Raw genomic sequence first — 51,070 nt, forward strand, 5'->3', positions numbered from 1 at the left:
ACAGCGAGCTGTTCGTCGACGAGGACGAAATCACCAACCTGCGCGTCGCGCTGCAGGGCGAACTGCCCGCGCGCCACCTCGGCAATGCGGTACGGCTCGAAGTGTCGGCCGATACGCCCGCGCATATCGTGCGACGCCTGCTCGAGGAAAGCCTGCTCGGCGAGAAGGACTGCTACCGCGTGTCCGGCTCCGTGAACCTCGTGCGGCTGATGCAGATCCCCGATCTCGTCGATCGACCCGACCTGAAGTTCGCGCCGTTCACCGCATCGATCCCGCCCGCGATCGCGAACGCGCCGACGATGTTCGACGCGATCGACGACGGCGACATCCTGCTGCACCACCCGTACGAAAGCTTCCAGCCGGTGCTCGAACTGCTGCAGCAGGCCGCGAAGGACCCGAGCGTCGTCGCGATCAAGCAGACGATCTACCGCACCGGCACCGATTCGCCGCTGATGGACGCACTGATGGAAGCCGCGCGCAACGGCAAGGAAGTGACCGTCGTCGTCGAGCTGCTCGCGCGCTTCGACGAGGAAACCAACATCAACTGGGCGTCGCAGCTCGAAGCCGTCGGCGCGCACGTCGTGTACGGCGTGGTCGGCCACAAATGCCACGCGAAGATGATGCTGATCGTGCGGCGCGTCGTGCAGAACGGCAACGCGTCGCTGCGCCGCTACGTGCACCTCGGCACCGGCAACTATCATCCGCGCACCGCCCGCCTCTACACCGACTTCGGGCTGATGACGGCCGACCAGAAGATCTGTGAGGACGTCCACCACGTGTTCCAGCAGCTGACCGGGATCGGCGGCGAACTCACGCTGCACGAGCTGTGGCAGTCGCCGTTCACGCTGCATCCGCGCATCATCGAATCGATCCGCGCGGAGATCGACAATGCACGCGCCGGCAAGCGCGCGCGCGTGGTCGCGAAGATGAACGCGCTGCTGGAGCCGTCGGTGATCGCCGCGCTGTACGAAGCGTCGCAGGCCGGCGTGAAGGTCGACCTGATCGTGCGCGGCGTGTGCGCGCTGAAGCCCGGCGTGCCGGGGCTGTCGGACAACATCACCGTGCGCTCGATCGTCGGGCGCTTCCTCGAACACCACCGCATCTACTATTTCCACGCGGGCGGCGCCGAGGACGTGTATCTGTCGAGCGCCGACTGGATGGACCGCAACCTGTTCCGCCGCGTCGAAGTCGCGTTCCCGATCCGCGAGCGCAAGCTGAAGCGCCGCGTGATCGCCGAAGGGCTGTCGGTCTGCCTCGGCGACAACCAGTCGGCCTGGCAGATGCTCAGCGACGGCCACTACCGCCGGCGGCGCGCGGGCAAGACGATCCGCAACGCACAGCTCGGGCTGCTCGCGAAGTTCTGTTCGTAGGCACACGGCGCACGGTTTCGCGTGCCGCGCACCAAACGAAAAAGCACAGCCCGAGGGCTGTGCTTTTTTCATTCCGCCGGGGTGCCGACGTGAGGCGCCGCTTCGCGTGACGCGCTCACGCCTCGAACGCCGCCGGCCGGATCGCGATGATCCGCGAGCCCGGGAAGCGCGCGGTGAACGTGCTGCCGCGCCCTTCCTCGCTCTGCACGTACAAGTGCGAGTCGTGCCGCTGCAGCACGTGCTTGACGATCGCGAGACCGAGCCCCGTGCCGCCCGTATCGCGCGAGCGGCTGCGGTCGACGCGGTAGAAGCGTTCGGTCAGCCGCGGCAGGTCGGCGGCCGGAATGCCGAAGCCGCTGTCGGTGACGGAGAACACGCCCTGCGCGCCCTCGCGCCGCCACGACACGAAAATCTTGCCGCCGTCCGGCGTATAGCGAATCGCGTTGGTCACGAGATTCGCGAACGCGCTGAACACTTCGGTCTGCGCGCCTGTGACGCCGAGCGTCTCGTCGATCGCGAACGCGATCTCGTGATGCCCGTTCGACAGCGTCTGCGCATCCTCCTTCAGATGATCGAACACGGCACGCATGTCGATCGCGTGATCCATCGGCGGCTTGCTTTCGCCCTCGAGCTTCGCGAGCACCAGCAGGTCGGTGACGATGTGCCGCATCCGCGACGCCTGCTGCTCCATCATCTCGAGATAGCGCGCGCGATCTTCCTCGTTCAGCGGCAGTTCGCGCATCGTCTCGAGGAAGCCCGACAGCACGGTGAGCGGCGTCTTCAGTTCGTGCGACACGTTCGCGACGAAGTCGCGCCGCATCGCGTCGGTCCGCTCGAGCTCCGTGATGTCCTGCGTGAGCAGCAGCTTGCGGTTCTCGCCGTACGGGAACACCTGCACTTCCAGCACGTTCTGCCGCGAGTCGCCCATCCCGCGCATCACGAGCGTCTCGTCGTAATGCTGCGCGTTCAGGTAACGGACGAACTCCGGATGACGAACCAGGTTCGTGATGTGCTGGCGCAGGTCGCGCTTCGCATCGAGGCCGAAGTGCACCTCGGCGATCGCGTTGCACCACTCGATCTGGTCATGGTCGTCGAGCATCGCGACGCCGTTCGGCGACGCCTGGATCGCCTGGATGAAGCGCGAATGCTGCTGCTCGACCTGGCGCACCTGCGCATGCCACTGCTTCGCGAGCTTGTGCAGCCGGTAGTAGATTTCGCCCCAGATGCCCGGTGCGCTCGGCACCTCGCCATAGACGGGCGCATCGAGCAGACGCCACAGGCGTTGCGTATGGAAGGTGCTGAAGAAGCCCTGCGCGACCAGCATCACGGCCGCGAACCCGAGGGCCGCGGTCGGGCCGGCGAATACGCCGACCAATACGCTGATCAGCACGAGCAGCACGAGCGACACCAGAAAGCGCGCCCAGATGATGTTCATGATTCAGCGTCCGAAAGAATGAACGGCATGCCGCGGCACACGGCATGCCCGGATACGTTACGCGTGCTTGGCGAGCCGGTAGCCGCTGCCGCGCACGGTCTCGATCATCGCATCGCAGCCGGCCGGTTTCAAGGCCGCGCGCAATCGTTTGATATGGACGTCGACGGTGCGTTCCTCGACGAACACATGATCGCCCCAGACCTGGTCGAGCAGTTGCGTGCGGCTATGCACGCGCTCCGGATGCGTCATGAAGAAATGCAGCAGGCGGAATTCGGTCGGGCCGAGATCGAGCTTGATCTCGCTGCCGTCGCCGTGCGCGGCGACCCGATGCGTGGCCGGATCGAGGCGCAGCCCGTTGATCGACACGACGTCCTCGGTCAGCTGCGGCGCGCGGCGGCGCAGCACGGCCTTGATGCGCGCCATCAGCTCCTTCGGCGAAAACGGCTTCGTCACGTAGTCGTCCGCGCCGATCTCGAGGCCGAGCACCTTGTCCTGCTCGTCGCCGCGCGCGGTCAGCATGATGATCGGGATGTGCTTGGTCCGTTCGTTGTTGCGCAGGTCGCGCGCGAACGCGATGCCGGACTTGCCCGGCAGCATCCAGTCGAGCAGCACGAGATCGGGCAGCACGTCGCTGATCAGGTTCTGCGCCTGCTCCGCGTTGTACGCGCGGATCGGGCAGTGACCGGCATGCTGGAGATTCACCGAGATCAGTTCGGAAATCGCTGGCTCATCTTCGACGACGAGAATGTTGCTGGGCATCGGCACCTCTGTTCTTCCTATACGGAGTCGATTAACTGTTGGCTTCGCGATCGAGCGTGTCGCGCGGCTGGTGCCGCACGTCGGTGCCCTTCACGATGTAGATGATGAATTCGGCGATGTTCTTCGCGTGGTCGCCGATCCGTTCGATCGCCTTCGCGATGAACAGATACTCGAGACCGACCGAGATCGTGCGCGGATCTTCCTGCATGTACGACACGAGCTTGCGCACGAACGCGCGGAATTCGAGGTCGATTTCCTTGTCGTCCTTGACGATCTGCGCGGCCGCCACCGTATCGAGGCGCGCGAACGCGTCGAGCGCGCGGCGCAGGATCGTTACGGCCATCTCGCCCGACACCTTGATCTCGGCGATGTTCACCGCACGCGCGGCCGGTTCGTCGACCAGGCGGCGCACGCGCTTCGCGATCTTCTCGGCCTCGTCGCCGGCGCGCTCGAGGTTCGTAATCGTTTTCGAAATCGACATCAGAAGACGCAGGTCGCGCGCGGCCGGCTGCCTCCGCGCGATGATGTTGCCGCACTCCTGGTCGATGTCGACTTCCATCGCGTTCAGCGTTTCCTCGGCCGCGATCACCTTCTCGGCCGCATCGCGGTCGAATTCGTTCAGCGCATGCATCGCGCCGACGATCTGCGACTCGACGAGCCCGCCCATTTCCAGCACTTTCGACGACACGGCATTCAGGTCCGCGTCGAACTGGCTCGACAGATGTTTATCCGACATGGTTGTGATTCTCCGTCATCAGCCGAAACGGCCGGTGATGTAGTCTTCCGTTTCCTTGCGCACCGGCTTGATGAAGATCTTTTCGGTTTCGCCGAATTCGATCAGCTCGCCCAGGTACATGTAGGCCGTGAAGTCCGAGCAGCGCGCGGCCTGCTGCATGTTGTGCGTGACGATCACGACCGTGTAGTCGCTCTTCAGCTCCGCGATCAATTCCTCGATGCGGCCCGTCGAGATCGGGTCGAGCGCCGAGCACGGCTCGTCGAGCAGCAGCACTTCCGGACGGATCGCGATGCCGCGCGCGATGCACAGACGCTGCTGCTGGCCGCCCGACAGACCGTAGCCGCTCTGGCTCAGCTTGTCCTTCACTTCGTTCCACAGCGCGGCCTTCGTCAGCGCCCACTCGACGCGATCGTCCATCTCCGAGCGCGTGAGCTTTTCGAACATCTTCACGCCGAACGCGATGTTGTCGTAGATCGACATCGGGAACGGGGTCGGCTTCTGGAACACCATGCCGATCCGCGCACGCAGCAGCGAGATGTCGCGCTTGGTGGTCAGCAGGTTCTCGCCGTCCATCAGGATTTCGCCTTCGGCGCGCTGCTCCGGATAGAGCGCGAACATCTTGTTGAACGTGCGCAACAGCGTCGACTTGCCGCAGCCCGACGGGCCGATGAACGCCGTCACCTTCCCTTCGGGAATGCGCAGGTTGATGTTCTTCAGCGCGTGGAACTTGTTGTAGAAGAAGTTGAGGTTGTTGACCTCGATCTTCGCGTTCAGCGGCGCCAGCGGACGGCCATGCGCCGCATCGTGCGTGCCGGCGGGCGCAGCGGTGCGCTCGACGGGATTCAGGTGGCTTTCTGCCATATTCATCGGATTGCTCCGCCGTTACTTTTTCGAGAAGATCGAGCGCGCCAGGATGTTGAGTCCGAGCACCCCGAGCGTGATCAGGAACACGCCCGCCCATGCGAGCGACTGCCATTCGGCGAACGGGCTCATCGCGAACTTGTAGATCGTGACGGGCAGGTTGGCCATCGGCTGGCTCATGTCGACCGAGAAGAACTGGTTCGACAGGGCCGTGAACAGCAGCGGCGCCGTTTCGCCGGCGATCCGCGCGACCGCGAGCAGCACGCCCGTCACGATCCCGCCGACCGACGCGCGCAGCGTGATCTTCAGCACCATGCGCCACTTCGGCGTGCCGAGCGCGACGGCTGCTTCGCGCAGCGCGTTCGGCACGAGCTTCAGCATGTTCTCGGTCGTGCGGATCACGATCGGGATCTGCAGCAGCGCGAGCGCGATCACGCCGGCCCAGCCCGAGAAGCGCCCCGACTTCGCGACGACGATCGCGTACACGAACAGGCCGATCACGATCGACGGTGCCGACAGCAGGATGTCGTTGATGAAGCGGATCGTGCTCGCCAGCAGGTTCTTCTGGCCGTATTCGGCGAGATAGACGCCCGCGAGGATGCCGATCGGCGTGCCGACCAGCGTGCCGAAACCGCACAGCAGCAGGCTGCCGACGATCGCGTTCGCCAGGCCGCCGCCTTCGGTGTTCGGTGCCGGCGTCGATTCGGTGAACAGTTGCAGCGACAGGCCGCCGACGCCGAGATGCACCGTCGTGTAGAGAATCCACACGAGCCACAGCAGGCCGAATGCCATCGCGGCGAGCGACGCGGTCAGCGCGATCGCGTTGGTCACCTTGCGCTTGCGCTGCAGGCGGTTGCGCATCGCGTCGAGCGCGGCGCCGTTCGGCCCCGGGAAATTCATGATGGGCTCGCTCATTTCTTGCCCTCTCCCTTCTCGAGACGAAGCAGCAGCAGTTTGGAGATGGACAGCACGATGAACGTGATCACGAACAGGATCAGGCCCAGCTCCATCAGGGCGGACGTATGCAGGCCCGGTTGCGCTTCCGCGAATTCGTTCGCGAGCGCCGACGTGATGCTGTTGCCCGGCGCGAACAGCGACACGCTGTCGAGCAGGTTCGTGTTGCCGATCACGAAGGTCACGGCCATCGTTTCGCCGAGCGCGCGGCCAAGGCCGAGCATCACGCCGCCGATCACGCCGGTCTTCGTATAGGGCAGCACCACCTTCCACATCACTTCCCACGTCGTGCAGCCGATCCCGTACGCCGATTCCTTCAGCAGCACGGGCGTGACTTCGAACACGTCGCGCATCACCGATGCGATGTACGGGATGATCATGATCGCGAGGATCACGCCGGCCGCGAGAATGCCGATGCCGATCGGCGCGCCGGCCGTCAGCGGACCGAGCACCCACACGTCCTTGAACAGACGGCCGATCGGTTTCTGGAAGTATTCGGCGAAGATCGGCGCGAACACAAGCAGGCCCCACATGCCGTACACGATCGACGGAATCGCGGCGAGCAGCTCGATCGCGATGCCGAGCGGGCGGCGCAGCCACACGGGCGACAGTTCGGTGAGGAACAGCGCGATGCCGAAGCTGACCGGCACCGCGATGACGAGTGCAATCAACGACGTCACGATCGTGCCGTAGATCGGCACGACTGCGCCGTAGACATCCGAGTTCGGATCCCACTCGGATTGCCACAGGAAGCCGAGGCCGAACTTCTGGATGGTCGGCAGCGACGCAATGATGAGGGAAACGATGATCCCGCCCAGCAGCAGCAGGGTCACGATCGCGGCGAGCCGGGCGAGGCCGCCGAACAGAACGTCTCCGAGACGGCTCGGCGCGCGTTGCTGCGCGGCATCGGGCCGGGAGGACGTGTAGGAAATATCAGACATGGGCGCCTGTTCTCGATTGCCGGGCGCCGTAACGCCCGGCCTTACCGCACACACTGCCCGGCCGGCACGACCGGGCAGCGAACCGCTGGATGGCTTACTCTGCGGCGACCGGCTTGCCCGATGCGTCCGTCACCTTCGTCTTCCACTGCTTGCGGATTTCCGTCTCGACCGATGCCGGCAGCGAGATGTAGTCGAGGCTGTCGGCGGCCTTCTCGCCGTTCTTGAACGCCCAGCTGAAGAACTTCAGCGTTTCGGCGCCCTGCTCCGGCTTGTCCTGCTTCGCGTGCAGCAGCACGAACGTCGCGCCGACGACCGGCCATGCTTCCTTGCCCGGCTGGTTCGTCAGGATCTGGTAGAACGACTTCGACCAGTTCGCGCCCGCGGCAGCGGCCTTGAACGTTTCGGTCTTCGGCTCGACCACCGTGCCCGTCGAGTTCTTCAGGGCCGTGTAGATCATGTTGTTCTTCTTCGCGTACGCCCACTCGACGTAGCCGATCGCGCCCGGCAGGCGCTGCACGAACGCCGCGACGCCGTCGTTGCCCTTGCCGCCCGTACCCGTCGGCCAGTTGACCGTCGTGCCTTCGCCGATCTTCGACTTCCATTCGTCGTTGACCTTCGACAGGTAGTTCGTCCAGATGAAGCTCGTGCCCGAGCCGTCAGCGCGGCGAACGACCGCGATGTCCGTATCCGGCAGCTTGACCTTCGGGTTCAGCGCGGCGATCGCCGGGTCGTTCCACTTCTTGATCTTGCCGAGATAGATGTCGCCGAGCACCGGGCCCGACAGCGTCAGTTCGCCGGCCTTCACGCCCGGCACGTTGATCACCGGCACCACGCCGCCGACCACCGTCGGGAACTGGAACAGGCCTTCCTTCGCGAGCTCTTCATCCTTCAGCGGCGCGTCCGAACCGGCAAAATCGACCGTCTTCGCGACGATCTGCTTCAGGCCGCCCGACGAGCCGATACCCTGGTAGTTCACCTTCGCGCCGCCGGACTGCTGGTAGTCCGCAGCCCATTTCGTATAGATCGGCATCGCGAACGTGCTGCCTGCGCCCGTGATGTCGGCAGCTTGCGCGGCGACTGCGAAAAGCGCGCCAGCCAGGCCGGCAATCGCGGTTTGCATCAATTTCATGAGACCTCCAGTGTGTGAGCGGATGACTACGGCACCGCGAAGGTTAGGGGCTCCTCATGACGATAATGTGACAATCGATGAAACTGGCGTGACAGTAACATGACTGGTTGAAAGGGTGTAGCGGGCCCGGTTCGGGCAGCCGCACAAGCGCGGCGCGGCGGGGTTGGCGGCAAGAATTGCCGGTCGGGAAGAGGTAGATTGGTACCCGCCGATGCGGGGTGCGAGCGGATCGTATCGCAGCGCACGCCGGTCGGAAAGCCCCTTGCCGCGGCTGTCGCGATTCAGGGTCGGAGTGTGTGTTTGATCAGACGAAATCCGCGTCGAAAGCGCCTTCTATTTAATAGCGCAAACCTTTGCGTCTGACGAATTGCGGCGCCCGCAGGCGCCGCATGTCGAATCACCGGAGCGGCGGCGCGCATACGGCCGGACCGTCGCGCGCCGTCGCCGAGCCGGTTCAGGCCGTCGCCGCGCGCACCGCGTCGGCGATCGCTTCCGCGTGACGCGTCGCGTCGGCCGCATGCCGTGCCTCGACCATCACGCGCAGCACGGGCTCGGTGCCCGACGCGCGGATCAGCACGCGGCCGTGACCGGCCAGCGCGCCTTCGGCCGCGTCGATCGCCGCGCGAATCGATGCGTTGCCCTTCCAGTCGGCACCCGGCTTCATCCGCACGTTGATCAGCTTCTGCGGGAACAGCGTGACGCCGTCGAGCATCTGCGCAAGCGTGCGGCCGCTGCGCTTGAGCGCGGCCAGCACGAGCAGCGCCGACACGATGCCGTCGCCGGTCGAATGGCGGTCGAGCGACAGGATGTGGCCCGAGCCTTCCGCGCCGAGCTGCCAGCCGCGCTCGCGCAACTGTTCGAGCACGTAGCGGTCGCCGACCGCCGCGCGCACGAACTCGACGCCCTCACGCTGCAGCGCGACTTCGACCGCGAGGTTCGTCATCAGCGTGCCGACCGCGCCGTCGACCTTGCCGGCGGTCGCGATGCGGTCCTTCACAAGCACGTAGAGCAGCTCGTCGCCGTTGTACAGCCGGCCGGTCGAATCGACGACCTGCAGGCGGTCCGCATCGCCGTCGAGCGCGATGCCGAGGTCCGCATGGTTCGCCCGCACCGCGCGCATCAGCGCGTCGGGCGCCGTCGCGCCGACCCCATCGTTGATGTTGAAGCCGTTCGGCGCGACGCCGACCGGGATCACGTCCGCGCCGAGCTCGTGGAACACGTGCGGCGCGATCTGGTACGCGGCGCCGTGCGCGCAGTCGATCACGAGCTTCAGCCCGCGCAGATCGTAGGCGGCCGGGAACGTGCTCTTGCAGAACTCGATGTAGCGGCCGGCCGCATCGTCGAGGCGGCGCGCCTTGCCGAGCCGGTCCGACGATGCGCATTCGAGCGGCTTGTCGAGCCATGCCTCGATCTCGGCTTCGGTTTCGTCGGGCAGCTTGTTGCCGTCGGCGGAGAAGAACTTGATCCCGTTGTCCTGGTACGGGTTGTGCGATGCGCTGATCACGACGCCGGCCGACAGGCGCAGCGCGCGCGTGAGATACGCGACGCCCGGCGTCGGCATCGGGCCGGCCAGCATCACGTCGACGCCGGCCGCCGAGAAGCCGGCCTCGAGCGCGGCCTCGAGCATGTAGCCCGACACGCGCGTGTCCTTGCCGATCAGTACCGTCGGCCGTGCACCGGCCGCGACGTCGGCCGCACCGGCCAGTACCTTGCCGGCTGCATAGCCGAGACGCAACACGAAATCAGGCGTGATGGGCGCCTCGCCCACCGTGCCGCGAATGCCGTCCGTGCCGAAATATCGACGTCCCATGGCGAACCTTCCTCCTTCGTCTTTCTGATTTCTGACTTATCGTTGCCGCGCGGCTTCGCGCACGGCGTTCCAGACCTTCAACGCATCGACCGTCGCCGCGACGTCGTGCACGCGCACGATCGCCGCACCCCGCCCGACCGCGCACAACGCGGCCGCCACGCTCGCCGCGACGCGCTCCATCGGCGGCTTGCCACCAATCACCGCGCCGAGCATCGACTTGCGCGACATGCCCGCGAGAATGGGATACGCGCGCCCGTCGGGCCGCGCCGGCGCCGTGTCCGGCAACGCGGCCAGCAGCGCGTAGTTGTCGTCGACCACCGCCTTGCCGAACCCGAAGCCCGGATCGACGCAGATCCGTTCCGGCGCGACGCCCGCGTCGCGCAGCGCCTGCGCGCGCGCGGCGAGAAAATCGCGCACGTCGCTCACGACGTCGCCGTAATCGGGCTCGCCGACCTGCATCGTCTGCGGCTCGCCGAGCATGTGCATCGCGCACAGCCCGCTGTTACCCTCGCGCACCGCATCGATCGCGCCCGGCTGACGGAAACCCCAGATGTCGTTGATCAGGTCCGCGCCGGCGGCGAGCGCCGCGCGCATCACGGCCGGCTTGTAGGTGTCGATCGACAGCGGCACGTTCAGCGGCCGCAACGCTTCGACCAGCGGGATCACGCGCGCGAGTTCCTCGTCGAGCGGCACGGGCGGCGCGCCGGGGCGCGTCGACTCGCCGCCGATGTCGATCAGGTCAACGCCTTCGGCGATCATCCGCTCGGCCTGGCGCAGCGCATCGTCGCGCGCGAGGAAGCGGCCGCCGTCGGAGAACGAATCGGGGGTGGCGTTCAGAATGCCCATCACGAGCGGGCGCTCGAACGTCAGCGAGAAACGGCCGCACTGGAGCGGCGCGGGAATAGATGCGGAAACAGCGGAATCGGACACGGGCGGGAGGCGTTGACGAATGCAAAACGGGCCGGTGTGAAGCCACACCAGCCCGTGAACGGTGCTACGGCGAAGGTCAGGCCGGCGAAGCAGGCGCCGGCGCGTTGCCGGGCTTCACTTCGGCGGTGGTGCCGCCGCCCGACGAATCGCCGCCGACAGCCGGCGAGCTCTTCGGCGAACGCGGCGGACGCCCTTCCATGATGTCGTTGATCTGATCGGCGTCGATCGTTTCCCACTCCATCAGCGCGGCCGTCATTGCCTCCACCTTGTCGCGGTTCTCTTCGAGCAGGCGACGTGCAAGGCCGTACTGTTCGTCGAGCACGCGGCGGATTTCGCCGTCGACCTTCTGCTGCGTCGCTTCCGAGATCGTGCGCGTGAAGCCGCGACCGAACGGGCCGTTGTCGCTCTCGTCGTCGACGTAGACCATCGGCCCGAGCGCGTCGGTCATGCCGAAACGGGCCACCATCGCGCGTGCCGTCTGCGTCGCCTTGTTGAAGTCGTCCGACGCGCCGGTGCTGATCAGGTTCAGGAACAGCTCCTCGGCCACGCGGCCGCCGAACAGGATCGCCAGGCGGTCGAGCAGGTAATCCTTCGAATACGTCTCGTTGTCATGCTCCGGCAGCTGCCACGTGACGCCCAGCGCGCGACCGCGCGGGATGATCGTGACCTTGTGTACCGGATCGGCCTTCGGCAGCAGCTTCGCGATCACCGCGTGGCCCGACTCGTGGTAAGCCGTCGCGCGCTTCGCTTCCTCGCGAATCACCGCCGACTTGCGCTCCGGACCCATGAAGATCTTGTCCTTCGCGTCCTCGAAATCCTGCATCTCGACGATGCGCTTGCCGCGGCGGGCGGCGAACAGCGCCGCTTCGTTCACGAGGTTCGCGAGATCGGCGCCCGAGAAGCCCGGCGTGCCGCGCGCGATCACCGCTGCGTCGACGTCGTTCGCGATCGGCACCTTGCGCAGGTGCACGCGCATGATCTGCTCGCGGCCGCGGATGTCCGGCAGGCCGACATAGACCTGGCGGTCGAAACGGCCCGGACGCAGCAGCGCCTTGTCGAGCACGTCGGAACGGTTGGTCGCGGCGATCACGATCACGCCCGAGTTCGCTTCGAAGCCGTCCATCTCGACCAGCATCTGGTTCAGCGTCTGCTCGCGCTCGTCGTTGCCGCCGCCCATGCCGGCGCCGCGATGACGGCCGACCGCGTCGATTTCGTCGATGAACACGATGCACGGTGCGTGCTTCTTCGCCTGCTCGAACATGTCGCGCACACGGGCCGCGCCGACGCCGACGAACATTTCGACGAAGTCGGAACCCGAGATGCTGAAGAACGGCACCTTCGCTTCACCGGCGATCGCGCGGGCGAGCAGCGTCTTGCCGGTACCCGGAGGGCCGACGAGCAGCACGCCGCGCGGAATGCGACCGCCCAGCTTCTGGAATTTCTGCGGGTCGCGCAGGAAGTCGACGAGCTCGGACACTTCTTCCTTCGCTTCGTCGCAGCCCGCGACGTCGGAGAAGTTCACCGCGTTGTTGTTCTCGTCGATCAGCCGCGCACGCGATTTCCCGAACGAGAATGCGCCGCCTTTGCCGCCTCCCTGCATCTGCCTCATCATGTAGAACCAGAACACGATGATCAGGATCGTCGGCCCGAGATAGTACAGCGCGGACATCAGCGCGTTCGGCTCGTCGTCGGCCTTGCCGCTGACCTGCACGCCGTACTTCATCAGATCGCCGACCATCCAGATGTCGCCGGGCGACACGATCTGGTATTTCTGGCCATCAGCCGGAGTGACGGTGAGGTTGCGCCCCTGAACGATGACGTTCTTGACCTTGCCGTTCTTGGCGTCGTCCATGAACTGCGAATAGGACACACCTTCCTGGACGCGGGGCTTGTCGAACTGCTTGAACACCGTAAACAGCACCAGTGCGATCACCAGCCACACTGCTGCCTTCGAAAACATATTGTTGTTCAAAGCACCACTCCTTCACTCGTAGACGAGCGCCTACATTTTCCTTGCAGCGCTCCTCGGTCATTCTAATCCAGTCCGACCACCCCTGCCATAAGGATTGACAACCGCCGCGATAGCGCTTCGCTTGTCTGGCAAGGGCCGGAGCCCGTTTGCGGCACGCCGCTGCGCGTCAGCGCGGATGCTTCAGATGCCGACCCAAAATGAACGTTTCGGACGATTTGTCGCGGGACGCCTTCGGCTTGCGCGGCGCGACAGTCTTAAACTGCTGTTTGAACTTTTCGACGATCTGGCTGTAGCCGCTGCCGTGAAAACACTTCACGAGCAGCGCACCGTCCGGCTTCAGATGATTCTGCGCGAATTCGAGCGCCAGATCGCACAGATGCTCGATGCGCGCCGCGTCCGCCGAGGCCACGCCGGAGAGGTTGGGGGCCATGTCGGAAATAACAAGGTCCACCGCGCGACCTTCGAGCACTTCTTCGAGCCGGTGGAGGACCTCGTCCTCGCGGAAGTCGCCCTGCAGGAAGTGGACGTCGGCGATCGGCTCCATCGGCAGGATGTCGAGCGCCACGATCGTGCCGTCGATGCCGCCTTCGCGCTCCGCGTCGCGCTTCTTGCCCTGCGCGAGCTTGTTGCGGGCATACTGGCTCCAGCTGCCCGGCGTCGCGCCGAGGTCGACGATCACCTGGCCCGGACGGATCAGCTTGTCCTGCTCGTCGATTTCCTTCAGCTTGTACGCGGCGCGCGCGCGATAGCCCTCCCGCTGCGCCATTTTGACGTACGGGTCGTTGATGTGGTCGTGCAGCCAGTGCTGGTTAAAGCGGTTTTTTGCCATTCGAGAGAGAGATTGCTGCTATTTGCTTCGTGAAGCCGTGCTTTTGGCGGATAATACGCGTCTTCTTCGCGCGGCTGCGGCCCCTTCCGGGCCCAAGCCGCGATTTTACGTGGTTTCGGCGCGCGGCTGATGCGGTAACTTCCCGCGATTCGCTTCTGACGCAGCGCGCCCCTATTTAGATTTCGACATTTCCATGCCCGCCCTTTCGCTTTCCCCCGCCGAGCGCTCCGCGCTGCGCTCCCAGGCCCATGCGCTCAAGCCCGTCGTGCTGATCGGCGCCGAGGGGCTCACCGACGCCGTGCTGAAGGAAATCAAGGTGCACCTCGCTGCGCACCAGTTGATCAAGATCCGTGTGTTCGGTGACGAGCGCGACGAGCGCGTCGCCATTTACGACGAGATCTGCGACCGCCTGAACGCGGCGCCGATCCAGCATATCGGCAAGCTGCTGGTGATCTGGAAGCCCGAGGCTGCCGTGGCGGCCCCGGCCCGCGGCCGTCGTGCCGGCGCGCTGCCGAGCGCGGCCGAAGCCGTCGACGACAAGAAAGGCCGTGCACCGCGCACCGTCAAGGTCGTCAAGGTGTCGCCGAACGCGAGCCCCGTGCGCCGTCCGCGGCCTGTGAAAGTCACGGTGCGCGGCAACGAGCGCGTGACGGCAGGCGGCACGGTGAAGCGCGCGAAAAAGCGTCAGGCCAGCACGAAGCGGCCGCACCAGGGCAAGTAATCCCGCCGCGCGGCACGGGGCACCCCGTGCCGCGTTGCCCGCGCGGCGCTCACGCCATTCAGGCGTCTTGCGCCGGCAGACGCCAGATCAGCATCAGCCCCAGCACGCTCTCGACGAGATAGAACAGGCTCGAGACGCCGTGCAGCATCCCGAAGCGGCTCGCATACGGCGAGTTCGCGATATCGGTGCCCGCCTCCATCGCGGCCACCCGCAGCGCGTTCATGAACGGCTGCAACGCAAAATACCCGACCAGCACGCACGCGACCATCGCCGCGACGATCCAGCGCACGCGACGATAATCGCCGCTGCCGCGCCGCACCTGCTGGTTCGACAGCGCGAGCAGCAGCACGCCGCATACGACACCGAGGATCGCCTCGATGCGGAACAGCTGGGCGGCGACCGAGCCGGCCGTCATCCGCTCCAGCGTCCTGAACAGCACGGGCGCGACCGCATACCCGATCGTCAGCAGGCTGCCGACCCACACGGCCGACAGCAGGCGGAACACGCGATGCGGCATCACGTCGCCCCGCTTCAGATATAGCTGACCGAGATGATTTCGTACTCGCGCACGCCGCTCGGCGCCTGCACGGCCGCGACGTCGCCTTCGGACTTGCCGATCAGCGCGCGCGCGATCGGCGAGCTGACCGAGATCAGGCCGTGATCGATATCGGCTTCGTCGTCGCCGACGATCTGGTACTTGACGGTGTCGCCGGACTCGAGATCCTCGAGTTCGACCGTCGATGCGAAGACCACGCGGCCTTCGGCGTCGAGCACGGTGGGATCGATGACCTGCGCGGCCGACAGCTTCGATTCGATTTCCGCGATGCGACCCTCGATGAAGCCCTGTTTTTCTTTCGCAGCGTCGTATTCCGCGTTTTCGGACAGATCGCCCTGTGCGCGGGCCTCCGCGATCGCGTTGATCACGGCCGGCCGCTCGACGGACTTGAGGCGCTGCAATTCATCGCGCAGTTGCTCTGCGCCACGCTTTGTCAACGGAATGGTGCTCATAAACGGCTCAATCGCTAAAAACGGCTATAAAAAAAATCACCGCGATTAAACGTATTTCCGGTGAACCGGAAACACCGCTTAATCGCGGCACGTGTTGCTTCGACAGGTAACTGACTGCTTAGTTTAGGCGAGCGTGAAGACCTTGTAAATCATAGACTTCCAGATCCTTCAGGTAGCGCAGGCCTTCGACGGCCGCGCGCGCGCCGGACATCGTCGTGTAGTACGTGACCTTGTGCGCCTGCGCGCTCATGCGGATCGAACGCGAATCGGCGATCGCCTGGCGCGTCTCGTCGACCGTCGTGAACACGAGTGCGATCTCGCCGTTCTTGATCATGTCGACGATGTGCGGACGGCCGTCCTTCACCTTGTTCACGACCTTCACCGGCACGCCGGCCGCTTCGATCGCGGCAGCCGTGCCCTTGGTCGCGACGATCGGGTAGCCGAGGTCGTGCAGCATGCGCGCGACTTCGACCGCCTTCGGCTTGTCGGCATCCATCACGGTGAGCAGCACCGTGCCCGACTCCGGCAGGCGCGAACCGGCCGCGAGCTGCGACTTGAACAGCGCTTCGCCGAAGGTCTGGCCGACGCCCATCACTTCGCCGGTCGAACGCATTTCAGGCCCGAGGACCGGATCGACGGTCGGGAACTTGACGAACGGGAACACCGCTTCCTTCACGCTGAAGTACGGCGGCTCGACTTCCTTCGTCACGCCCTGCTGCGCGAGCTTCTGGCCGACCATCGCGCGCGCCGCGATCTTCGCGAGCGGCAGGCTGGTCGCCTTCGACACGTACGGCACCGTGCGCGACGCGCGCGGGTTCACTTCGAGCACGTAGATGATGTCCTGCTTCGAACCGTCCGCCTGCGGCACCTGCTGGATCGCGAACTGCACGTTCATCAGGCCGACCACGTTCAGCGCCTTCGCCATCGCGCCCGTCTGGCGCTTCAGCTCGGCCACGGTTTCCTTCGACAGCGAGTACGGCGGCAGCGAGCATGCCGAGTCGCCCGAGTGGACGCCCGCCTGCTCGATGTGCTCCATCACGCCGCCGATGAACACCGACTCGCCGTCGCAGATGCAGTCGACGTCGCATTCGATCGCGTCGTTCAGGAAGCGGTCGAGCAGCACCGGCGAATCGTTCGACACCTTCACGGCCTCGCGCATGTAGCGCTCGAGGTCGCGCGGCTCGTGGACGATTTCCATCGCGCGGCCACCGAGCACGTACGACGGACGCACGACGAGCGGGTAGCCGATTTCGGCCGCCAGCGCGAGCGCTTCTTCTTCGGCGCGCGCGGTGCGGTTCGGCGGCTGGCGCAGGCCGAGGTCCTGCAGCAGCTTCTGGAAGCGTTCGCGGTCTTCGGCCGCGTCGATCATGTCCGGCGACGTGCCGACGATCGGCACACCGTGCGCCTCGAGGTCGAGCGCGAGCTTCAGCGGCGTCTGGCCGCCGTACTGGACGATCACGCCGACCGGCTTTTCCTTGTCGACGATCTCGAGCACGTCTTCCAGCGTCAGCGGCTCGAAGTACAGGCGGTCGGACGTGTCGTAGTCGGTCGACACCGTTTCCGGGTTGCAGTTGACCATGATCGTTTCGTAGCCGTCCTCGCGCATCGCGAGGGCCGCGTGCACGCAGCAGTAGTCGAACTCGATGCCCTGGCCGATCCGGTTCGGGCCGCCGCCCAGCACCATGATCTTCTTGTTGGTGGTCGGCTGCGCCTCGCACTCTTCCTCGTAGGTCGAGTACATGTAGGCCGTCTTGGTCGCGAACTCGGCCGCGCAGGTGTCGACGCGCTTGTAGACCGGGCGCACGTTCAGTTCGATGCGGCGGCGGCGGACGTCTTCCGGCGTCGCGCCGAGCAGCTTCGCGAGGCGGCGGTCGGAGAAGCCGCTCTGCTTCAGGAAGCGCAACTCGTCGAACGTCAGCGACGCGAGCGTGCGGCCCGCGAGCGCCTTTTCCTTCAGGATGATCTGCTCGATCTGCTCGAGGAACCACGGGTCGATCGCGGTTTCCGCGAAGATTTCCTCGGCCGTCATGCCGATGCGGAACGCATCGCCGACGTACCAGATGCGATCCGGGCCCGGCTCGTGGATCTCGATCGCGATCTCGTCGCGGTCGGTCGACTTCTCGTCGAGACCGTCGACGCCGACTTCGAGGCCGCGCAGCGCCTTCTGGAACGATTCCTGGAACGTGCGGCCGATCGCCATCACTTCGCCGACCGACTTCATCTGCGTGGTCAGGCGCGAATCGGCTTCGCGGAACTTCTCGAACGCGAAACGCGGGATCTTCGTGACGACGTAGTCGATCGTCGGCTCGAACGACGCCGGCGTCTGGCCGCCGGTGATTTCGTTCTTCAGCTCGTCGAGCGTGTAGCCGACCGCCAGCTTCGCCGCGACCTTCGCGATCGGGAAGCCGGTCGCCTTCGACGCGAGCGCCGACGAACGCGACACGCGCGGGTTCATTTCGATGACGACCATGCGGCCGTCCTTCGGGTTGATCGAGAACTGCACGTTCGAGCCGCCCGTGTCGACGCCGATCTCGCGCAGCACCGCGAGCGATGCGTTACGCAGGATCTGGTATTCCTTGTCGGTGAGCGTCTGCGCCGGCGCGACCGTGATCGAGTCGCCGGTGTGCACGCCCATCGGGTCGAGGTTCTCGATCGAGCACACGATGATGCAGTTGTCGGCGCGGTCGCGCACGACTTCCATCTCGTATTCCTTCCAGCCGAGCAGCGATTCCTCGATTAGCAGTTCGCGCGTCGGCGACAGGTCGAGGCCGCGCTTGCAGATCTCTTCGAACTCTTCGCGGTTGTACGCGATGCCGCCGCCCGAGCCGCCGAGCGTGAACGACGGACGGATCACGACCGGGTAGCCGCTGCCGCCGGTGCCGGCCATGATCTCGGCGTGCACCTGGGTCGCTTCTTCCATCGAGTGCGCGATGCCCGACTTCGCGGAACCGAGACCGATCTTGGTCATCGCTTCCTTGAATTTCTGGCGGTCTTCCGCCTTGTCGATCGCTTCCGGCGACGCGCCGATCAGCTCGACGCCGAATTTCTCGAGCACGCCGTGGTGGTGCAGGTCGAGCGCGCAGTTCAGCGCGGTCTGGCCGCCCATCGTCGGCAGGATCGCGTCCGGGCGCTCCTTCTCGATGATGCGTGCGACCACTTCCCACGTGATCGGCTCGATGTACGTGACGTCGGCCGTGTTCGGGTCGGTCATGATCGTCGCCGGGTTGCTGTTCACGAGGACGACCTTGTAGCCCTCTTCACGCAGCGCCTTGCAAGCCTGCGCGCCCGAATAGTCGAACTCGCAAGCCTGGCCGATGATGATCGGGCCGGCGCCGATGATGAGGATGCTTTTGATGTCTGTGCGTTTTGGCATGGCTTGTGAATTCAGTAAGTAATCTTTGTCGTGGCGTTGTCGTCGGTCGGCAGGCCGCGCTCAGCTCATGGTGGCGAGCGCGAGCTTCACCGAGAAACCGATGAACAGGCCGCCCACGCTGCTCGCCGCGCCCGCCGCGAGCCTGCGGCGGCGGCGGAAATGCTCGGCGAGCCGTGCGCCCGCGAAGATCAGCGTGCTCAGGTACAGGAAGCTCGCGCATTGCGCGATCGCCCCGAGCACGACAAACGACAGCGCGGGATGCGGGAATGCCGGGTCGACGAACTGGATGAAGAACGAGATGAAGAACAGGATCGCCTTCGGATTCAGGAGGCTCACGATCAGCGCCTTGCGGAACGGCTTGTCGAAAGACTGTTCGCCGTCGACCGCCTGCGGCGCGTCAGCCGGCGCATCGCTGCGCGCGCGCAGCTTCTGCCACGCGCTGCGCAGCATGCCGGAGCCGATGTAGAGCAGATACGCGGCGCCGCCGTACTTCACGACGGAGAACAGCAGCGGGTTCGCCTTCAGCAGCGACGCGACGCCCGCGGCGGACAGCACCATCAGCACCGTATCGCCGACGAACACGCCGCAGGCCGCGCGATAGCCGGCCTTCACGCCGCGCTGCGCCGCGAGCGACAGCACGTACATCGAGTTCGGCCCCGGCAGCAGGATGATGAAGATCACGCCGAACACGTAGGTCCAGATATCCGTGATGCCGAGTGCGTGGCCGAACATGATGCGAATCTCCCGTTCTTCGGTTGCTTCAGTTGCGTCAGGCGTTGCGCTGCTTCGCCGCGTCCATCAGTGCGGTGAAACGGTCGAACAGATAGCCGATGTCGTGCGGGCCGGGCGACGCTTCCGGGTGGCCCTGGAAGCAGAACGCCGGCTTGTCGGTCAGCTCGAAGCCCTGCAGCGTGCCGTCGAACAGCGACACGTGCGTCACGCGCGCGTTGGCCGGCAGCGAATCCGCGTCGACCGCGAAGCCGTGGTTCTGCGACGTGATCACCACGCGACCGTCGCCGAGATCCTTCACCGGATGGTTCGCGCCGTGGTGGCCCGTCTTCATCTTGAGCGTCTTCGCGCCGACCGCGAGACCCATGATCTGGTGGCCGAGGCAGATGCCGAAGGTCGGCACGCCACGCTCGATGAACTGCTTCGTGGCCGCGATCGCGTAGTCGCACGGCTCCGGATCGCCGGGGCCGTTCGACAGGAAGATGCCGTCCGGATTCAGCGCGAGCGCATCTTCCGCGCTCGCTTGTGCCGGCAGTACCGTCACGTGGCAGCCGCGCTCCGCGAGCATGCGCAGGATGTTGTACTTGACGCCGAAGTCATACGCGACGACGCGGTACTTCGGCGCTTCCTGCATGCCGTAGCCGCTGCCGAGGCGCCATTCGGTCTGCTTCCACTCGAACGACTTCGTGGTCGACACGACCTTCGCGAGGTCCATGCCCGCGAGGCCCGGGAACGAGCGCGCGAGTTCGATCGCCTTCGCCGCGTCGTCCGAACCGGCCAGGATGCAGCCGTTCTGCGCGCCCTTGTCGCGCAGGATACGGGTCAGCTTGCGGGTATCGATGCCGGCGATCGCGACGACGCCTTCGTCGCGCAGGTAATCGCCGAGCGTGCGGTCCATGCGGAAATTCGATGCGAGCGTCGGCAGATCACGGATGATCAGGCCGGCGGCATGGACTTTCGTGGCTTCGACGTCTTCGGCGTTGACGCCGACGTTGCCGATATGCGGGTAGGTGAGCGTGACGATCTGACGCGCGTAGCTCGGATCAGTCAGGATTTCCTGATAGCCGGTAATCGCGGTGTTGAACACGACTTCACCGATCGTGTGGCCTTCGGCCCCGATCGAATAACCACGAAAGACCGTGCCGTCGGCGAGTGCAAGCAAGGCGGGAGAAAAAGACGGCAACACGGGAGGCTCCTTGGGGAACACCCTGCTGCCGACCTGTTTACCCTGCCGCGCAAGCGCCGCGCTGCGTAGGCGCGCGGAATCGCTAGCTGGACGCGACCTGCGTTGTCGAGACGCGAACCCGGCGCGTGGCGCACGAGGCTTCGCGGCATCGCCCGACAGGCGGCGTGCGGCGGATGAACGGGATGAGTGAGGTAGGCGCTAGGGTGCGAGGTTGATCAGCACAAACTTTCAAATTATAGCCCGAAAATGGCCTTATCTTCAATCGATATGGCCGTCCGATCGTGTATGCGGCGCCCGTGACGGCGCGCAATCGCGCACGACCTTCGTTGCTGCGGCCCCGTTTCCGCAGCCGCCCTACCCGTCAGCGTACCGCCGGATCAACGTGCTTGCCAGCGCTGCGCGCGGGCCACGCGCACCAGACCGCGCTCGCGAGCTGCAGCGCGAGCAGCACGCTCCACACGGTGACGTGCGCGGCGGCCGGGTAATGGCCGTCGACGGCCGGCCAGTGCGACAGCACCGCGCCGATGCCGATCTGGAACGCAAAGATCAGCACGAAGATCACGAGCGTCAGCGTCGTATTCGCGCGGCCGATCAGATGCGCCGGGAAGTGACCGGCCAGCACCGCGTAGGTCAGGATCCCGACGCCGCCGAACATCCCGTAGGCCGCCCACAGCACGGCCGGCGGCAGCGGCACGCGCGCGACGATCGCGGCCTGCGTGGCGACGAACAGCGCCATGCCGATGCCGCAAAATGCCTGGACCGACACCCCGCGGCGCTCGAGCACGCGCGCCGCCGCGCCGAAGCCGACGCAGCCCGCCATCATCGCGAAGCCGAGCACCGACACGAGCCGCGCGGCGTGCTGCGCATCGAACCCCGCGACGTCGTGCAGGTACGGGCCGACCCACAGCGACTGCATCGCGTAGAACACGCCCTGCGTGACGATCGAGAACGACGAAATCTTCCAGAACGCACGGCTGCCCAGGATGTGCCACGTGCCCTTGAACTGGCTGACGATTCCGCCCTGCTGACGCGGCCGCTCGGCTTCCGGCGCACCGAGGCCGATCGCGGCCGCGACGACGATCGTCAGCACCGCGAGGCCGCCGCAGATCACGCGCCAGCTCGTCACGCCGAGCAGCCAGGTCAGCGGCGAGCCGACCGCGACGCCGCCGAGGCCGCCGACCGCCATCACGAGACCGTTGACGAGCGGCAGCCGGCCGACCGGAAAATGCTGCGCGAGCGCCTTGAACGCCGCGCCGAGACACACCGATACGCCGACGCCGATCAGGAGCCGGCCGACCATCATCGTGCCGAGGTCGTGCGCGATGCCGAACACGGCGGCACCGGCGGCCGCGAACAGCAGCATCCCGGCCGCCACGCGGCGCGGGCCGAAATGGTCGAGCAGCACGCCGGCCGGAATCTGCGCGCCGGCGAAGCCGAGGAAATAGAGACTCGTGAGCAGCCCGAGATCGGCGGCCGACAGCCCGAGCTCGTGCGTGACGAACGGCGCGAAGCCGAGATTGACGCCGCGGAACACGTACGACACGAAATATCCGATCGCAAACAGCGCGAGCACCCTCACCTGCACCGACGACATCGCTTCTCCTTGTGACTGCGCGCAGCGGCGGCCGCGCTGCCGCGCACAAACGAAAACGCCGTCACCTCGGTGACGGCGTTGCTACGCGTTTCGTCGGATGATAACGCAATCGCGCGGCCCGGTCGGGCCACCGCGCCGCGATCGCGGCCGCGTTACTTCTTGCCCTTGTGCGCAGCGGCCTTCGGTGCAGCCTTCGCGGGCGCGGCCTTGGCCGCGCGGGCCGCCGGCTTCGCGGCACCGTGCTTCCCGCCGCGCGACTTGCCGCCGACCGACAGGCTCGCGCGCTCGATATGCGCGCCGGCGGTCGACGTCGCGATCCGCTCCGGCCCCGGCTCGGCCGGCACCGCGCGGCCGACCGGCACGTGCAGCACGAGCGCCTGGCCCGGCATCGCGAGATCGCGATGCGTGCGGTTCCACGCCTTCAGCTGCGCGACCGACACGCCGTAGCGGCCGGCGATCGCGGCCATCGACTGCTTGCGGCGCACGCGGATCAGCATCTTGCGCGTGTCGGGCACGTCGGGCTCCATCGCGAGCACGCCGTTTTCCGCGACGTCCGCGCTGATGTCCTCGTCGTCGTCATCGCCGCGCGGCACGACGATCGTCGAGCCCGGCTTCAGGCGCATGCCGGCCGGAATCTTGTTGACCGACATCAGCGTGTCGGCATCCACGCCGATCTTCTCGGCGATCGCGGCCGGGCGCGCGCGCTCGCTGACCGTATAGGTGGTCCACGTCGACAACTGCCCGTTGTAGGCCTTCAGGTTCTTCTCGAACGCCGCCGCATTGTCGAAGGGCAGCAGGATCTGCGGCTCGGTCGCGCCGAGGATCACCGGCTTCGCGAACGACGGGTTCAGCGAGCGGAACTCGTCGAGCGACAGGTTCGCGAGCTTCGCGGCCACCGCCACGTCGATGTCGCGCGCCGTCGTGACCGTCACGAAATACGGGTGGTTGGGGATCTCCGGCAGCGTCAGGCCGAACTGCTGCGGATTCGCGATGATGTTCTTCACCGCCTGCAGCTTCGGCACGTAGTTGCGCGTCTCGTTCGGCATCCGCAGGCTCTGGTAGTCGGTCGGCAGGCCGGCCGCCTGGTTGCGCGCGATCGCGCGCTGCACGTTGCCTTCGCCCCAGTTGTACGCGGCCAGTGCCAGATACCAGTCGCCGAACATGTCATGCAGGCGCGACAGGTAGTCGAGCGCGGCGCTCGTCGACGCGAGCACGTCGCGACGCTCGTCCTGCCACATGTTGCGCTTCAGGTTGTACGTGCGGCCCGTGCCCGGCATGAACTGCCACATGCCGGCCGCCTTCGCGACCGACAGCGCCTGCGGGTTGAACGCGGATTCGATGAACGGCAGCAGCGCGAGCTCGGTCGGCATGTGGCGCGCCTCGAGTTCCTCGACGATGTGATAGAGGTACTTCTGCGAGCGCTCGGTCATGCGCTGCACGTAATCGGGACGTTGCGTGTACCAGGTCGTCTGCATGTCGACGAGGTCGCTCTGCAGGTCGGGCATCTGGAAGCCGCGGCGAATGCGGCCCCAGAGATCGGAGTCGGCACTGGTCAGGTCGCCGACGGATTGCTTGTCGACGTCGACAGTTTCTTTGGCGGTGGCTGATTTACGGAGGTAGTTGGACGTCGCCTCAGAATCGGCGGCGTTGTTGGCGACAGGGGCCTGGCTCGCGCAAGCGGCGAGCAGCAGGACCACCATCGCACTCAATATAAGTCGCATGAAAATCTCGGCTTCCGACGGCTGGAAATTGCTGGCGATACTACGGAAGTGCGTGCTTCACGTCAATAAAAACACCGAAAACTCAGCGAAATCCTACATTTGCAGCAATTTTTACAGACGCTACCTGAGGTTTGGAGTCCTCCCGAAATCGTCATCGGAACCGGTTTTTCCACTCGCGCATCAGCGTGAATGCCGCCAGTCGATCCGGCACCGTTTCGTGCAGCTCGGCCTCGAGCGTCGCGTGAATGGCCGCGCTGTCCGACCGCATGAACGGGTTGACGGCACGTTCGTGCGCGATCGTCGTGGGCAGCGTCGGCACGCCGCGCGCGCGCAGCGCCTGCGCATCGTCGCGCCACGCGGCGAGCGCCGCATTGCCCGGTTCGCACGCGAGCGCGAAGCGGATGTTCGACAACGTGTATTCGTGTGCGCAATGCACGCGCGTGTCGCCGGGCAGCGCCGCGAGCGCGTCGAGCGACGCGAGCATCTGCGCGGGCGTGCCTTCGAACAGCCGGCCGCAACCGCATGAGAACAGTGTATCTCCGCAAAACACGTGCGGGGCCGCCGCGCCCTGCCCGGCCGCTTGAAAATACGCGATGTGGCCGCGCGTATGACCCGGCACGTCGAGCACGTCGAACGCGAGCGCCGGTGCGCCGAGCGTCACGCGATCGCCGCCCGCGAGCGGGCGCGTGACAACGTCGATCGATTCTTCCGCCGGGCCATAAACGACCAGCGGCACATCGTCCGGTTGGCCATCTCGCAGCGCCGCGACACCGCCGACGTGGTCGGCGTGATGGTGCGTGAGTAAAATAGCGGTCAAGCGCCAGCCGCGTTCGGCAAGAACACGGCGTACCGGCGCGGCTTCACCCGGATCGACGGCGATTGCATCGCGGCCGTCCGAGACGAGCCAGATATAGTTGTCTTCGAATGCCGGCACCGGCACATATTCCAGCTCGTTCATGGGCGCGCAATCATCGTTATGTCCGATCGTCAAATTATAGACTGGCCCGCCTGGACCGACTCGCCACCCGGCCGCTACGTGCTGGACTGGGAGCAGGCGCAGCTCGACCGGATCGTGTCCGACGTCTTCGGGTTCCACGCGCTGCAGCTCGGCCTGCCGCAGCTCGACGCGCTGCGCGAGAACCGCATGCCGTATCGCGGCCTCGTGCTCGACCCGGCGAGCGGCGCGAGCGCGCCCTACCAGTATCCGTGGGCGCGCGAGGCGCATGCGCCCGAGCACGCGCCGGCCGATCGCAGCACGACCTGGTGCGACCTGCTCGACCTGCCGTTCGAGTCGCAGAGCGTCGACCTGATCGTGATGCCGCATACGCTCGAATTCACGTCCGACCCGCACCGCCTGCTGCGCGAGGCCGAACGCGTGCTGATGCCGGAAGGCCAGCTCGTGATCACCGGCTTCAATTCGCTGAGCCTGTGGGGCATGCGGCAGTCGTTCGGGCGCATGGCCAACCGCCCGTTCGTGCCGGCCGCACGCGACCAGATCGCGTTCATCCGGCTCAAGGACTGGATCAAGCTGCTCGGCTTCGATCTCGAGCGCGGCCGCTTCGGCTGCTACCGGCCGCCACTCGTCACCGACAAATGGCTTGCCCGCTACGGCTTCATGGAAGCCGCCGGCGACCGCTGGTGGCCGATCTTCGGCGCCGTCTACATGGTGACGGCCGTCAAGCGCGTGCGCGGCATGCGTCTCGTCGGTCCGATCAAGATGAAGAAGCCCGTGCTCGCGCCGGGCCTGACGCCGGCGGCCACCCCGACCACCCATCAAGAACACTCATGACCACCGACACCATCGACATCTATACCGACGGCGCCTGCAAGGGCAACCCCGGCCCCGGCGGCTGGGGCGCACTGCTGCGCTACGGCGACCGCGAAAAGGAGCTGTTCGGCGGCGAGCCCAACACGACCAACAACCGCATGGAGCTGATGGGCGTGATCGCCGCGCTCGAGGCGCTGAAGCGGCCGTGCCGCGTGATCGTCCATACCGACTCGCAGTACGTGCAGAAAGGCATCAGCGAGTGGATCCACGGCTGGAAGAAAAAGGGCTGGGTCACCGCAGCGAAAACCCCCGTGAAGAACGCCGACCTGTGGAAGCGGCTCGACGCGCTCGTCGCACAGCACGAGGTCGAGTGGCGCTGGGTGAAGGGCCATGCGGGCCATCCCGAAAACGAACGCGCGGACGCGCTCGCGAACCGCGGCGTCGCATCGCTCGCGGCCTGAATCGCAGCCTGAACGCAGGCCGCCCTACCGTCTTTCCCGATTTATCCGACATGCGCCAGATCATTCTCGATACCGAAACCACCGGCCTGAACCCCCGCACGGGCGACCGCCTGATCGAAATCGGCTGCGTCGAGCTGCTGAACCGGCGGCTCACCGGCAACAACCTGCATATCTATGTGAACCCCGAGCGCGACAGCGATCCGGGCGCGCTGGCCGTGCACGGCCTCACGACCGAATTCCTGAGCGACAAGCCGAAGTTCGCGGAAGTCGTCGACCAGATCCGCGACTTCGTGAAGGACGCCGAGCTGATCATCCACAACGCACCGTTCGACCTCGGGTTTCTCGACGCCGAATTCGCGCGGCTCGACCTGCCACCGTTCACCGAGCATTGCGGCGGCGTGATCGACACGCTGGTGCAGGCCAAGCAGATGTTCCCCGGCAAGCGCAATTCGCTCGACGCGCTGTGCGACCGGTTCGGCATCAGCAACGCGCACCGCACGCTGCACGGCGCACTGCTCGACTCGGAACTGCTCGCCGAGGTCTATCTCGCGATGACGCGCGGCCAGGACAGCCTCGTGATCGACATGCTCGACGACGCAGGCGCCGACGGCGGCGCGGCGAACGGCCAGCGCGTGGCGCTTGCGTCGCTCGACCTGCCGGTGCTCGCGGCGAGCGACGACGAACTGGCCGCTCACCAGACCCAGCTCGACGAACTCGACAAGTCGGTCAAGGGCGCCTGCGTATGGCGCAAGTCCGCCGACGCGGACGCCGCCGAAGCCGCCTGACGCGGCGTCTCACGAGCCGAAGCCGTGCCTGCAGCCGCGCTCAAGCGCGCGGCTGCAGCGCGATGACGGCCATCCCGCCGAGCGCGAGCATCGCACCCGCCACGTCCCAGCGGGTCAGCGCGATGCCGTCGACCGCCCGCAGCCAGATCAGCGCCACCGCGATATACACGCCGCCGTACGCCGCATACGTGCGCCCCGCCGCGCTCGGGTGCAGCGTCAGCAGCCACGCGAACAACGCGAGCGACAGCGCGGCCGGCACCAGCAGCCAGACGGGCCGCCCGCCCTTCAGCACGAGCCACGGCAGGTAGCAGCCGACGATCTCGGCCAGTGCGGTGACGGCGAACAACGCCGCAATCCTGATCAGTTCGGTCATCCGGTTCCTCACAGATTCGGCCCCCATCCGGCGGGCCGCGCGACCCTGCCGCGCGCCGCCGATCATACCGGAGCCGGCCCGCCGGAACCGCCACCAGACGGGGGATTCCGGGGCAATTTGCACGATCGTCTGTCATCGTGCTATCATATCGCCTGTTTCAACATTCAATCTCTGTCTATTCGATTTCGCAAGAAGTCCGTCCGCGTATTGCGGGCCGGTGCTTCGACCGAAATTGCATCCACAGGAAAGCCCGCCCGACAGGCCCGCTTTTCTCGTTTCGTTGCCCCTCCGGGGCGCTTGCCGGAACGCCGGACTCCGTCCGCGCCGGCATCTGCCGCTCGCATCACGCGGCCCATTCTTCATGAGCGCACCGTCGCGACGGCCCATCGGGCCCGCGTCGAAGCAGTCCCTTACGGCCCTTTACCGCCTCATGTGCAGTAAGCGCTTAAATGGCCTGCCCCGACGCGCAGCACACGACATCGCGCTCGCCGGCAAACCGTGTCGGACGGCCCGCCCGTTCCGGCGCAGTCAAAGGAGTGCATGACCTTGACCGCAACACACGTCAGCCCGACCGCTGCTTCTTCCTCCTCGTCGTCCGGCGAGGCTCCGCTCGCCGCGGACGACATTACCGTCGTCGACCAGAGCCTGCTCAAGCGCGCCGTCAGCGCGATGGCCATCGGCAATGCGATGGAATGGTTCGACTTCGGCGTCTACAGCTATATCGCCGTCACGCTCGGCAAGGTGTTCTTCCCGTCCAGCAGCCCGTCCGCGCAGCTGCTCGCGACCTTCGGCACGTTCGCGGCCGCGTTCCTCGTGCGCCCGCTCGGCGGCATGGTGTTCGGCCCGCTCGGCGACCGCATCGGCCGCCAGCGCGTGCTCGCCGCCACCATGATCATGATGGCCGTCGGCACCTTCGCGATCGGCCTGATCCCCAGCTACGCGTCGATCGGCATCATGGCGCCGATCCTGCTGCTCGTCGCCCGCCTCGTGCAGGGCTTCTCGACCGGCGGCGAATACGGCGGCGCCGCCACCTTCATCGCCGAGTTCTCGACCGACAAGCGCCGCGGCTTCATGGGCAGCTTCCTCGAGTTCGGCACGCTGATCGGCTATGTGATGGGCGCCGGCGTCGTCGCGCTGCTCACCGCGTCGCTGTCGCAGGAAGCGCTGCTGTCGTGGGGCTGGCGCGTGCCGTTCCTGATCGCGGGCCCGCTCGGCCTGATCGGCCTGTACATCCGGATGAAGCTCGAGGAAACGCCGGCGTTCAAGCGCCAGGCCGAGGAGCGCGAAGCGCAGGACAAGGCCGTGCCGAAGGCGCGCTTCCGCGAGACGCTGATGCGCAACTGGCGCGCGCTGCTGCTCTGCGTCGGCCTCGTGCTGATCTTCAACGTGACCGACTACATGGTGCTGTCGTACCTGCCGAGCTTCATGTCGTCGACGCTGCACTTCGACGAGTCGCACAGCCTCGTGCTGGTGCTGATCGTGATGGTGCTGATGATGCCGCTGACGCTCGCCGCCGGCCGCCTGTCGGACAAGGTCGGCCGCAAGCCCGTGATGCTGGCCGGCTGCGTCGGCCTGCTCGCGCTGTCGATCCCGTCGATGATGCTGATTCATGCGGGCACCACCGCGTCGGTGTTCGGCGGCCTGCTGATCCTCGGCGTGCTGCTGTCGTGCTTCACCGGCGTGATGCCGTCGGCGCTCCCGGCGCTGTTCCCGACCGAGATCCGCTACGGCGCACTCGCGATCGGCTTCAACGTGTCGGTGTCGCTGTTCGGCGGCACGACGCCGCTCGTCACCGCGTGGCTCGTCGACGTGACCCACAACCTGATGATGCCCGCGTATTACATGATGGGCGCGGCCGTGATCGGCATCGTGTCGGTCGTCGCACTCGCCGAAACCGCACGCCAGCCGCTCAAGGGCTCGCCGCCGGCCGTCGCGTCGCGCCGCGAGGCACACCAGCTGGCGCGCCAGCTGCGCGAGGAAGACGACGCGGAAATCTACGGCGTCGTGTCGACCGCACGCGCCTGAGCGTCGCCCGCGCGCCCATGAAAAAGCCCCGGCCGAAGCCGGGGCCCGATCGAATCCGATCCGCCCGACCGGCTTGCCCCGGCCGGGCGTTTTTTTATCCGTAGACGTGACGCGGGTTCATGCGTGCGCTTCGCAGTGGCGGCAGAAGATCAGCGCACGCGAACGCGACACGGCTGCCTGCGCGCCCCGCGCGGCGACGATCAGGCCGACCTGGCCGAGATTGAAGTCGCGCTCGACCATCAGTTGCGTCAGCGCGGCAAGCGGCAACACGACGGACGGGTGGTACAAACTCGATTCGATCAGCGCTCTCATCATCGGCTCCATCAGGCAATGCGTATTCGATGGAGTGGATTCTAGGGACGGCCCGCATCCGGATAAACGGCGCGAATGCGAAGTCACTTGTCAGCGGCGGAGAACAATCGGCTCGTCCTTGCCGGACGGGGCAGAGCGGGCGGCGCGCGGTCGCGCGGGCGCATAAAGCGCAGCGGCGCGACGTGGTTTTCAGCACGCCGCGCCGAACAATAACGCGCGGCCGGACGCGCCGCGGACTGCGGTTGGGTCGATACGCGCCGAATGCCGGCCCGGTTCCGACGCGGCGGGGCCAGACGCGCCGCCCTCGCCCGCCGTCGTTTCGGTGCCGCCGGGATCGACGCCGGGTTCAGGCGAGCGGAGTCTCGACAAACGCCGGCAGCGCTTCCGCACGCGCCGAATGCGCGGCCAGCGCCGGATACCGGGCCGGATCGATCCGCGCGAGCGCCGGATAATCGGCGGCCATGAACTGCGTGAAGCGCCAGGCGACGGCGACGGTCACGTCGGACTGCAGCAGCCGTGCGCCGCCGAACCAGCCGTTCGCGGCCGCGACGAGCGGCTCGAGTTCGCCGTACGCGGCTTCGAGCTGGCTGAGCACGCGCTCGAGCCACGGCGCGTGCTGTTTGTCGGTCGGCCGCAAAGCGTGCTCGTACACCACCTGCACCGTCTTCTCGGCCGCCGCCAGCGCGAGGCCGACCGGCACCAGCGTGCGCAGCCGCGCGTCGGCGGCGTCGGGCAGCAGGCGCCGCTCCGGCGCGACGCGATGGTCGAGGTAGTCGACGATCAGCGACGAATCGAGCAGCGTCGCACCGTCGTCGGTCACGAGCGTCGGCGCCTTCACGACCGGGCTGAACGACCGGAACCGGTCGAACTGACGAAACACCGAGACCGACTCGTGTTCGAACGGCAGGTCGAGCAGCTTCGCCGATATGGCGACACGGCGCACGAACGGGGAATCCAGCATGCCGATCAGCTTCATCGCAAACGCTCCGCTTGAGGGAATGGGACCGCCGACTGTAGCAGCGCCGCGCGTCGGTGCCTAGTGCGATGCCGCCGAAACGCGCGGCGAAATCCGCGTCGTCCGGTCACGATTCCGACACTCGCTGCGCGCCCGGAGTGACCATAATGCAGATTCACCCCCTTCCGCCTCGAGGTTCGCCATGTGGTACGACGTCGTCGAGCAGCAGCGGGAATGGATGCGCGCCTGGCGCGCCGCGACGCGCCACGCGTTCGACGTGTGGCCCGCCGCGACGCTGCCGCACGCCGCGTCGTCGTGCTACGACGACCTGTTCGAGCCGCTCCTCGGGCCGGCCGCCGGGCCGCCGCGCTTCGAGATCCGGCGGGCGGCCGTCGACGAGCGGATCATCGCGCGCACGCCGTTCTGCCAGTTGCGGCGCTTCGCACGCGACGATGCGCGGCGCGCGGTGCTGCTGTGTGCGCCGCTCGCGGGGCACGCGGCCGTGATGATGCGGGAGACCGTCGAGGCGCTGCTCGCGGACGGCGACGTCTGCGTGACCGACTGGGTCAATGCGCGCGACGTCCCGCTCGCGGCGGGCCGCTTCGGGCTCGACGAGTACGTGGCGACGCTCGACGGCTTCGTCGACGCGCTCACCCGCGACGACCGGCCGCTGCACGTCGTCGCCGTGTGCCAGGCCACCGTTCCCGCGCTCGGCGCACTCGCGCTGCGCGCCGCGCGCGGCCACGCACCGCCCGCGAGCGTCACGCTGATCGGCGGGCCGCTCGACGCACGCATCAACCCGACCACGCTCGGCACCACGGCCGCGTCCCGTTCGCTCACGTGGTGCCGCCGCCACCTGATCGACATCGTGCCGCCCCGCTTCCCCGGCCGTGGCCGGCACGTGTTCCCGACCTATCTTCAGCAGGGCGAGATCGCGCTGCTGTATCCGCAACGCTTCCTGACGCTGATCGAGGACTACGCGCGCGCCGCGTCGCACTTCGACCTGACGGCGCTGGCGGACGCGCGGCGCGCGCTGCGCGAATACACGGCGCTGCTCGACATGCCGGCCGAATACTTCCTGGATACCGTCGATATCGTGTTCCAGCGGATGTGCCTCGCGAACGGCACGTGGGAAGTCGGCGGCCAGCGCGTGGAGCCGGCCGCGCTGCGCGGCATCGCGCTGCTGACGGTCGAAGGCGGTCGAGACGCCGTCACCGGCGCCGGCCAGACGCATGCGGCACTCGACATGTGCCGCGGCCTCAAGGCCGGCGAGCGCCAGCGTCTCGATATCGACGATTGCGATCACTACGGGCTGTTCACGGGCGCGCGCTGGCACGGCAACGTCCATCCGGCGCTGCAGCGCGTGTTCGCGCAGGCCGAAGCCGTACGCCCGGGATCGCGCCGGCGCCGGGTCAGGCGGACGTGAGGTCGTCGTCCGGCCCGCGGGCCGCATCGAGGAGCGCACGCACCTCGTCGTCGCCGGTCTGGTCGAAACGCGCGTAGAACTGGCTGATCCCGAAGAAGCGCAGCGGCTGCGACACCGTCACGAACGCATCGGCCAGATCGTCGAACGCATGCTGGGCACCGGCCGGCGCGACGGGTGCGACGGCCACGATGCGCGCGGGATGGCGCTTGCGCAGCGCCTGCAGTGCGACGCGCATCGACGCGCCGGTCGCGATGCCGTCGTCGACGACGATCGCGATGCGCCCGTCGACCGGGAGCGGCGGCCGCGCGCCGCGATACAGCGTGTCGCGGCGCTGCAGTTCGGCGGTCTCGCGCACGATCACGTCGGCCAGTTGGGAATCGGACACGCCCATCGCGCGGATCGCCGCGTGCTGCAGGTGGATCGCCCCGCCGGCCGCGATCGCGCCGATCGCGAATTCGGGATCGGACGGCATGCCGAGCTTGCGCACGACCAGCACGTCGAGCGGCGCGCGCAGCGCCTGCGCGATCGGGAATGCAACCGGTACGCCGCCGCGCGGCAGCGCGAGCACGACGACGTCGCGACGCCCCGCATAGTCGTGCAGCGCGAGCGCAAGCTGACGACCCGCGTCGGCGCGATCGGCAAAACACTCGGTCAAGATCGGCTCCCTGCCGTTGGGCCGGATGCGCGACCTGCGCGCCGGCACCTGTTCAACGAGCATGGTTCATCGGACACGCCGATGCAAGCGGGGTCATACCGGCGTGCGCGGCAGGCCGATCGCGGCACGGAAAAGGATGGGTGGCGTTCGCCCGGGGCGGGCCGCCGTCAAGCGCTCAGAGCCCGCCGGCCTGCCGATACAGCCGCCAGAACGACTGCGCGTACGACTGCGCGAGTTCCGGCGCGCGCTGGAACACGTTGACCGTTTCCGCGTGCGCGGCCGCGTCGTCGGACAGCGTCGTCAGCGCGACGCTGTCGTCGACGATCACGAAGCGCGGTGCGGGATCGCCGTGCCGCGAATCGATCGCGACGTCGATGCCGGCCGATTTCAGATAGCCCGCGCCGCTGTACTTGCCCGCACGCGGCGAGCGCACCAGCACGACCCGCACGTCGATCCCGCGCGAACGCGCCGCGCGCAGCGCCGCCGCGACCGCGGGCGGCACGTACGCGTAGCCGGCCAGCAGCACGCGGCGCTGTGCCTGACCGATCAGGTCGACGGTCGCGTCGGCCGCCGCATTGTCATACGAAAAGTACCTGCCGACCGCGGCGGCGTCGGACGGAATCGGGCTGGCGTGGGCAGTCGCCGCGCAGCAAAGCGCGGCGACGAGGAAGGCGGCTGGTCTCATGGCGGGCGCCATTGTAGCGACGCCAATTCGCATGACAAGCGCCTGCTGCAACGCTGCTGCGCCGGCGCAACACCCGGCGCGGAACGACCGGTCGGCAGGCAGATTTCGAAGCGGATTTCGAACTGGATTCGAAGCGGTTGCGGCGCGTGATCCGGCCGCTCGCCCGCCGCCGGTCAGCCGGCCGCGACGCGCGCGAGCCAGCTCGCGATACCGTCGACGGAACGGAAATCCGCGACGCTGCGTGCCGGCAGCGCCGGATACGCGCCGCCCGCCATCTCGGCCAGTGCGCGGCCCGGGCCGAGTTCGAGAAACGCGGTCGCGCCGGCCTCGACGCACGCGGCCAGGCAGGCCGCCCACTCGACCGGCTCCGCGATCTGGCGCGCAAGCTTGTCGAGCCCGGCGTCGACATCGAGCACCGACGCGCCGTCGATCCCCGAAAACAGTCGCGTGCCGGGCAGCGGCCGGCGCACGTTCACGGCGGCCAGCGATGCGCGAAACGCGGGCACCGCCGCCGCGAGCCGGCGCGTGTGCGATGCGATCCGCACGCACACGGGCGCGACCCGCAGCGCACCGTCGTGTGCGGCGGCGTCGGCCACCGCGGCGACGTCGGCCTGCCGCCCGGCCAGCACGAACGCATCGCCCGGATTGGCGATCGCGATCGCCGCATCGCGGCCGTCGCACAGTTGCGCGAGCCGCGCACGCGTCAGCCCGCGCACGAATGCCATCCGTTCATCGCCGCCGCTCGCGGCATCCATCGCGCGCGCGCGCGCATCGGCCAGCGCCAGCGCGTCGTGCGGATCGATCATCCCCGCGACGCTCCACGATGCGACTTCGCCGACGCTGTACCCCGCGACGCAACGACGCCGCGGCCACATCGCCTCGAGCAACATCGTCGCCGCAAGCGCCTGCACCGTGCAGAGGATCTGCGCAGCGCGGTTCTCGCGCAGCGCATCCGGTTCGGCGTGTCGCACCCAGTCGCGCGGATCGTCGCCGAGCAGCCGGCCGGCGTGCGCGAACAGCGCATCGGCTTGCGGCACCGCGCCGGTCAGCTCGAACATGTCCGCACGCTGCGCACCTTGCCCCGAACAGAGGATCGCCAGCGTCATCGTCCCGCCTCGTTCGTCTCGCCCGTCTCGCCCGTTTCATCCGTTTCGAGCGCATCGACGAACACGCTCATCGCCAGCAGATCGGCCGCGCCGCCCGGGCTCAGCCGGCGCGCGACGAACGCGCGGTGCGCGGCGGCCGCGCGCAGTCGCCAGTCGCGGGCGCGGATGCCGCCGCGGGCAACAAATGCGCGTGCCGTGGCGCGCGCGAAATCGAGGCCGGCCTGCCCGCCGCGGTGCAGCAGGTTCGTATCGTCGAGCGCGGCGATCAGCGCGAAGCAGGCGTCGACGCGCGCGGCCTCCGGATCGTCCGGTACGCAGCGCCGCGCGCGGCGCAGGGCCGGCAGCCCGACGCCGTACACGGTCGTGAACCCGTCGGCCGCCTCGCGACGCGCGCCGCCGACGCCGTAGCGGCGGCTCGCGCGCTCGCCGTGACTGTCGGGCAGCCGCGGGCCGCCGAGGATCTCGGTGCCCCAGCGCCGCGCGACGAACGCGCCGTGCGTCAGCGTGCGTGCCGCGGTGCCCGGCACCGTGCGGCGGCCGGCGGCCGCGCACAGCAGCCCGAGCCCGAAGATCGCGCCGCGATGCGTGTTGACGCCGCCGGTCGCGGCAAGCATCGCGTGCTCCGCGCGCAGCCCGATCTTGCGCAGCGCGGCCATGTCCGCGTCACGCGCGCCGGCTTCGGCGAGCTCCGCGAAGTACGGCCGCAGCACGGCCGCGCTGCGCACGAACATCGTGGCATCCATGTCCGCATGACTGCCGGTGTCGACGTGACTGACGAGGCCCGGCTTCGGATAGGTGTCTATTTCCAGCACGAGGCTGTGCTCGGCGAGTTCGGCGATGCGCTCGGCATCGGACGGCACCGGCGCGCGGCAGGCGGCCCACGCACTCATCGCGTGCCTCCGGTGAATGCGTCGGCAGGCATCAATTCGACGGCGATCGCCGTCTTGACCGCGACTTCAGGCAGCCGCGCATGCAGCTCGCGCCAGTTCACGCCGGCGCCGTCGTCGCGCAGCAGTTCGCCGTCGATGCGCATCGGCGCGTGTGCGTCGAGTGTCGCCAGGCCGTCGAGCAGCGCGGCGAGCGAGGCGGCGTCCGGCAGCGGAAACACGAGGTCGAGATCGGACGACGCGCTCAGGTAGCGCTCGCCCGTCAGCGCCTGCCATGCGAGGCTGCCGAATACGCGGCCCTGCACGCCGCAGCGGGCGCCGAGCGCAGCCAGGTCGCGCAGCGTCGCGTGCCATGCGTCGGGGGCGACAGCGAGCACATCGGCGAGCGTGGGCAGCGGACCGACCGACGCGAGCGCGTCGGCGGCGACGTTCATTGCAATGCGCCGCTTGCCCGCCGAAGGCGGCAGCGGCAAGCCGAGCGGGATGCGCCCCGCATCGGCCTCGTCCGGCGACGCGCGGCGCACGATCAGCGGCCAGCCGTGCGCGGCCCACGCCTGCACGAGCGGATCGGCCGCCAGCGCGGGATCGCGCGCGCAGGCCGCGCCCCACCCGGCCGCCGTCAGCGTGACGAGCGTGTGGCGGCGCAGCGGCGTGTCAGCGTGCGGCACGCGCGAGTGCCTCGACGCGCTGCGCGACGTCGGCCGCGACCGGCCGGCCGCGCGCCGCACGCACGTCGTTGCGATCGGCCGGCTTGCCGAGCCATTCGGCGACCTGCGCGTCGAGCGCGCGGGCCGGGTCGAGCACGGCGTCGACGGCGCCCATCTTCACGAGGTTGTCGAGCCCCGGCGCGAACACCGGCGTCGAGCGCGCCATCTCCTTCAGCACGTCGATCGGCAGCTTCGTCACGCGCGACATCGACGGCAGGTCCATCACTTCCGGCTCCGCGCCCGGCACCGCGAGCAGCGTGCGCGTCGCGAGGGCGGTCGCGATGAACGCGCCCGCGGCCGTATGGCCGTACAGCAGGCCGATCGTCCGGTGCCCGGCGAGCTCCGCGTGCATCAGGCATTTCGCGAGATGCGACAAGCCTTCGTTCAGGCCGAGCAGTTCGTCGCGCTTGCTCATCCGCTGGCTGTCGCTGTCGACGAGCACGAGAATCGGCATATCGCCGCCGCGCTCGATCGTGTCGAGCACGTGCGACGCGAGCGTCACGGCTTCGTCGATGCCGAACGGCAGCCGGTCGGCGACGCCGATCACGTCGACGCGCGTGCCGGTCAGATCGGCGTGGCCCGCCAGCAAGCCGCCGGTCCGCGTGATCGCGTGGCCGTTCGGGAACAGCGAGGTCAGTACTTCATCGAGCGTCATGCTGCGCCTCCTGCAGTTGATCGGCGAGCTTCGCGAATTCATCGTCGGGCATGCCGGGAATCGCTTCCGGCTCGCTCGCGCCGAGCGCGCGCCACACGTCGAGCGCGTCCTTGCATGCGCCGAACCGTTCGACGCGCGCTTCGAGACGCGCCTGCTCCGCGCGCAGCATCGCCGCGTCGAATTTCGGCGCACGGCCGATCAGGTCGAGCGCGGCCGCGCGAAACGCGTCGGGCGTATCGGCCACGTAGCGGTCCGCGCCGCCGATCAGACGGCGATGCTTGCCGCCCATCGTGCGCCAGATCAGCGCGCGGTCCTTCGCATCGAATTCCTCGACGCCGCGATTGGTCTCGATCACCTCGGGCCCCGACACGCTGATGCGCCCCTGCTCCGACACCGCGAGCGCCGAACAGCACGCGGCGAGCAGGCCGCCGCCGCCGTAGCAGCCCGCGCGCCCGCCGATCAGCCCGATCACCGGCACGCCGGCCGCGCGCGCCTCGACGAGCGCACGCATGATCTCGGCGATCGCCAGTTCGCCCGCATTCGCTTCCTGCAGCCGCACGCCGCCCGTATCGAACAGGATCAGCACCGGCGTGCCGAGGTCGCGCGCCGCACGCAGCAGCCCCGTGAGCTTCGCGCCGTGCACCTCGCCGAACGCGCCGCCCATGAAGCGGCCCTCCTGCGCGGCGACCAACACCGGCGTGCCGTCGAGCCGGCCGCGGCCGACCACCATCCCGTCGTCGAACTGCTGCGGCAGGTCGAACAGCGGCAGGTGCGGGCTCGTCACACGTTCGCCCGGCCCGAGAAATTCCGTGAAGCTGCCCGCGTCGAGCAGCCCGTCGACGCGCTGGCGCGCCGACGCTTCGTACCAGCTCGCGCGGTTCGCGACGAACGCGGGTGCGTCGTGGATCGCGTCGCTCATCATGCGTCCCCCTCGATCGCTCGCACGGCTTGCGCGAGCCGCAGCGACACCATGTCGGGCCGCGCGCCGCCGTCGTTGATCGACAGCTTCAGGCCGCCCGGTGCGCGCCGTTCGACGAAGTCCGACACGACGGCCTGCCACACCGCGCCGAAACCGACCGCCGCGGTGCGGATGTCGATCTCGCATTCGTTGCCCGGCAGCACGCGCTCGACGAGCACCTCGAGATTGCCGGACGCGACCACGCCGACGAGCGCCGTGGCCAGTTCGCCCTGCGCGCGTTCGCGCGCGGTGAAGCGATAGTTCAACTGTTCCATGCCCTTGTCCTCACCAGTTGCGGAACCGGGCCGGCGGCGCATACAGGCCGCCCGACCAGTGCACGAGATCCTTGATCGAGCGCGCGGCAAGCCAGCGGCGGTCGGCGTCGAGCGGATCGATGCCGAGATCCTCCGGGCGACGGATCACGCCGCGCTCGCGCAGCCGCTCGACCAGCCTGCGATCGCGGCCGCGGCCGACTTCCGTATAGCCGGCCACGCCGCGGATCGCGTGCTCGCGTTCGTCCTTGTCGCGGCACATCAGCAGGTTCGCGATCCCTTCCTCGGTGACGATGTGCGTGACGTCGTCGCCGTAGACCATGATCGGCGCGAGGTCGAGCTGCAGCTTGTCAGCGAGCTTCAGCGCGTCGAGCTTCTCGACGAACATCGGCACGTTCTTGTCGCCGAACGTCTCGCCGATCTGCACGACCAGCTTGCGGCCGCGCCTGAGCGCCGCCGGCGTGTCGGGGTCGGCTTCCGCGCCGGCCTTCAGCCACGGCTCGCTCGGATGGCGCCGGCCGCGCGCGTCGCTGCCCATGTTCGGCGCGCCGCCGAACCCGGCGATCCGCTCGGCCGTGACCGTTGACGAATGGCCCGACAGGTCGATCTGCAGCGTCGAACCGATGAACATGTCGCACGCGTAGAGGCCGGCGGTCTGGCAGAACGCGCGGTTCGAGCGCAGCGACCCGTCGGGGCCCGTGAACCATACGTCGGAGCGCGCGCGGATGTAGTCGTCCATCCCGACTTCGGAGCCGAAGCAGTGAACCTGCTCGACCCAGCCCGATTCGATCGCGGGAATCAGCGTCGGGTGCGGATTGAGCGCCCAGTGCGTGCAGACCTTGCCCTTCAGCCCGAGCTTCGCGCCGTAGGTCGGCAGCAGCAGCTCGATCGCGGCCGTGTTGAAGCCGATCCCGTGGTTCAGGCGCTTGATCCCGTACGGCTCGTAGATGCCCTTGATCGCGAGCATCGCGGTGAGGATCTGGGTCTCGGTGATCGCGGCCGGGTCGCGCGTGAACAGCGGCTCGACATAGAACGGCCGACCGGCCTCGACGACGAAATGCACGCGGTCGCCCGGAATGTCGACGCGCGGCACCTTGTCGACGATGCGGTCGACCTGCGCGATCACGATGCCGTCCTTGAACGCGGTGGCCTCGACGACGGTCGGCGTGTCTTCCGTGTTCGGGCCGGTGTACAGGTTGCCGTCGGCATCGGCGCTGACCGCCGCGATCAGCGCGACCTGCGGCGTGAGATCGATGAAGTAGCGGGCGAACAGCTCGAGATAGGTGTGCACCGCGCCGAGCGCGATCTTGCCGCCGAACAGCAGCTTCGCGATGCGCTGCGACTGCGGGCCCGAATACGCGAAGTCGAGACGCTTCGCGATGCCGCGCTCGAACACGTCGAGATGCTCGGGCAGCACGACGCCCGACTGCACCATGTGCAGGTCGTGGATCTTCGCGTTGTCGACGTCGGCGAGCGCGGTGGCGAGCAGGTCGGCCTGCTTCTGGTTGTCGCCTTCGAGGCAAACGCGGTCGCCGGGCCGCAGCACCGCTTCGAGCAACGCGACGGTGTCGCGCGCATCGACCCGCTTGCCGCGCGCCCCGGAGGAAGTGGCCTTGGGCCACGCGAAGGCCGCGCCGGCCGCGAGGCGTGCATCGCGCGCCTGCCGCGCGTGATTCCATCCCGTCATGAACAGTTCTCCCGCTTCGATGGTTCAGCGGCATTCTAAGCCTGGCGCCGCCGCCGATTGATGATGTTGACGAATGCGACTCAGAGGACGCCGCGATGGATGCGGCCCCGCCGCGGCCCGCGCACGCCGGCGCTTGCGCACCGGTCGCCCGGATCGCACGCGTGGCGGTTATGCGCCGACCAGCGCGCGCGTCGTGAAGAACAGCACCGACGGCCCGAGCAGGCAGCCGACGCCGGTATGGAACGTCGCGACCAGCGCGCCGTACGGCACGAGCCGGCGATCCGTCGCCGCGAGGCCCGCGCTCACGCCGCTCACGGTGCCGGCGAGGCCGCCGAAGATCATCGCGGAGCGCGGCGTCTTCAGGCCCATGAAGTTGGCCGCGACCGGCGTGCCGATCATCACGATGATCGCCTTCACGAGGCCCGTCGCGATGCTGAGCGCGATCACGTCGGAGCTCGCGCCGATCGCCGCGCCCGTGACGGGCCCGACGATGTAGGTGACGGCGCCCGCGCCGATGGTCGTCATGCTGACCGCATCGGTATAGCCGAACGCGCGCGCGATGCAAGCGCCGACGATGAACGGCAGCACGGTGCCGAGCAGCAGCGACACGACGCCGACGAGGCCGGCCTTGCGCGCCTCGGTCGGCTGCACTTCGAACGCGGTCGCGACGATCGCGAAATCGCGCAGCATCGCGCCGCCCATCAGGCCGACGCCGGCGAACAGCTTGACGTCGGCCAGCCCCTTCTCGCCGCCGGTGAACGCGCCGCCGACGTACGCAAGCACGAGGCCGATCACGATCGCGATCGCGGAGCCGTGCACGCGGCCGAAGGTGAGCTTGCGCGACGCGAGCGACGACAGCCACATGATCAGGCCGACCAGCGCGAACGACGCGACGAGCCCGTTGTGGGCGACGGTTTTTTCGAGCATCTGCAGCATGGCGGCCTCCGTTACTGTTCTTCGAATTGCGGCACGCCCGCGAAGGCCGTGTCGTCGCGCCCGGTGCGCGCGAGTACCGCGATGCAGCATGCGCAGATCGCGACCGCGCCGATGGCGGCAAGCAGCGCAACCGGCCCGCCTTTCAGTGCGGCGACGACGTTCTGGTTCGCGGCCATCGCGACGACGACCGGAATGTACATCGCGCCCCAGAAACCGACGCCGGCCTCGGTCTCCTTCGGCAGCCAGCCGCGCCGGTGCAGCCACAGGCGCAGGCAGATCAGCAGCAGCATCGCGATGCCGACGCCGCCGACGTTGGTCTTCACGCCGATCGCGGCGCCCAGCAGGTCGCCGAGGAACAGTCCGGCCAGATGGCAGAACGCCAGCAGCGCGGTTCCGTAGATGATCATGAGTCGTCTCCAGTCTCTTCGTGACGGGTGCCTGACGCGTGCGGGAGCCAGGCCCGCATGCCGGTTCCGGGCGCGGACTGGGTGTCTCCTGCGGCGGGGCGCCGCGGCCCGGCGGCTCGTCGTGCGAGCGCGTTCTCGGGCGGTCGATGGGATGATGCGGTTTCGGGCCGGACGCCGGATGGCTTAGACTGACCGATGGAGCCGGCGGCGCGACACGGGCTACGCGTCCGGTGCGCCCCGTTTGCATGGGCCGCACCAGCGCGTGATCCGATACTAGCGCCGCACCATCCGGCCATTTATGAAGTTGTCGAAACCGATTCAGTGGATTTAGCAATGCGTCCATTACCGCCCGAGCTGCTGCGCAGCTTCGTCGCCGTCGCCCAGTCCGGCAGTTTCACCGCCGCGTCCGAGCGCGTGAGCCTGTCGCAGTCGACCGTCAGCCAGCACATCCGCCGCCTCGAGGAACTGCTCGACCGGCCGCTGTTCGAGCGCGACACGCGCAACGTGCACCTGTCGCAGCACGGCGACGCGCTGTTCCGCTACGCGGTGCGCATCCTCGAGCTGATGGACGAGGCCGTCACGTCGGTGTGCGGCCCGCCGCTGTCGGGCAAGGTGCGGCTCGCGATGTCGGAGGACTTCGCGTCCGCGCACCTGACGGCCGCGCTCGCGAGCTTCGTGCAGCGCAATCCGGAAGTCGAGCTCGCGATCTCGACCGGGCTGTCGGGCGACCTGTTCGATGCGCTCGACGAAGGCCGTCACGACCTGGTGTTCGCGAAACGCGTCGCGGGCAGCCGGCGCGGCCGCGTGATCCGCAGCGAACCGCTGTACTGGTGCACCGGCCCCGATTCGCGGATCACCGGCCACGAGGCCGTGCTGCCGCTCGCGATGCATCCGGAGCCGAGCGTATCGCGCCGCCGCGTGCTCGAGTCGCTCGAGGCGGTCGGCCGCCCTTACCGGATCGCCGTCGTGAGCAGCAGCATCGCGGTGCTGCGCGCGGCCGCGAGCGCGGGGCTCGGCGTCAGCGCCTTCGCCGGCTACGTGATTCCGGCCGGGCTCGCGCGGCTCGACGCGGGGCTCCCCGAACTCGGCGAACTCGAATACGTGATCGACCGGCCGGCGGCCGCGTCGCGCTCGACGCTCGCGCTCGAAGCGACGCTGATCGCGGCAGCGGCCGAGCTGTAGCGATCGCTGCCGCCGTCACGCCGATGCCGACGCCGCCGCGGTGCGGCTCGGCGCGGCGTGAACGCGCAACTGACAGCCTCGCCCGGAACGCGTCAGCGTCCGCGCAGTCCCCGCTCGCGACAATGGGCCGCATCGGAACGCACGGCAGTGTGCCGCGCGTCCGCTGTCCCGTCCCCTTGATCGGAGCACACCATGAACGTCGTGCGAATCGCCGTCGCGGCCGCCGCAGCCGCGCTGCTGTCCCCCGCCTTTGCGCAAACCGATGCCGCCGCCCTCGCGCCGGGCCTGACGCGCGCGGAAGTCGTCGCCCAGCTGAAGCAGGCCTACCTCGACGGCGAACTGCCGACCAACGACGGCAACTATCCGCCGGATGCCGCCACGCGCGCGCGCAATCGCGAACTGGTGCAGGCCGCGCAGCCCGCGTGGCTCGCGCAGACGCCGCAGCAGGCACCGCAAACGGCCGTGCAGCAATAGCCTTTCACGGCGCGACCGGAACGCCGCGCGGCGGCGCGCTCAGGGCAGGAAGCTGCGGCGCCGCGCGTCGATCAGCTCGACGAGCAGCCGGTCGCGCTCGGCCGCCAGTTCCTGCATCGAACGCTCGCCCTGGATCGCGCGCAGTTCGTCGTTCAGCTTGCGATCGACGGCCGGGTCGAACGACGGCGTGCCGAGATCGTCCCACCACGTCGTGATCGGCCCCGACAGGTGTTCGAGGAAGTGCGCGATCCCGCCCGCGCCGCCGCCGAGGTGATAGGTCAGGCACTGCCCCATCAACCCCCAGCGCAGGCCCGGGCCCCACGCGACCGCCTTGTCCGCATCGGCGACGCTCACCACGCCCTCGCCGACGAGGTGATACACCTCGCGAAACAGCGCGGCCGCGAGCCGGTTCGCGACGTGGCCGGTCATTTCCTTGTTGAGCACGATGGTCTGCTTGCCGAGTGCGTCGTAGAACGCCTTCACGCGCGCGATCACGCTCGCGTCGGTCGCGTCGCCGCCGACCAGCTCGACGAGCGGAATCAGGTGCGGCGGGTTGAACGGATGCGCGATCAGGCAGCGTTCCGGATGCTTGTCGCACGCGCTCTGGATCTCGGACATCTTCAGACCCGACGAGCTCGACGCGATCGGCACGCGCGCGGGCAGCACGTCGTCCATCTGCCGGTACAGCGTGCGCTTCAGGTCGAGCCGCTCGGGGCCGTTTTCCTGCACGAAATCGACGCCGTCGAGCGCGCGCACGAGATCCGCATCAAACGACAGCCGCGCGGAAAGTTCGGCGGCCCGCTCGCCGAGGAAGGCCGCGAGCGCGTCGCGCAGCCGCGCGTCGGCCTGCGGCGCGGGATCGGTCGCGACGACGTCGAAGCCCTTCGACAGATAGAAAGCCGCCCAGCTCGCGCCGATCACGCCGGCCCCGACGATCGCGATGCGTTGAATCTCCATGTCCGTTCCGTCTCCGTGGTCTGTGGATAGCGCGACGATTGTCGCATCGATCCCCGTCACGACGCGTTGATGCCGATTGCACTTGCCCTCTTGAAAACCGCCGCGGCGGCCTCTAATTACCCGTTGCCAGGCAGTGCCCGTCACGCGCACTGCCCCCGTTTCGACTCAGCGGAAAACCGTGCGTCGCACTCGCCATCGGCGTCGCGCCATCGCGTCTTTCGCGCCTCATGTTCCGGAGGATCCTCATGAGCGGTATTCATTTCGGTCACGACCTGTTCGACGAATTCGCCCGCGTGCAGCGGCAGATGGCGAGCCTGTTCGGCGAGGCCCCGACCGGCATCCGCGCGGTGCGGCCGAGCGCGTTCCCCGCGCTGAACGTCGGCGCGACCGACGACGCGATCGAGATCGTCGCGTTCGCCCCCGGCATGGCCGCGGCCGACTTCGACGTCTCGATCGACAAGGACCTGCTGACGATCAGCGGCGAGCGCAAGCCCCTGCCGCACGATGCCGGCGACGACGTGCGCACCTATGCGCAGGAGCGCTTTCACGGCGCATTCCGCCGCGTGGTCGAGCTGCCGCAGAACGCGGACGCCGACAACGTCAGCGCCCGCTACGAAAACGGCTGCCTGCTGATTCGCGTCGGCCGGCGCGAGGCCTCGAAGCCGCGTGCGATCACCGTTCAGTAACCTTCAGGAGAACGACATGAATACGAGCCAGAGCCAGACCCTGACCGAACGCCAGACCGGTGCCGCGCAGGCAGCAGCAGCAGCCGAAGCCGCGCGCCGGCCCGCAATCACGCCGGCCGTCGACATCGTCGAAGACAGGCAGCGCGTCACGCTGCGTGCCGACCTGCCCGGCGTGCCGCGCGAAAACCTCGACGTGAAGGTGCACGACAACACGCTGACGATCGAAGCCGACACGCGCATCGACACGCCGGCCGACCTGCGCGTGCGTCATGCCGAAGTCCGCGCGCCGCGCTACGCGCGCACGTTCGTGCTGAGCCCCGACCTCGACACGTCGCGGATCGATGCGAGCCTGCGCGACGGCGTGCTCACGCTGACGATTCCGCGCCGCGAGGAAACGCGCCCGCGCCGTATCGACGTGACGGTCGGCAACGCGTAACGCCGGCGCGTATTCGTCACGCGACGCGCATGACCAATGACGAAGCCCCGCCGGGCATGACGCCTGGCGGGGCTTTTTTTCGACACGCGGCGCAGTACACGCTCGCCGTCGCGGTCAATCGAAATCGAACAGGTCGAACACCGACTTCTTGCGACGCCGGCCGTCGTGCCGGTAACGGTCGTCGTGCGCGCGGCCGTCGCGCCCCCAGCCATCGTCACGCCCGCGCGGCGCCTGCGCATCGTGCCGCACCGGCACCTCGTCGCGGCGCGCCGGCCCATCGCCGGTTTCGCGTGCGATCAGCTTGTCGAGTTCGCCGCGATCGAGCCACACGCCGCGGCACGTCGGACAGTAGTCGATCTCGATCGACTGCCGCTCGGCCATCAGCAGGTCGGGCGTCTTGCAGACCGGACATTTCATCGCGTTTCTCCTTTCGTCGGACATTCCGAATCGAGGGCGGGCCACGGCCCGCCCGCCTGGCTCAGCGACCTTCGCCGCGCGCCACGCGCTTCGCCTTCGCGCGCCGCGCCAGCATGTTCATGCCCTCGACGAACGCCGAGAACGCCATGGCCGCGTAGATATAGCCCTTCGGCACGTGCGACCCGAAGCCTTCCGCGATCAGCGTCATGCCGATCACGACGAGGAACGACAGCGCGAGCATCACGATGGTCGGGTTGCGGTCGATGAAACGTGCGAGCGGCTGGGCGGCGAACAGCATCACCGACACCGCGACGATCACCGCGACGAACATGATCGGGACGTGCTCGGTCATGCCGATCGCGGTCACGATGCTGTCGATCGAGAACACGATGTCGAGCATCACGATCTGGCCGATCGCGGCCCACATCGTCAGGCCGGCCGCGCCGCCGGACGCGCCCGCGCCGTCGCCGTCATGCGACACGTGGTGATGGATCTCGGTGGTCGCCTTCCACACGAGGAACAGGCCGCCCGACAGCAGGATCATGTCGCGCCACGAGAACGCGTGATCGAACAGCGTGAACACGGGTTCGGTCAGGCTCGCGATCCACGCGACGCTGCCGAGCAGCGCGAGGCGCATCACGAGCGCGAGCGCGATGCCGAGGCGCTGCGTGCGGGCGCGCTGCGCTTCGGGCAGCTTGTTGCTGAGGATCGAGATGAAGATCAGGTTGTCGATGCCGAGCACGACTTCCATCACGACGAGCGTCAGGAGCGCGGCCCAGACGGCGGGGTCGGCGGCAAGCGTCAGCAGAGAGTCCATGAAAAGGGCCGATTCGAAGGTGGAAAGCCTGATGATAGCCACCCCATGACTTCGGAAAAATCAGAGAGAATCTGATCTTTGGTTCGGTTTTTACGAAATAACGATCCGATGCTGAATTTCCGCCATCTGTACTATTTCTGGGTCGTCGTGAAGGAAGGCGGCTTCGCGCGCGCCGCCGAGCGACTCGACATGGCCGTGCAGACGATCAGCGCGCAGGTCCGCGAGCTGGAAAAGTCGCTCGGCCACCAGTTGCTGCGTCCGGCCGGGCGCGGTGTCGCGATGACCGACGCCGGCCAGGCCGCGTATGCGCGTGCGGAGGCCATCTTCGAGATGGGCCGGCTGATTCCCGACGAAGTGCGCGCGGCGGCCAGCCAGCCGACCGTGCGGCTCGCGGTCGGCCTCGCGGACGGGATCTCGAAGCTCGCCGCGCATGCGCTCCTCGCGCCGGTGCTCGACACGCCCACGCTGCGGCTGCTGTGCCACGAGGGCGAGCACGACGCGCTGCTCGCGGAACTGGCGCTGCATCACCTCGACCTCGTGCTGGCGGGCCAGGGCGCGCCGTCGGGGTCGAATCTGCGGGTGACGAGCGAGCGGCTCGTCGCGTCGCCGGTCGACTGGTACGGGCCCGCGGCGCTCGTCACGCCGGCCGCGCGACAGCGCTTTCCGGCGTGCCTCGCCGAGCTGCCGGTGCTGCTGCCGACCGCCCACTCTGCGCTGCGCGCACGCCTCGACCTGTGGCTGGAGCGGGAACGGATCGTGCCGCGCGTGGCCGGGGAATTCGAGGACAGCGCGCTGATGGCCGTGTTCGCGGCGCGCGGCCTCGGCGTGTTTCCGCTCAGCGAACTCGGCGCGAACGACGCATCGCTGCTGCGCGGGCTGCGCCGGCTCGGCCGGGCGGGCGACGTGACCGAGGAGATCCATGCGATCCGCTCGCGGCGCGGCGAACACCACCCGCTGGCGTCGCGGTTGCTCGCCGCCGCGCGGCCGGCGCCGGCCGGCTGAAGCGAGCGCGACATCAAACGAAACTATAATGACGCCCCGGCCATACGAGATTGCCACGCGCATCGCACCGGCCCCGCCGCCGCGTGCGTTGCGCCCGCAGCCCCGCGCGGCATCTCGCCGAGCCTATTGAAAGACGCCATGCACAACCGATTTCGCCTGTTTTCCGTTTCGTGCGCGCTCGCGGCCGCGACCGTGCTGGCGGCGTGCTCGTCGCCGCCCAAGCCGATCTATCAGCAGGAGCAGTTCGACGCGACGAGCAGCCCGTATGCGCACACGTTCCGCGCGAAATCCGACGCGTCCTGCGAGGCCGCGCGGCGCGCGCTGCTGAGCCAGGGCTATGTCGTGTCGTCGTCGCGCAACGATGCGGTCGACGGCAGCAAGAATTTCCAGCCGAGCAACGACATGCACGTCGTGATCGAGTTTCACGTCGTGTGCGCGGACGCGACTGCCGACGGCTCGTCGAGCATCGCGTACGTGAACGCGGTGCAGGACCGCTACACGCTGAAGAAGTCGAATACGTCGGCGAGCGTCGGGCTCAGCGTGTTCGGTTCGCTGTCGCTGCCGATCGGGTCGAGCGACGACGCGCTCGTGAAGACCGCGAGCGAGACGATTCCCGCCGGCGTGTTCTACGAGCGCTTCTTCAATCTCGTCGAGCATTTCCTGAAGATCGACCCGGCGCGCCGCGATCGCGCGACCGTGAAGGCGGCCGAGAAGGAGCCCGTGACGCCGCTGCCCGAGCCTGCGCCGACGCCGCAGGGCGAGCCGATGAAGATGACGACGCCGGTCGTGCCGACGCCGCCGGCGGCGCCGGTGCCGCTGTCCGTGCCGAGCGTCGCGCCGACGCCGGGCACGTCGGTCGTGCCGGCCGTGCCTGCGGCGGCATCGGCCGTGGTCGCGCCGGGGACGATGCGGGCTGTCGGGTCGGGGTTGGGAGCCGGGGTGGGTTCGGGAGCTGCGGCGGGTGCCGCGCCGGGGTCGGGTTCGGCGCAGGGTTCGGATTCGGCACAAGCTTCGACCTCGGCGCGGGCTTCGGCGCCTGCTGCGGCTTCGGTACCTGGTGCAGCTTCGGTACCTGCTAAGACCTCGGCGCCCGCCTCGGCTTCGACGCCCGCGTCAGCCTCCGCACCCGCTTCTGCTTCGACGCCCACTTCCGCTTTGGCGCCTACGTCCGCTTCGACGCCGGCCACGTCGACGTCTGCCGCTACCACGGCGGCATCGTCCGTGCCTGCGCCGGCGGCGTCCGCGCCGACGCCCTCGAACGCTGCTCCGACGCCGGCAGGCAAGACGTCCGCACCCGCTGCTGCCGACCCCGTCGCCTCGTCCGCACCGACCGGCGCCAGCGCGCCGTCCGCGAACTGACCACGCGCGCCCTCGCCGCGTCGTGCGCCGTGCGCGCGGCGCGCCAGCCGATCCCCGCCCCGTCACCCTCCGGCGAGACGATCATGCACCCGGCCAGCGGCTGCGCGCGCCCGGTGTGACGTAACCGGCGAGCGGAAGCAGCCCGTCGCGACAGACGACACGCCCCCGATTCCGCGGATGCCCGCGACCGGTCCCGCCCCGCCGTCACTTCGCCGTCACTTCACCGTGACGTCTTCGTCCGCATCACCATCCGGCTGCGCCGCGTCACATGCCCGTGCGCGTTACCGCAGCGTAGCGTTCAGCGTCCGCATCTGCTCGGCCGTCGCCGTCACGCCGCCGCACACGATCACCGCGATCTCCGACGCCGAAGCAAGCACCGGCACCGGTTCTTCGAGCGCGGCCAGCGCAGCACCGCACGCCGGCTCGACGACGATCCGGTGCTCGTCCAGGAACCGCAGCGACGCAGCCACCGCCTGCGCATCCGACACGACGACCGGATGGATCGCGTGCCGCTTCGCCCATGCGACCGCCGCGTCGCACGGCCGCTTCGCGCCGAGCGACGTCGCGATACTCGTGATCGCCGGCAATTCGACCGGATGTCCGTGCGCGACCGAACGCGCGTAGCTGTCGGCGCCTTCCGTCCCGACCGCGACGACCGGCACGTCGTGCCAGCCGTTGCGTGCGAGCCCCTCGAGCACGCCGCACAGCAGCCCGCCGCCGCCGACCGCGAGCACGACCGCGTCGGGCTTCGGGCCGGCCGCCGCCATCTCGTCGATCATCGTCGCGTGCCCTTGCCACAGCACGGGATCGTCGAACGGATGCACGAACGCGTCCTGCGTACCGACGGTCGACAGCGCGAACGCATTCGCCTCGGCCCAGCTCGCGCCATGCACGACCACCTCCGCGCCCTCGACGCGGATCAGCTCCCGCGCGCGGGCCGACGCGGTTTCCGGCACGACGACGAGCACCGGCACGCCGAGCTCGCGGCCGCAATACGCGACCGCGATGCCCGCATTGCCACCCGACGACGACACGAACCGGCGCGCGCCGGCCGCATGCCGTGCTTCGCACGCCGCGCCGATGCCGCGCAATTTGAACGAGCCGGACGGCTGCAGCGCGTCGAGCTTCAGCCGGATGTTCTTGCCGAGACGGCGCGACGCGATTTGCGAGCGGATATAGGGGGTCTGGATATGGAGCGGCATGGTGCGGGACACGGTCGGGAATCGGGGCAAGGAGAACGCATGGGCCGGTGAACGGGCCCGGCAACGACGACCATCGTACGGCACGCCCGCCATGCTTTCCAATACCATCGGATGGCACTTGCCATGCTTGACAGGCATATCCACCGAATCGAGACCGAACACCGGAGCCGACATCGCATGCGCCAGATCGAACTGCGTCACCTGCGTTACTTCGTGGCCGTCGCGCAAGCCGGCAGCGTGATGGCCGGCGCCCGCGCGGCCGGCATCGTCCAGCCTGCGCTGTCGCGGCAGATCCGCGAGCTCGAGGATGCGATCGGCACGCCGCTGCTGATCCGCCGCGCGACGGGCGTCACGCTCACGGCGGCCGGCGCGAGTTTCCTGCAGGATGCCACCGGCCTGCTCGCGACATTGCAGGACAGCCGCGAACGCGCGTTGCGCAGCGCGGCCGGCCAGCTCGGCGAACTGCGCCTCGGCGCGCTGCCGAACTGCCTGCCGCTGCCGGTCGTCGCGAACGTGCTGAAGGCGTTTCGCGACGCGTGTCCGGACGTGAAGCTGTCGATCGCGCCGATGCTGTCGGCCGAACAGGCAGCGGCGCTGATGCGCGGCCAGCTCGACGGCGGCATCATGGCGTGGCGCCGCGACGAGGCGCCGCATCTGTCGGGCGTGCGGCTGCTGAGCGACCGCTTCGTGCTCGCGATGCCCGCGCCGCCCGGCGGCCGCTTCCACGCGCCGCGCACGCTCGCCGACGTCGCGCACGAACCGTTCGTCTGGTTCGACGCGCAGCGCTCCGCCGCGCACCACCGCTTCCTGATGGCCCAGTGCGACCGGGCCGGTTTCACGCCGCGCATCGCGCAGGTCGGCAGCGACATCCCTACGCTGATCGGTCTCGTCGCGGCCGGCATGGGCTGCGCATTCGTGCCGGAAAGCGCGTCGCCGACGTGCCCGCGCACGGTCCGGCTCGTCGCACTTGACGAACTCGCGAGCCGCTTCGACATCGAGTTCGTGTTCGACGGTGCGGCGGCGCCGGCTTCGCCCGTCGTCGCGCGGTTTCTCGAGGCGGTGCGCGACGCGGCCGGGCAGGCGGACTGACCAACCGGCCCGGCATGCGCGACCCGCGCGACGCCGGCGGATTTCGCCTCGTCGCGCGGCAGCGGATTCGGTCGCCTGCGCGCGGCCGCTTCGGACGACGGCCGGCATTGCCGTCATCGCGCATCCGGAACGTCCGTCCGAGCGCACGACAAATCTTTCGAATCGGTGACGATCGACGCCATCACGCCGGAATTTTCAAATTGACGCCAAAAAGGGCCGTTTAACGTCACTTCGAAACGTTATGCACCGCAATATACTGCGCCCGCATCCGCCCTCGTGCCAAAGAGAGGATGCCTTTCCGCCCCGGTCACGGTCCCCCTGTGACCGGGGA

The 51,070-nt window shown here is 68.2% G+C and carries 51 protein-coding genes (1 of these 51 running past the window's edge); 14 read left to right on the forward strand and 37 right to left on the reverse strand.

Going from position 1 to position 51,070, the window contains the following annotated elements; genetic code table 11:
* On the forward strand, positions 1 to 1,370 hold the 3' portion of the coding sequence (ppk1, locus tag NQV17_RS30820; protein ID WP_124892416.1) for a polyphosphate kinase 1. It extends 694 nt beyond the left edge of the window; only the last 1,370 of its 2,064 coding nucleotides appear in the window; its start codon lies off the left edge, out of view; it ends in the stop codon at positions 1,368 to 1,370.
* Positions 1,371 to 1,485: 115 nt separating this feature from the next.
* Here ppk1 and phoR read toward each other — a convergent pair whose 3' ends face one another.
* The 11 genes from phoR to NQV17_RS30875 form a co-directional block, all read right to left on the reverse strand.
* The gene (gene phoR / locus NQV17_RS30825; protein ID WP_257775172.1) at positions 1,486 to 2,805 is read right to left on the reverse strand and encodes a phosphate regulon sensor histidine kinase PhoR; all 1,320 of its coding nucleotides are present in this window, start codon (positions 2,803 to 2,805) and stop codon (positions 1,486 to 1,488) included.
* Positions 2,806 to 2,862: 57 nt separating this feature from the next.
* The gene (gene phoB / locus NQV17_RS30830; RefSeq protein WP_006750313.1) at positions 2,863 to 3,564 is read right to left on the reverse strand and encodes a phosphate regulon transcriptional regulator PhoB; all 702 of its coding nucleotides are present in this window, start codon (positions 3,562 to 3,564) and stop codon (positions 2,863 to 2,865) included.
* A gap of 31 nt (positions 3,565 to 3,595) precedes the next feature.
* Positions 3,596 to 4,300 carry a phosphate signaling complex protein PhoU gene (phoU, locus tag NQV17_RS30835; protein WP_257775173.1) on the reverse strand — a complete coding sequence of 235 codons (705 nt, stop codon included), beginning with the start codon at positions 4,298 to 4,300 and terminating at the stop codon, positions 3,596 to 3,598.
* An 18-nt stretch (positions 4,301 to 4,318) separates the two neighbouring features.
* Positions 4,319 to 5,167 (reverse strand): phosphate ABC transporter ATP-binding protein PstB, encoded by an 849-nt coding sequence (gene pstB / locus NQV17_RS30840; RefSeq protein ID WP_257775174.1) that lies wholly within the window; start codon positions 5,165 to 5,167, stop codon positions 4,319 to 4,321.
* 15 nt (positions 5,168 to 5,182) lie between these two features.
* On the reverse strand, positions 5,183 to 6,076 hold the full coding sequence (pstA, locus tag NQV17_RS30845; RefSeq protein ID WP_044844889.1) for a phosphate ABC transporter permease PstA: 894 nt from the start codon (positions 6,074 to 6,076) through the stop codon (positions 5,183 to 5,185).
* Positions 6,073 to 7,056, reverse strand: a complete 984-nt coding sequence (gene pstC, locus NQV17_RS30850; RefSeq protein ID WP_257775175.1) for a phosphate ABC transporter permease PstC — start codon at positions 7,054 to 7,056, stop codon at positions 6,073 to 6,075. Before pstC ends, pstA begins: the two co-directional genes overlap by 4 nt.
* Before the next feature lie 94 nt (positions 7,057 to 7,150).
* Positions 7,151 to 8,185 carry a phosphate ABC transporter substrate-binding protein PstS gene (gene pstS, locus NQV17_RS30855; protein ID WP_124523546.1) on the reverse strand — a complete coding sequence of 345 codons (1,035 nt, stop codon included), beginning with the start codon at positions 8,183 to 8,185 and terminating at the stop codon, positions 7,151 to 7,153.
* A gap of 454 nt (positions 8,186 to 8,639) precedes the next feature.
* Entirely contained in the window at positions 8,640 to 9,995 is a 1,356-nt protein-coding gene (gene glmM, locus NQV17_RS30860; RefSeq protein ID WP_257775176.1) for a phosphoglucosamine mutase, read from the reverse strand.
* Positions 9,996 to 10,031: 36 nt separating this feature from the next.
* Positions 10,032 to 10,973: a dihydropteroate synthase gene (gene folP, locus NQV17_RS30865; RefSeq protein WP_257775177.1), complete on the reverse strand. Its 942-nt coding sequence runs from the start codon at positions 10,971 to 10,973 to the stop codon at positions 10,032 to 10,034.
* A gap of 28 nt (positions 10,974 to 11,001) precedes the next feature.
* Positions 11,002 to 12,897: an ATP-dependent zinc metalloprotease FtsH gene (ftsH, locus tag NQV17_RS30870; RefSeq protein WP_044844894.1), complete on the reverse strand. Its 1,896-nt coding sequence runs from the start codon at positions 12,895 to 12,897 to the stop codon at positions 11,002 to 11,004.
* 166 nt (positions 12,898 to 13,063) lie between these two features.
* The gene (locus NQV17_RS30875) at positions 13,064 to 13,726 is read right to left on the reverse strand and encodes an RlmE family RNA methyltransferase (protein ID WP_044844895.1); all 663 of its coding nucleotides are present in this window, start codon (positions 13,724 to 13,726) and stop codon (positions 13,064 to 13,066) included.
* Between the two features lie 193 nt (positions 13,727 to 13,919).
* Between NQV17_RS30875 and NQV17_RS30880 the strand changes: the two genes are divergently transcribed.
* Positions 13,920 to 14,447, forward strand: a complete 528-nt coding sequence (locus tag NQV17_RS30880; protein WP_044844896.1) for a YhbY family RNA-binding protein — start codon at positions 13,920 to 13,922, stop codon at positions 14,445 to 14,447.
* A gap of 58 nt (positions 14,448 to 14,505) precedes the next feature.
* On the opposite strand, the gene NQV17_RS30885 is transcribed toward NQV17_RS30880, so the two are convergent.
* From NQV17_RS30885 to gloB, 8 genes are all read right to left on the reverse strand, one after another.
* Complete coding sequence (locus NQV17_RS30885; protein ID WP_044844897.1) at positions 14,506 to 14,964, reverse strand: DUF4149 domain-containing protein; 459 nt, start codon at positions 14,962 to 14,964, stop codon at positions 14,506 to 14,508.
* A gap of 14 nt (positions 14,965 to 14,978) precedes the next feature.
* Entirely contained in the window at positions 14,979 to 15,455 is a 477-nt protein-coding gene (greA, locus tag NQV17_RS30890; RefSeq protein ID WP_021163362.1) for a transcription elongation factor GreA, read from the reverse strand.
* Between the two features lie 118 nt (positions 15,456 to 15,573).
* Complete coding sequence (gene carB, locus NQV17_RS30895; protein ID WP_257775178.1) at positions 15,574 to 18,828, reverse strand: carbamoyl-phosphate synthase large subunit; 3,255 nt, start codon at positions 18,826 to 18,828, stop codon at positions 15,574 to 15,576.
* 60 nt (positions 18,829 to 18,888) lie between these two features.
* On the reverse strand, positions 18,889 to 19,560 hold the full coding sequence (leuE, locus tag NQV17_RS30900; RefSeq protein WP_044844899.1) for a leucine efflux protein LeuE: 672 nt from the start codon (positions 19,558 to 19,560) through the stop codon (positions 18,889 to 18,891).
* Positions 19,561 to 19,597: 37 nt separating this feature from the next.
* Positions 19,598 to 20,743 carry a glutamine-hydrolyzing carbamoyl-phosphate synthase small subunit gene (carA, locus tag NQV17_RS30905; protein WP_257775179.1) on the reverse strand — a complete coding sequence of 382 codons (1,146 nt, stop codon included), beginning with the start codon at positions 20,741 to 20,743 and terminating at the stop codon, positions 19,598 to 19,600.
* Between the two features lie 361 nt (positions 20,744 to 21,104).
* Positions 21,105 to 22,337: a nitrate/nitrite transporter gene (locus tag NQV17_RS30910; RefSeq protein WP_257775180.1), complete on the reverse strand. Its 1,233-nt coding sequence runs from the start codon at positions 22,335 to 22,337 to the stop codon at positions 21,105 to 21,107.
* A 152-nt stretch (positions 22,338 to 22,489) separates the two neighbouring features.
* Entirely contained in the window at positions 22,490 to 24,058 is a 1,569-nt protein-coding gene (locus NQV17_RS30915) for a transglycosylase SLT domain-containing protein (protein ID WP_257775181.1), read from the reverse strand.
* Positions 24,059 to 24,209: 151 nt separating this feature from the next.
* The gene (gene gloB, locus NQV17_RS30920; RefSeq protein ID WP_257775182.1) at positions 24,210 to 25,016 is read right to left on the reverse strand and encodes a hydroxyacylglutathione hydrolase; all 807 of its coding nucleotides are present in this window, start codon (positions 25,014 to 25,016) and stop codon (positions 24,210 to 24,212) included.
* Between the two features lie 18 nt (positions 25,017 to 25,034).
* Between gloB and NQV17_RS30925 the strand changes: the two genes are divergently transcribed.
* From NQV17_RS30925 to dnaQ, 3 genes are read left to right on the forward strand one after another with little or no spacing between them, the layout of a single operon-like run.
* Entirely contained in the window at positions 25,035 to 25,847 is an 813-nt protein-coding gene (locus tag NQV17_RS30925; RefSeq protein ID WP_044844904.1) for a class I SAM-dependent methyltransferase, read from the forward strand.
* On the forward strand, positions 25,844 to 26,287 hold the full coding sequence (rnhA, locus tag NQV17_RS30930) for a ribonuclease HI (RefSeq protein ID WP_044844905.1): 444 nt from the start codon (positions 25,844 to 25,846) through the stop codon (positions 26,285 to 26,287). The genes NQV17_RS30925 and rnhA overlap by 4 nt, the downstream gene beginning before the upstream one ends.
* A 50-nt stretch (positions 26,288 to 26,337) precedes the next feature.
* Positions 26,338 to 27,072, forward strand: coding sequence for a DNA polymerase III subunit epsilon (gene dnaQ / locus NQV17_RS30935; protein ID WP_044844906.1), 735 nt, complete (start codon positions 26,338 to 26,340; stop codon positions 27,070 to 27,072).
* A 40-nt stretch (positions 27,073 to 27,112) separates the two neighbouring features.
* On the opposite strand, the gene NQV17_RS30940 is transcribed toward dnaQ, so the two are convergent.
* Positions 27,113 to 27,445 (reverse strand): YnfA family protein, encoded by a 333-nt coding sequence (locus NQV17_RS30940; protein ID WP_044844907.1) that lies wholly within the window; start codon positions 27,443 to 27,445, stop codon positions 27,113 to 27,115.
* A 540-nt stretch (positions 27,446 to 27,985) separates the two neighbouring features.
* Here NQV17_RS30940 and proP point away from each other — a divergent pair.
* On the forward strand, positions 27,986 to 29,470 hold the full coding sequence (proP, locus tag NQV17_RS30945; RefSeq protein WP_257775183.1) for a glycine betaine/L-proline transporter ProP: 1,485 nt from the start codon (positions 27,986 to 27,988) through the stop codon (positions 29,468 to 29,470).
* A gap of 117 nt (positions 29,471 to 29,587) precedes the next feature.
* Here the strand turns inward: proP and NQV17_RS30950 are convergent, their stop codons facing one another.
* Together NQV17_RS30950 and NQV17_RS30955 are read right to left on the reverse strand one after the other, a co-directional pair.
* Entirely contained in the window at positions 29,588 to 29,785 is a 198-nt protein-coding gene (locus NQV17_RS30950) for a hypothetical protein (RefSeq protein ID WP_044844954.1), read from the reverse strand.
* Positions 29,786 to 30,128: 343 nt separating this feature from the next.
* Complete coding sequence (locus NQV17_RS30955) at positions 30,129 to 30,758, reverse strand: glutathione S-transferase family protein (RefSeq protein WP_044844909.1); 630 nt, start codon at positions 30,756 to 30,758, stop codon at positions 30,129 to 30,131.
* A gap of 181 nt (positions 30,759 to 30,939) precedes the next feature.
* On the opposite strand from NQV17_RS30955, the gene phaZ reads away from it, so the two are divergent.
* On the forward strand, positions 30,940 to 32,163 hold the full coding sequence (phaZ, locus tag NQV17_RS30960; protein WP_257775184.1) for a polyhydroxyalkanoate depolymerase: 1,224 nt from the start codon (positions 30,940 to 30,942) through the stop codon (positions 32,161 to 32,163).
* On the opposite strand, the gene NQV17_RS30965 is transcribed toward phaZ, so the two are convergent.
* From NQV17_RS30965 to madL, 11 genes are all read right to left on the reverse strand, one after another.
* A complete protein-coding gene (locus tag NQV17_RS30965; protein ID WP_257775185.1) occupies positions 32,150 to 32,818 on the reverse strand; it encodes a phosphoribosyltransferase in 669 nt (222 codons plus the stop codon). The genes phaZ and NQV17_RS30965 overlap by 14 nt on opposite strands.
* Positions 32,819 to 32,993: 175 nt before the next feature.
* Positions 32,994 to 33,515, reverse strand: coding sequence for a phospholipase D-like domain-containing protein (locus tag NQV17_RS30970; RefSeq protein ID WP_124487570.1), 522 nt, complete (start codon positions 33,513 to 33,515; stop codon positions 32,994 to 32,996).
* A gap of 161 nt (positions 33,516 to 33,676) precedes the next feature.
* Positions 33,677 to 34,609 (reverse strand): acyltransferase domain-containing protein, encoded by a 933-nt coding sequence (locus NQV17_RS30975; protein WP_257775186.1) that lies wholly within the window; start codon positions 34,607 to 34,609, stop codon positions 33,677 to 33,679.
* Positions 34,606 to 35,499: a triphosphoribosyl-dephospho-CoA synthase MdcB gene (mdcB, locus tag NQV17_RS30980; protein ID WP_257775187.1), complete on the reverse strand. Its 894-nt coding sequence runs from the start codon at positions 35,497 to 35,499 to the stop codon at positions 34,606 to 34,608. The genes NQV17_RS30975 and mdcB overlap by 4 nt, the downstream gene beginning before the upstream one ends.
* Positions 35,496 to 36,164 carry a malonate decarboxylase holo-[acyl-carrier-protein] synthase gene (gene mdcG / locus NQV17_RS30985; RefSeq protein WP_257775188.1) on the reverse strand — a complete coding sequence of 223 codons (669 nt, stop codon included), beginning with the start codon at positions 36,162 to 36,164 and terminating at the stop codon, positions 35,496 to 35,498. The genes mdcB and mdcG overlap by 4 nt, the downstream gene beginning before the upstream one ends.
* On the reverse strand, positions 36,151 to 36,858 hold the full coding sequence (gene mdcE / locus NQV17_RS30990; RefSeq protein ID WP_257775189.1) for a biotin-independent malonate decarboxylase subunit gamma: 708 nt from the start codon (positions 36,856 to 36,858) through the stop codon (positions 36,151 to 36,153). Before mdcE ends, mdcG begins: the two co-directional genes overlap by 14 nt.
* Complete coding sequence (locus NQV17_RS30995; RefSeq protein WP_257775190.1) at positions 36,845 to 37,780, reverse strand: biotin-independent malonate decarboxylase subunit beta; 936 nt, start codon at positions 37,778 to 37,780, stop codon at positions 36,845 to 36,847. Before NQV17_RS30995 ends, mdcE begins: the two co-directional genes overlap by 14 nt.
* Positions 37,777 to 38,091, reverse strand: coding sequence for a malonate decarboxylase acyl carrier protein (gene mdcC / locus NQV17_RS31000; RefSeq protein WP_257775191.1), 315 nt, complete (start codon positions 38,089 to 38,091; stop codon positions 37,777 to 37,779). The genes NQV17_RS30995 and mdcC overlap by 4 nt, the downstream gene beginning before the upstream one ends.
* A 10-nt stretch (positions 38,092 to 38,101) precedes the next feature.
* Positions 38,102 to 39,775: a malonate decarboxylase subunit alpha gene (gene mdcA, locus NQV17_RS31005; protein ID WP_257775192.1), complete on the reverse strand. Its 1,674-nt coding sequence runs from the start codon at positions 39,773 to 39,775 to the stop codon at positions 38,102 to 38,104.
* A 168-nt stretch (positions 39,776 to 39,943) separates the two neighbouring features.
* Positions 39,944 to 40,711, reverse strand: coding sequence for a malonate transporter subunit MadM (madM, locus tag NQV17_RS31010; protein WP_044844918.1), 768 nt, complete (start codon positions 40,709 to 40,711; stop codon positions 39,944 to 39,946).
* An 11-nt stretch (positions 40,712 to 40,722) separates the two neighbouring features.
* Positions 40,723 to 41,118: a malonate transporter subunit MadL gene (madL, locus tag NQV17_RS31015; RefSeq protein ID WP_257775193.1), complete on the reverse strand. Its 396-nt coding sequence runs from the start codon at positions 41,116 to 41,118 to the stop codon at positions 40,723 to 40,725.
* Between the two features lie 333 nt (positions 41,119 to 41,451).
* Between madL and NQV17_RS31020 the strand changes: the two genes are divergently transcribed.
* Together NQV17_RS31020 and NQV17_RS31025 are read left to right on the forward strand one after the other, a co-directional pair.
* Complete coding sequence (locus NQV17_RS31020) at positions 41,452 to 42,300, forward strand: LysR substrate-binding domain-containing protein (RefSeq protein ID WP_039322076.1); 849 nt, start codon at positions 41,452 to 41,454, stop codon at positions 42,298 to 42,300.
* A gap of 192 nt (positions 42,301 to 42,492) precedes the next feature.
* Positions 42,493 to 42,774, forward strand: coding sequence for a DUF4148 domain-containing protein (locus tag NQV17_RS31025; RefSeq protein ID WP_257775194.1), 282 nt, complete (start codon positions 42,493 to 42,495; stop codon positions 42,772 to 42,774).
* 39 nt (positions 42,775 to 42,813) lie between these two features.
* On the opposite strand, the gene NQV17_RS31030 is transcribed toward NQV17_RS31025, so the two are convergent.
* Positions 42,814 to 43,731: a 3-hydroxyacyl-CoA dehydrogenase NAD-binding domain-containing protein gene (locus NQV17_RS31030; protein WP_257775195.1), complete on the reverse strand. Its 918-nt coding sequence runs from the start codon at positions 43,729 to 43,731 to the stop codon at positions 42,814 to 42,816.
* A gap of 245 nt (positions 43,732 to 43,976) precedes the next feature.
* Between NQV17_RS31030 and NQV17_RS31035 the strand changes: the two genes are divergently transcribed.
* Together NQV17_RS31035 and NQV17_RS31040 are read left to right on the forward strand one after the other, a co-directional pair.
* A complete protein-coding gene (locus tag NQV17_RS31035) occupies positions 43,977 to 44,417 on the forward strand; it encodes an Hsp20/alpha crystallin family protein (protein ID WP_257775196.1) in 441 nt (146 codons plus the stop codon).
* A gap of 16 nt (positions 44,418 to 44,433) precedes the next feature.
* Positions 44,434 to 44,853, forward strand: a complete 420-nt coding sequence (locus NQV17_RS31040) for an Hsp20/alpha crystallin family protein (protein WP_257775197.1) — start codon at positions 44,434 to 44,436, stop codon at positions 44,851 to 44,853.
* A gap of 114 nt (positions 44,854 to 44,967) precedes the next feature.
* On the opposite strand, the gene NQV17_RS31045 is transcribed toward NQV17_RS31040, so the two are convergent.
* Both NQV17_RS31045 and NQV17_RS31050 read right to left on the reverse strand, forming a co-directional pair.
* A complete protein-coding gene (locus tag NQV17_RS31045) occupies positions 44,968 to 45,270 on the reverse strand; it encodes a zf-TFIIB domain-containing protein (protein ID WP_044844924.1) in 303 nt (100 codons plus the stop codon).
* Positions 45,271 to 45,331: 61 nt separating this feature from the next.
* The gene (locus tag NQV17_RS31050) at positions 45,332 to 46,087 is read right to left on the reverse strand and encodes a TerC family protein (protein ID WP_044844925.1); all 756 of its coding nucleotides are present in this window, start codon (positions 46,085 to 46,087) and stop codon (positions 45,332 to 45,334) included.
* 108 nt (positions 46,088 to 46,195) lie between these two features.
* Between NQV17_RS31050 and NQV17_RS31055 the strand changes: the two genes are divergently transcribed.
* Positions 46,196 to 47,089, forward strand: a complete 894-nt coding sequence (locus NQV17_RS31055) for a LysR family transcriptional regulator (RefSeq protein ID WP_257775198.1) — start codon at positions 46,196 to 46,198, stop codon at positions 47,087 to 47,089.
* 138 nt (positions 47,090 to 47,227) lie between these two features.
* Positions 47,228 to 48,448: a DUF2242 domain-containing protein gene (locus NQV17_RS31060; protein ID WP_257775199.1), complete on the forward strand. Its 1,221-nt coding sequence runs from the start codon at positions 47,228 to 47,230 to the stop codon at positions 48,446 to 48,448.
* A gap of 281 nt (positions 48,449 to 48,729) precedes the next feature.
* Here NQV17_RS31060 and NQV17_RS31065 read toward each other — a convergent pair whose 3' ends face one another.
* A complete protein-coding gene (locus tag NQV17_RS31065; RefSeq protein WP_124667783.1) occupies positions 48,730 to 49,650 on the reverse strand; it encodes a pyridoxal-phosphate dependent enzyme in 921 nt (306 codons plus the stop codon).
* A gap of 177 nt (positions 49,651 to 49,827) precedes the next feature.
* Here NQV17_RS31065 and NQV17_RS31070 point away from each other — a divergent pair, with 177 nt between their 5' ends.
* Positions 49,828 to 50,739, forward strand: a complete 912-nt coding sequence (locus NQV17_RS31070; protein WP_257775200.1) for a LysR family transcriptional regulator — start codon at positions 49,828 to 49,830, stop codon at positions 50,737 to 50,739.
* The last annotated feature ends 331 nt before the right edge of the window (positions 50,740 to 51,070 follow it).

Origin of the sequence: Burkholderia sp. SCN-KJ, assembly GCF_024656005.1 — a bacterium.
Lineage (GTDB): Bacteria > Pseudomonadota > Gammaproteobacteria > Burkholderiales > Burkholderiaceae > Burkholderia.

Coding starts and splice junctions, on each gene's coding strand:
- NQV17_RS31050 (WP_044844925.1), bottom strand. CDS start 46,087: ATGGACTCTCTGCTGACGCTTGCCGCCGACCCCGCCGTCTGGGCCGCG.
- dnaQ (WP_044844906.1), top strand. CDS start 26,338: ATGCGCCAGATCATTCTCGATACCGAAACCACCGGCCTGAACCCCCGC.
- carB (WP_257775178.1), bottom strand. CDS start 18,828: ATGCCAAAACGCACAGACATCAAAAGCATCCTCATCATCGGCGCCGGC.
- NQV17_RS30995 (WP_257775190.1), bottom strand. CDS start 37,780: ATGATGAGCGACGCGATCCACGACGCACCCGCGTTCGTCGCGAACCGC.
- mdcB (WP_257775187.1), bottom strand. CDS start 35,499: ATGAGTGCGTGGGCCGCCTGCCGCGCGCCGGTGCCGTCCGATGCCGAG.
- NQV17_RS31060 (WP_257775199.1), top strand. CDS start 47,228: ATGCACAACCGATTTCGCCTGTTTTCCGTTTCGTGCGCGCTCGCGGCC.
- gloB (WP_257775182.1), bottom strand. CDS start 25,016: ATGAACGAGCTGGAATATGTGCCGGTGCCGGCATTCGAAGACAACTAT.
- pstC (WP_257775175.1), bottom strand. CDS start 7,056: ATGTCTGATATTTCCTACACGTCCTCCCGGCCCGATGCCGCGCAGCAA.
- NQV17_RS30875 (WP_044844895.1), bottom strand. CDS start 13,726: ATGGCAAAAAACCGCTTTAACCAGCACTGGCTGCACGACCACATCAAC.
- NQV17_RS31055 (WP_257775198.1), top strand. CDS start 46,196: ATGCTGAATTTCCGCCATCTGTACTATTTCTGGGTCGTCGTGAAGGAA.
- NQV17_RS30880 (WP_044844896.1), top strand. CDS start 13,920: ATGCCCGCCCTTTCGCTTTCCCCCGCCGAGCGCTCCGCGCTGCGCTCC.
- NQV17_RS30885 (WP_044844897.1), bottom strand. CDS start 14,964: ATGCCGCATCGCGTGTTCCGCCTGCTGTCGGCCGTGTGGGTCGGCAGC.
- NQV17_RS30940 (WP_044844907.1), bottom strand. CDS start 27,445: ATGACCGAACTGATCAGGATTGCGGCGTTGTTCGCCGTCACCGCACTG.
- greA (WP_021163362.1), bottom strand. CDS start 15,455: ATGAGCACCATTCCGTTGACAAAGCGTGGCGCAGAGCAACTGCGCGAT.
- phoR (WP_257775172.1), bottom strand. CDS start 2,805: ATGAACATCATCTGGGCGCGCTTTCTGGTGTCGCTCGTGCTGCTCGTG.
- pstA (WP_044844889.1), bottom strand. CDS start 6,076: ATGAGCGAGCCCATCATGAATTTCCCGGGGCCGAACGGCGCCGCGCTC.
- mdcC (WP_257775191.1), bottom strand. CDS start 38,091: ATGGAACAGTTGAACTATCGCTTCACCGCGCGCGAACGCGCGCAGGGC.
- NQV17_RS30910 (WP_257775180.1), bottom strand. CDS start 22,337: ATGTCGTCGGTGCAGGTGAGGGTGCTCGCGCTGTTTGCGATCGGATAT.
- NQV17_RS31065 (WP_124667783.1), bottom strand. CDS start 49,650: ATGCCGCTCCATATCCAGACCCCCTATATCCGCTCGCAAATCGCGTCG.
- glmM (WP_257775176.1), bottom strand. CDS start 9,995: ATGGGACGTCGATATTTCGGCACGGACGGCATTCGCGGCACGGTGGGC.
- NQV17_RS31035 (WP_257775196.1), top strand. CDS start 43,977: ATGAGCGGTATTCATTTCGGTCACGACCTGTTCGACGAATTCGCCCGC.
- NQV17_RS30925 (WP_044844904.1), top strand. CDS start 25,035: ATGTCCGATCGTCAAATTATAGACTGGCCCGCCTGGACCGACTCGCCA.
- NQV17_RS30950 (WP_044844954.1), bottom strand. CDS start 29,785: ATGATGAGAGCGCTGATCGAATCGAGTTTGTACCACCCGTCCGTCGTG.
- phoU (WP_257775173.1), bottom strand. CDS start 4,300: ATGTCGGATAAACATCTGTCGAGCCAGTTCGACGCGGACCTGAATGCC.
- rnhA (WP_044844905.1), top strand. CDS start 25,844: ATGACCACCGACACCATCGACATCTATACCGACGGCGCCTGCAAGGGC.
- leuE (WP_044844899.1), bottom strand. CDS start 19,560: ATGTTCGGCCACGCACTCGGCATCACGGATATCTGGACCTACGTGTTC.
- phoB (WP_006750313.1), bottom strand. CDS start 3,564: ATGCCCAGCAACATTCTCGTCGTCGAAGATGAGCCAGCGATTTCCGAA.
- NQV17_RS31070 (WP_257775200.1), top strand. CDS start 49,828: ATGCGCCAGATCGAACTGCGTCACCTGCGTTACTTCGTGGCCGTCGCG.
- phaZ (WP_257775184.1), top strand. CDS start 30,940: ATGTGGTACGACGTCGTCGAGCAGCAGCGGGAATGGATGCGCGCCTGG.
- NQV17_RS30975 (WP_257775186.1), bottom strand. CDS start 34,609: ATGACGCTGGCGATCCTCTGTTCGGGGCAAGGTGCGCAGCGTGCGGAC.
- NQV17_RS30970 (WP_124487570.1), bottom strand. CDS start 33,515: ATGGCGCCCGCCATGAGACCAGCCGCCTTCCTCGTCGCCGCGCTTTGC.
- NQV17_RS31045 (WP_044844924.1), bottom strand. CDS start 45,270: ATGAAATGTCCGGTCTGCAAGACGCCCGACCTGCTGATGGCCGAGCGG.
- proP (WP_257775183.1), top strand. CDS start 27,986: ATGACCTTGACCGCAACACACGTCAGCCCGACCGCTGCTTCTTCCTCC.
- mdcA (WP_257775192.1), bottom strand. CDS start 39,775: ATGACGGGATGGAATCACGCGCGGCAGGCGCGCGATGCACGCCTCGCG.
- mdcE (WP_257775189.1), bottom strand. CDS start 36,858: ATGACGCTCGATGAAGTACTGACCTCGCTGTTCCCGAACGGCCACGCG.
- NQV17_RS30955 (WP_044844909.1), bottom strand. CDS start 30,758: ATGAAGCTGATCGGCATGCTGGATTCCCCGTTCGTGCGCCGTGTCGCC.
- madM (WP_044844918.1), bottom strand. CDS start 40,711: ATGCTGCAGATGCTCGAAAAAACCGTCGCCCACAACGGGCTCGTCGCG.
- madL (WP_257775193.1), bottom strand. CDS start 41,118: ATGATCATCTACGGAACCGCGCTGCTGGCGTTCTGCCATCTGGCCGGA.
- NQV17_RS31025 (WP_257775194.1), top strand. CDS start 42,493: ATGAACGTCGTGCGAATCGCCGTCGCGGCCGCCGCAGCCGCGCTGCTG.
- NQV17_RS31020 (WP_039322076.1), top strand. CDS start 41,452: ATGCGTCCATTACCGCCCGAGCTGCTGCGCAGCTTCGTCGCCGTCGCC.
- pstS (WP_124523546.1), bottom strand. CDS start 8,185: ATGAAATTGATGCAAACCGCGATTGCCGGCCTGGCTGGCGCGCTTTTC.
- pstB (WP_257775174.1), bottom strand. CDS start 5,167: ATGAATATGGCAGAAAGCCACCTGAATCCCGTCGAGCGCACCGCTGCG.
- NQV17_RS30915 (WP_257775181.1), bottom strand. CDS start 24,058: ATGCGACTTATATTGAGTGCGATGGTGGTCCTGCTGCTCGCCGCTTGC.
- NQV17_RS31040 (WP_257775197.1), top strand. CDS start 44,434: ATGAATACGAGCCAGAGCCAGACCCTGACCGAACGCCAGACCGGTGCC.
- NQV17_RS31030 (WP_257775195.1), bottom strand. CDS start 43,731: ATGGAGATTCAACGCATCGCGATCGTCGGGGCCGGCGTGATCGGCGCG.